We start from the raw sequence: 52545 nt of genomic DNA, 5'->3' as shown, positions 1-52545 counted from the left end.
GCCACCGCCAGCACCACGATAAAGCCGATGAGCGTGATGCCCGTCTGTTTCGATTTCATAGTCCCCTCGCTATGCCGCAGGCGCGGCCCCTGTTCCGAACAAATAACCCATAACGTTACTTTGCCGCGTCTGCGCAGGTATCGCCAGCGACATGTTCACGGTTCCGCGAGCGGACCGGCATGGTCAGTGAATGATCGTGCCCATGCGGTGGAAATCCACCGCGCCGGTGCCCCAACCCTTCCAGCTGAACCAGATCATGAAGGCTTTGCCGACCAGGTTTTCTTCCGGCAGGCAACCCCACCAGCGGCTGTCTTCACTGTTCTCGCGGTCGTCGCCCATCACGATGTAGCAGTTCGGCGGTACCACGGCCGGTACACGCGCATTGGGGATCGGCGGCGTGGGGCCGCGTGCGGGCATGCGGGCGATGAGGTGATTGACCGGACCTAGCTGCTCGCTCCAGACCGAGGCGTTGTAGTACAGCAGCTCGTTATCTTCGGGGCGGGCAGGATTGCCCTTGAACGGGCCGATTTCGGTATCCACCACCGGCTTGCCGTTGATCACGATCTGGCTATCGTGCACTTCGAGCGTGTCGCCGGGCAGGCCGATCACGCGCTTGATCCAGTTCTGGCTGGGCACTGGCGCATGCGGATCGGCGCAGGTGATGTCACCGCTGCGCACGGTCTTGCCGCTGTCGTCCTGGCAGATGTAACCAGGAAAGCGGAACACCACCACATCGCCGCGCTTGGGCTCACCGATGCTGACCACCTTGTTGTTGAAGGCCGGCAGGCGCAAACCAAAGGCGAACTTGTTTACCAGGATGAAATCGCCCACATCGAGCGTAGGCATCATGGAGCCTGACGGAATGCGAAAGGGTTCGGCCACGAAGGAGCGCAGCAACAGCACGACGAAGATCACCGGGAACAGCGAACGCGCCCAGTCCACCGCTGCCGGATCGCGATATTCCTCGCCGGCCGCGACGAAGCGCGCTTGACGCTTGCGGTAGAACAGCAAGCGATCAAGGCCCCAAACCACACCGAACAACACGGTGAGGGCGAGCAAAATGGCCGAAAAGTCAAAATCCATGCGTTGGCTCCGCTATTTGTCCACTTTGAGCACGGCGAGGAAAGCTTCCTGCGGAATCTCAACCCGGCCGACCTGCTTCATGCGCTTCTTGCCTTCTTTCTGCTTCTCCAGCAGCTTCTTTTTACGGCTCACGTCACCGCCGTAGCACTTGGCGAGCACGTTTTTGCGCAGCGCCTTCACCGTGGAGCGCGCAATGATCTGTGCACCGACCGCGGCCTGGATCGCCACGTCGAATTGCTGGCGCGGAATCAGGTCCTTCATGCGCTCGACCAGGTCGCGTCCGCGCCGATCGGCATGGCTGCGGTGCACGATCAGGCTGAGCGCGTCCACGCGGTCACCGTTGATAAGCACATCAACGCGCACGAACGGGCCGGCGTCGAAGCGTTCCATGTGGTAATCCATGGACGCATAGCCGCGCGACACTGACTTGAGCTTATCGAAGAAATCCAGCACCACTTCGGCCAGCGGCAGCTCGTAGTTGATCTGCACTTGCGTGGCGAGATACTGGATGGAACGCTGCACACCGCGCTTTTCTTCGCACAGCGTGATGATATTGCCGATGTAGTCCGGTGGGGTGAGGATGTTCGCCACGATCACCGGTTCGCGAATTTCTTCGATTTGCGTGACCGGCGGCAGGCGTGCCGGATTGTCCAGCTGCATCACCGAGCCGTCGCTCTTGAGGATTTCATACACCACGGTGGGTGCGGTGGTGATGAGGTCGAGATCGTATTCGCGCTCCAGGCGTTCCTGCACGATTTCCATGTGCAGCATGCCAAGGAAGCCGCAGCGGAAGCCAAAGCCCATCGCCTCGGAGCTTTCCGGCTCGAAGAAAAGCGCGGCATCGTTGAGGCGAAGCTTGTCCAGCGCTTCGCGTAGCGCAGGAAAGTCGTCGGCCGACACCGGAAACAGGCCGGCGAAGACGCGAGGCTGCATGGTCTGGAAACCGGGCAACGGATGCGGCGCGGGCTTGGCTGCAAGGGTCAAGGTATCGCCCACCGGTGCGCCGTGCACGTCCTTGATGGATGCGGTGATCCAGCCCACTTCGCCGGCGGAAAGTTTCGCGAGCTTCTTGCGCTTGGGCGTGAAGACGCCGACTTCGCTTACTTCGTGCGCACGGCCGGTGGACATCACCAGCAGCTTGTCGCCGGGCTTGATTTCACCCTGCATGATGCGCACCAGCGACACCACGCCGAGATAGTTGTCGAACCAGGAATCGATGATCAGTGCCTGCAGGCGATCGGTATCGCGAGGCTTCGGCGGCGGAATGCGCGCAACGATGGCTTCGAGTACTTCCACCACGTTCTGGCCAGTCTTGGCGCTGACCGCCACGGCGTCGGTGGCGTCAATGCCGATCACGGCCTCGATTTCACCCTTCACCTTGTCCGGATCGGCCGTAGGCAAGTCGATTTTGTTGAGCACGGGCACCACTTCCAGCCCTTGCTCCACCGCTGTATAGCAATTGGCGACTGACTGCGCCTCCACACCCTGGGCTGCATCGACCACCAGCAACGCGCCTTCACAGGCGGCAAGCGAGCGGCTTACTTCGTAAGAGAAGTCGACGTGACCAGGGGTGTCGATGAAGTTGAGCTGGTAGGTCTTGCCGTCCCGTGCCTTGTACGGCAGCGACACGGACTGTGCCTTGATGGTAATGCCGCGCTCGCGCTCGATAGGATTGCTGTCCAGCACCTGGGCTTCCATCTCGCGATCGGCCAAGCCTCCGCAAATCTGAATGATGCGGTCGGCAAGCGTCGACTTGCCGTGATCGATGTGGGCGATGATGGAGAAATTGCGGATCAGTTCCATGGGCACGCTGTCAGCTTCACCGCCTCGCGCGATGCGTAGGCAGGCTATCACCGGAATGGCGATATTAGCCGCTCATTATCGCATGGATTGAGAACCGGGGCCCACGCCGGGCTGGGACGGCTCCCACCGCAAGCCTCGCATAAGAAAGGCCCGCCTTGCGGCGGGCCTTCGTACGGCGGTTACTCGTCTTTGTCGCTGGGAATCGTGAGCGCGATGAAGTTGTTCGAGTCGCCACGCCGCACCAGCAACAACACCGTGTCACCCGGCTTCACGCCTGCCGTGGCGGCACGGAAGTCCTCCACGCTGGCCACCTTCTTCTGGTTCACCATCAGGATCACGTCGCCCTGCTGCAGGCCAGCTTGCGCAGCCACCGGGCCGGTGACATTCGCGATAGCCACACCCTCGCCCGCTTTCAGGCCGAGTTGGCTGCGCGTGGAAGCGTCCACGTTCTCCACGCTGAGGCCCAGGGCATTCGCACCGCCGCTCGGGGCTGCCTTGCCCATGGCGGAAAGCGCGTTCTGGTCGCGCGGCATGGTGCCGATCGTGGCGTCGATGGTCTTTTCCTTGCCATCACGCAGGATGGTGATCGGCACCGCGGCGCCCGGCTTGGTCATGGCGACCATCGGCGGCAGGTCCGCGCCCTGCACAACGTCGTGGCCGTTGTACGCAAGAATGATGTCGCCCGATTGCAGGCCAGCTTTCTGCGCCGCGCTGTTCGGCTCCACGCTGACCACGATCGCGCCCTTGGCGGTATCGAGTTTCAGCGCCTTCACCATGTCCTCGTCCACTGGCTTGATCGTCACGCCCAGCATGCCGCGCGTGACGTAACCCTTGGTCTTCAGCTGATCGACCGCGTTCATCGCCATGTCGATCGGAATCGAGAACGCAATGCCCTGATAGCCGCCGGTGTCTGAATAGATCTGCGAATTGATACCCACGACCTGCCCCTGCAAGTTGAACAGCGGGCCACCGGAATTGCCGCGGTTGATCGGCACGTCTGTCTGGATGAAAGAGGTAGCGGGCTGATCGCCAGCGCCAAGGTTGCGCCCCACGGCGCTCACGATGCCTTGCGTAACAGTGTAATCGAAGCCAAACGGCGAACCGATCGCCAGCACCCATTGACCCGGCTTGAGCAGGCGCGAATCGCCGATGGTCACCGCGGGCAAGGGACTGCTGGTGTTGACCTTCAACAAGGCGATGTCATAGGTGGGATCGGTACCCACCACCTTCGCGGTCAACGTGCGGCGGTCCTGCAGACGGACGGTTACCACATCAGCATGATCGACCACATGGTTGTTGGTAAGGATGTAGCCGTCGCTGGAAATAATGAAACCCGAACCCAGCGAGGTATGCGCCTGCTCTTCCGGTGACGGCATCATGGGCATGCCAAAGAAACGACGGAAGATTTCTGCCTGCCCAGGATCCATGCCCTGCAGTGGCATACCACCGGCACCCTTCGGGCGACGGCTGGAATATTTGGCCTCCACATGCACTACGGCGGGCGCGTTCTTCTGCACGATACCGGTGAAATCCGGCAAGCCGGCGGATGCCGGGGCGTCCTGCGCCCATGCCACAGGACCTGGCATGACAATGCCCACACCCAGGGCGCAACCAAGCAGGCCACACAGAAGACGGCGACTGACGAGACGGGGTTGACTCATGACTCCTCCTCAGATTTCAGACACCCCCACCTCACGCTCCAGGGCTCGCCAGGTGGAACGAGAAAAAGGGGAACCACACAGAAAGGTAAAGCCTCGCGGCTGACCGTTGGGAAGCAGGCGGGAAAAACGCGCATGCTTCCCAGGTATTGCTTAGCGGGCGCCTTGTACCGCGGCAGGACGCGACTGCGGCGTATCGATCAACAGCAGATAACTGCCATCTTGATTGCTCAACGCCTTGTAGCCTTGCATCGAATCCTGCATGGGATAAGTCGCGCTGCGATAGCGCTGGAACAGCGGATTGTCAGACGGATCACCCAGCGTGACGGAAGCACGTTGACTCAACGTCGAAGCGGAATAAGGGCTCAAGGACGGCGGCACCGCGGCCAGTACATCGTTGCTGGCGTGGGTTACCGGCGCGGCATCGACCGAAGCGAGCGATGCATCAGCCCGCACACCCTGCGACGTCACGCCATTGGTAGCAAGGCGGCTGGGACGTTCGGAATCAGGTGCGGTGGGTTGCGACACCATCAGGGCTGCCACGGCGACGCTAGCCGCGATGGCACCACCCAAGGACAACCGCAACCAGTCTCGCTTGGATGACTTGCTAGCTGCCTGTTCGCTCTCGATGGCCATCATCACGCGTGAAGCGAAACCCGAACTGGCCAAGGGTGGCAACTGGCGGCGCAGACTTTCGCCGGCAACGTGATAACGCGTCCATGCCTGTACCAGCGAAGCGTCGTGGTCGAGCCTGCGCAACAAGAAGCGCAGCTCTTCCGTGGACAGTTCGCCGTCCATCGCCGCAGAAAGATTTTCCATGTTGGCTTCACTCATGACATCGGGTCCTCGCGGTCTGAAAGCAATGGCCGCAACTTTTCGTCGATCGCCTCGCGTGCCCGGAAGATGCGCGAACGCACCGTTCCAATCGGGCAGCCCATGGCTTCGGCAATCTCTTCATAGCTGAGGCCTTCCACTTCACGCAGGGTGATAGCTGTCCGCAGCTCCTCGGGCAAGGCTTGGACAGTGGCAAACACGGTTTGTTCAATTTCCTGCCGCATTAATTCGCGTTCGGGGGTGGCTCCCTCCTGCATGCGGTCAGCACCGGGCACGTATACCGCATCCTCGATCGCGATGTCGTCCGTTGGCGGCCGGCGCCCCATCGCCACCAGATGGTTCTTGGCCGTGTTGACGGCAATTTTGTACATCCAAGTATAGAAAGCACTGTCGCCGCGGAAGGAACCGATGGCTCGCCATGCGCGGACAAAGGCTTCCTGGGCAACGTCTTCGCACTCCGCGGCATTGTGCACGTAGCGTGAGATGAGGCCGATGACCTTGTTCTGATATTTGCGCACCAGCAGGTCGAAAGCGCGCCTGTCGCCGTTTTGTACACGCTCTACCAGCGCACTATCGAGTTCGTTGTCGCCCATCCGGGCCGTCTCCTTCGTCACTGGACCATGCGGGCGGTATTCCCATGGGATGGGTGAGCTGCTCAGACCTGTTTTGCGCTCGCAAGTTCAGCGCTGCAAAGACCAATCCCCTCCTCCATTCTAAGATGGGGACGCGCCGGTGTGGCTCAAGCAGAAAGCAGGTTTCAGGCCGAGACAGCCGAAAGCGTCTGTCCGGACAACAGGCGCTCGCGCTCGCCCAGCAGGCGCTCGAAACTGGTGTGCGGAAGAGGCCGGCAGAACAGGTAGCCCTGCAGCTCGTCGCACTGGTTGGCACGCAGGAACTGCAGGTGCTGCTCGATTTCCACGCCCTCGGCCACCACCCCACGCTTCAGGCGATGAGCCATTTCGATGGTGGCGCGCACGATCGCTTCGTCGTCCGGGTCCACGCCGATGTTGCGCACGAAGCTTTGATCGATCTTGATGCGGTCGGCGGGAAGCTTGCGCAGATAGTCCAGCGAAGCCGCACCGGTACCGAAGTCGTCGATCGCGATATGGCAGCCGAGCTTGTGCAGCTTCTGCATGTTTTCCATCAAGTTGGGCGCGGCCTTGATGCTGATGCTCTCGGTGACTTCCAGTTCGAGCAGGCCGGGATCAAGGCCGCTCTCTTCCAGTACGGAGGCCACCACCTCGGAGAGGTCCGGCTGCATGAGCTGCACGGCGGAAAGATTCACGCCCAGCCTCAGGCGCAAGCCGAAACGGTCATCCCAGGCCTTGGCCTGCTTGCAGGCAGTGCGCAATACCCACTCGCCGATCGAGACGATCAGCCCGGTTTCTTCGGCCAACGGAATGAAGAAGCCCGGACCGATGTTGCCCAGTTCCGGATGCTCCCAGCGCAGCAGCGCTTCCATGCCGACGATGTCTTCCGTTTCCGCACTGATCTGCGGCTGATAGAACACGCGCAATTCGCCATTGCCCTCGGCATGGCGCAACCGTGCTTTGAGTGCAGCGTTCTGTTGCTCTTGCGCGGGGCTTACGTCGTAGACGCGGTAGTTGTTGCGGCCCAGACTCTTGGCGGCATACATCGCCTCGTCCGCATGCTTGAGCAACGTCTCGGCATCGAGTGCATCTTCGGGGAAATAGCTGATGCCGATCGACGCGGTGACCTGCAACTCCGGGCCATCTTCCAGATGCAGCGGCGCTTCCATCAGCTGCACGATTTTGTCCGCGACACGCAACACGTCATCGGTTTTCACGATATGGCGCAGCACGATGATGAATTCATCGCCCGCGTAGCGCGCCACCGTGTCGGAGGCACGCACGCTGCTGCGCAGCCGCTGCGTTACCGCAACCAGCACCTGGTCGCCTACCGCATGGCCAAGCGTGTCATTGATGAACTTGAAGCGGTCGAGATCCACGAACAGCACCGCAAACGTTTCACCGGTGCGGTTGGCTTCGCGAATGATGGTGTCGAGGCGATCGTTGAACAACAAGCGATTGGGCAAGCCCGTGAGCGCATCCAGCAAGCCTTCGGCGCGCCCCTGCTCGCGCGTGCGCCGCAGTTCGAGCATGTGCGCAAAATGCGCGGCCGCGCAGTGGAGCACCGGTTCTACGATACCTGGCTCACTGAAGGGATAGCGGCTACCGGCCAGCAAGGCGCCTAGCACGCTGCTGCGTTCGTCAAGCAATGGCAAGCCGACAAATCCGCGCAAGCCCAGCAGACTGATCAAGGGGTCTACCTCGGCCAACCGTCTGGCGTCCTGCGGGTGCATCAGCGTGCGACCACCAAGCACAAGACGCAGCGAACTTTGCAATTGCGGGCCGGGCCAGATCTGTTCTTCGCCGCGCCAGCGCTGCACGATCTGCACCGGTACGCTGCTTTCTTCCGGACGGGCGGACCACACGGCCAGGTAATCCAGATCCATTTCATCCAGCAGCAGCCGTGCGGTTTCCGGCAAGCTCGCGTCGTCATGCCCACAGGCGAACAGCCGGCCAAGCACGGCCAAGGCCGCCACCGGCCGCACACTGGCACTCGCGCTGCGGAAAACCAGCGCGACCATGTCTCGACCCTGATGCCTGATCCGGCGCACGCTGGCTTCGCCCACGTCATGGCCGCGGATCGATTTGCGCCGGCAGCCGAGCCAGGACCGATCCGCATCGAACAGCGCCTTTTCCAGGCTGACCGTTTCGAAGATCAACACCTCCGACAGTGGCATGCCAGTCAGCAGACTGTTAGCCAGACCGCTATGCCTGATGTAGGCAGGATTGGCTTCCATCACGCGCTCAGCGTCGGGATCGACGATCAACCAATCGCCCTCACCGTCTTCAAAAACAAAGCGATAGTCGCTGGTGGCGGACGGCAATGCAAAAGAAGGTGCCGGAGAGGTACTGATAACTGGCTCCGGCGCAGGCACGGGCTTGCCGCTGAGCAGTTGCTGCCAGCGGGCGATCAGCTCCGTACCGATCTGCGACGCGTACAGCCATCCACCGACTACGGGCGGCAATTGCGTGGGTTTGATCGTGGCGTCGTCGACCAGGACCGCAATGATCGGCGCATTCGCGCACGGAGGCAGCAAGCGCAATTGCTCGCAAAGCGTGCCGCTGGCGCGTCCGTCGCCATCGAACACCACCACGATCAAAGCCAGCGGTTCGCGGCCCTCCAACAGGATGGCGGCATGCGTGGTGTCGCGTGCGGAATGAATGGTGGGATGCCCTTCGCGATCGAGCACGTCGAACAGCTCGCGGCGAAGATCGCGCTGAGAGGCAACCAGCAGGATGCCCGCTTTAAACGTCGGCCCGTTCATAGCAGCCAGCGTCCATCACGCAGCCGCGGGCGCTGAATCACGTCCGCTGCGCTGCCCAAGCGCACCGCAACGTCATCGATGCTGGACACCAGCGTTGGCGGTGCATCCAGCAGAACGACCCGGCGCACGTGCCCTGCCGGTGCGCGGGCCAGTTGCCGCAGCAAGCTGCTGTCTGCCGGCAGCAAGGGCAAGGGAAAGGGGGAAAGCAGGTAGACGCCAAAGTGGATGCTTTGCTGGATATAACGCAAGGCATTGCCCAGGCGCTGGGAACCCGGAATAACCGCATGCGCCTCGCGCAGGTTTTCCATGCCCGTTTCAGGCCGCCACAGGTAAACCGATTGCCCATTGAGGCGGGCCAAGGCGCGGAACTGTTCGATCAGCGCTTTGCTCTCGATGTGCTCGAGCACGACCAACCCACCGGGTGCCGTCAGGATGCGCTCGTAGATGTCGCTGCCGGCAAGCGGCGCGGGAGCCATCAGAGAAGTCATACCGCCCAGAGAGAAGTTGTCGCATGTTGTACGTTACGCAGTCGTACGCGAAGCGCAATAGCCGGAGCGCAGAGGCGTGATCCATACGGCATACCCTGGCGGGAATCTCCCCAATACCCGCCCGCATGGTACGTCTCGCAATCATCGCTGCGGGACGGTATGGTGAAGGTCTCCCGGCCATTCCCAACCGTGACCCATGTTCGAAGGACTGCGCTTCAATCACTGGAAAACGAGCCTGGATGACAGCGGCATCGTTACCCTTACGCTGGACCGCGCCCATAGCAGCGTCAACGCGATTTCTCGCGACGTCCTGGACGAACTGGGGCAGATCGTGGAGCGGCTGGCGATCGAAAAACCCACCGGGGTCATCATCCATTCGGCCAAGGCGAATGGGTTCGCCGTAGGCGCGGACATCAAGGAATTTGTCGAATATGCCAAGCACGGGACGGTGCTGGAGAACATCGAGAACGGCCAGCGGGTGTTCGAAGCGCTGGCGCGCCTGCCCTGTCCCACGGTCGCCGCCGTGCATGGCGCCTGCATGGGTGGTGGGACGGAGCTGATCCTGGCCTGCCGCCAGCGCATCGCTGCCGATGATGAAAAGACCCGGATCGGCCTGCCGGAAGTGATGCTCGGCATCCATCCTGGCTGGGGTGGCTCGGCCCGCCTGCCACGCCTGATCGGTGCACCGGAAGCGCTGCCCGTCATGCTGACCGGCAAGACCCTCTCCGCCCGCAAAGCCAAAGGCCTGGGTGTCGTCGATCGGCTGGCCCGCCCTGATGAGCTGATGGCCGAGGCCCGTGCCTTGCTACGCCATCCGCATGCTCGCCCGTTCGCGCAGCGCACCACGGCGTGGATCACCAACACCTGGCTGGCGCGGCAGATGCTTGCCCCCATGGTGATCAAGCAGACGGCCGCCAAGGTGCGCAAAGAACATTACCCCGCACCCTTCGCCTTGATCGATGTCTGGAAGCGGGGCGGCAACAATATTCAGCAACGCCTGAAACTCGAAGCACGCTCTGTTGCCAAGTTGGCGGAAACTTCTACGGCACGCAACCTGATTCGCATCTTCTTCCTGCAGGAGCGTTTGAAAGGCCAAGGCAGCGGCATTGATGCCGGCATTCATCATGTACACGTCGTGGGCGCAGGCGTGATGGGCGGCGATATCGCAGCGTGGGCGGCGTACAAAGGATTCGACGTGACCTTGCAGGACCGCGAGATGAAGTTCATCCAACCTGCACTGGATCGCGCTCGGGCACTGTACGAGAAAAAACTGAAAACGCCGGAAAAAGCGGAAGAAGCGTGCAAACGCCTGCGTGCTGATGTGGAAGGTGCCGGTGTTGCGCAGGCAGATCTCGCCATCGAAGCCATCTTTGAAAATCCCGAGGCAAAGGAGGCGCTTTACGCCACCATCGAGCCGCAACTGAGCAACAGTAACGGCATCCTCGCCACCAATACGTCATCGATTCCGCTGGACGAACTACGCAAGAGCCTGCAGGCGCCGAGGCGTTTCCTTGGCCTGCATTTTTTCAATCCGGTAGCGCAAATGCCGCTGGTGGAAGTCGTGCGCCACGATCGTCTCGATCCCGCCATCGAAAAACGCGCGATGGCATTCTGCAAAGCGTTGGGAAAATTGCCGGTGGCGGTCAAAGGCACACCAGGCTTTCTGGTGAACCGCATCCTGATGCCCTATCTGCTCGAAGCCTTGCGCCTGTACAACGAAGGCGTTCCAGGCCCGATCCTCGACAAGGAAGCAAAAGCCTTCGGCATGCCGATGGGCCCGATCGAATTGGCCGATACGGTAGGCCTGGATGTTTGCGCATCCGTCGGCAAAGAGCTGGCGCCATTCCTGGGCCTGGAACTTCCACCAGGCCTGGAAGAAAAGCTCCAAGCCGGCAAGCGTGGCAAGAAGGATGGCCAGGGTTTGTACACCTGGCACGAAGGCAAGCCACAGAAGCCGCAGGTGGACCCCGATTACACGCCGCCGCCGGATCTACGCGAGCGCATGATCCTCGCCATGGTGAACGAGGCGGTCGCATGCCTGGGCGATGGCGTGGTGGACGACGCCGACCTGCTTGATGCCGGGGTTATCTTTGGCACCGGCTTTGCGCCATTTCGCGGTGGTCCGATCCAGTTCGTACGCGATGAAGGTGCCGAGAAGATTCGTCAGCAACTCGAAACGTTGACGAAGCGATATGGCGAGCGTTTCACGCCGAAGAACGGGTGGGATCATCCGGCGTTGAAATCGCAGGCAGCGTTTGAAGTGGCGGTCACCACCTGAGTGCAGCGGTGGGGCATAAGTCCAACGTCCCCATGGGCAAATGAAGTTGGGAATGTTACCCCCAACTTCATGCTCACCACATCAAATCATCCGGGATGCCGTCTTCGTCCACACCGGCGGCAGCGGGATCGACGAGCAAGGCCACAAGATGGGGATCGATCTCGCGCACTTGCTCCGCTATCGCCTGCGTCACCAGCATATAACGACCCGCGTTCTGCACGAGGCCCAATTTGCCGGCATTGAGGTCGGCAAGTTGAAGCGCATCGACATAGACGCGGCGAATTTTTCCGCCATATTCGAAGTGACGTACCTGATCGCCATCGGCCTTGTTCAACACTTGGCCTTCCAGCAGCTTCTGCACTTTCGCCTTGCGTTCGCGCTTCAGGCGCGCCTGTTCGGCGGCCTCTTGCTCGGCACGCTTGCGCTCCTCCGCTTCCGTGTGGGCGCGAATGGCGTATGCCTTGGCCAAGTCTATTTCTCCATCCTTCCGCACCGGCTTGGGCTGATGCGGTGACTTGGGATGATGCTTCGGCTTGCCCTTCGCAAACGAAGTGTGTGGCTTGGGCGCTGGCTGCTGCTGGCGTTTTTCGTCCTTGAGCTGCTTGACGATGCCGCTCTTCAGGAGCTGATCTCGCAATGAATCGACCATGATCGAAATCCGGTGTTACGTGTCGCGTTGTTCAATAGTGTGGTGGCGGGGGTTCACTGTGCGGATCGGGTGATTGCCCAAGGCGCACGGTTTCCAGCTCGCTGCGCAGGTCGCGGACCAGTCGCTCCAGTGTCGCGATGCGCAGGGACTGGTCAGCGTCCGCCGCCACCAATGCCTGGACCGCATCATCGATAAAAGCGAGCCGAACTTCCAGCTCCGTAAGACGTTGCTCGGTTTGGCTCATGACACGTTCGGTCGGGCCACGCTACGACCACGGCCGATGCCGTAGTACGCCAGGCCCGCCTCCTCCACCACCGCAGGCTCATACATGTTGCGCCCGTCGAACACGACTGGCTCCTTCAGCATCGCACGGACGCGGGCGAAATCGGGGCTGCGGAAAGCCTTCCATTCGGTGATGATGGCTAGCGCGTCGGCGCCATCCAGGGTCTGGTATGCGTTATCGCACAGCGCCAGGTCGCTACGTTCGCCATACAAGCGGCGTGCTTCGCTGCGTGCCTCCGGATCGAACGCGCGCACCTTGGCGCCCGCATCCCACAGCGCTTCCATCAGCCGGCGGCTGGAGGCCTCACGCATGTCGTCGGTATTGGGTTTGAAAGCCAAGCCCCACAGCGCGATCGTTCGTCCGCGCACATTGCCTTCGAAATGGCGCTGGAGAAAATCGAACAGCTTGACCTTCTGGTCATGATTGACGGCTTCAACCGCTTCGAGCAGGCGCGCGCTATAACCCACTGTGCGCGCCGTACGTTCCAACGCCTGCACATCTTTCGGGAAGCACGAACCGCCGTAGCCCGCGCCCGGATAGATGAAGTGATAGCCGATACGCGGATCCGAACCGATCCCCTGGCGCACCAATTCAATATCCGCACCCACGCGCTCGGCGATATTCGCGATCTCATTCATGAAGCTGATCTTGGTGGCCAGCATGGCGTTGGCCGCATACTTGGTGAGCTCGGCCGAACGCACGTCCATCACCACGGTGCGATCATGGCTGCGGTTGAAGGGCGCGTACAGCTTGCGCAACAGGTTGATGGCGCGCTCGCTCGATGTGCCGATCACAATGCGGTCAGGCCGCAGGCAATCTTCGACCGCATCGCCTTCTTTCAGAAATTCGGGATTGGACGCGACATCGAATTCGACTGCCGCACCACGTGCTGCAAGTTCGGCTGCTACCGCTTCATGCACCCGATCCGCCGTGCCGACCGGCACCGTGGATTTGTTGACGATGACGGCATAGCGATCCAGGTTGCGCCCGATCGAGCGGGCCACACTCAACACGTATTGCAGATCGGCACTGCCGTCTTCGTCCGGGGGCGTTCCGACGGCGATGAAGATGATCTGCGCATGGGCGACGGCCATCGCCGCGTCGGTCGTGAAAACGAGCTGCCCATTGGCATGATTGCGCCGCACGATTGGCTCGAGGCCCGGTTCGAAAATAGGTATCTCGCCGCGGTCAAGGCGAGCAACCTTGTTCTCATCGATATCTACACAAACGATATGGTTACCCATCTCGGCCAGGCAGGCCCCAGTAACCAGACCTACATAGCCGGTACCAAAAATGGTGACTTTCATCGCGTGGGATTAATGCCTTGTTGGGGGCAAAGATTCTAACAGTGTCAAAAGAAACGCCTATGTCAACGACACAGGCGCCAGCTTGAACCGATGCAAAACGAACGGGGCGCGAATCATCGCGCCCCGTCCTTATGCATTGCGTTGTAGCGGAGGCAATTACTTGCCAGCGCCACCTTCGCCGCCGTCCTGTGCAGCGCCGGCCGGCGTCGGGCCAGTGCTCACCAGGGTCACGTCGAAGATCAGCGTAGCGTTCGGCGGGAACGGACGATTCGGTTCCGCACCATAAGCCAGATTCGGCGGGATGAAGAACTTATAGTGGCCGCCCACCTGCATCAACTGCAGGCCTTCGCGGAAGCCCGGAATCACGCGAGCCAGCGGAATCGCGGTCGGTCCCGGCGGATTGTTCTTTTCGGAGCTGTCGAACACTTCGCCATTCACGAAGGTGCCCTTGTAATTCACCTTCACCGTGTCGTTCGGACCCGGACGGGCACCGGTGCCCTGGGTGATCACTTGGTACTGCAGACCAGATGCCGTGGTCTTCACGCCTGCGGCGCTCTTGTTCTTGGCGAGGAAAGCTTCGCCTTCGGCCTTGTTCTTGGCCGACTGCGCATCAAATTCCTGCTTGCCCTTGGCTTCTGCCTGCGCGATGAAGCCCTTCCACACGGTGGACGCTTCGGTTTCGGACATGCTCGGCTTCTGGCCGCTGAGCGCAGCGGTCACTGCACGACCCACCGCTGCCGGGTCCACCAGTTCGCGCATCGGGCCCGGAATCTGGCCGGCCAACTGATAGCCCATGATTTCACTGGCTTTGGCCTTGTCGACGGTACCGGTTGCTGCGGTGCTGGACGTCTGGGCCTGCGCGCCAGCGGCGGTCATGCCCAGCGCAACGGCCAGCGCGGCCGCCGTCAGCGTGGGTCGCAGAAAATGCTTCATTAGGAACTCCCTAGTCATGGATATGCCGGCGTGCCGCGCCGGACCTCCCCCCAAATGGAGGCTGGCCACGCATTGTGCTGTGTCCAGTCCGGTCTTGGCAACGACGATTCGCAGTTGACCGTCCTACCCTTGAAAAGTTCAGGCCTGCAATGGTGCGCAGCGCCTCATTCAGCTGGTTTCGTTAGGAGGAGATGAAGGCTTTTCCAGCGTTTCCCGCAATGCGGCCTGCAATCTCGCATGCACTTTGACCAGGCCGCGCCAAAGAATAATGGCGAAAATCACGCACACCGCAATCAGAGAAAGTGCTACACCACGCGGCGGCAAAATCGTTGATCCCAATACGCCAACCAGCAAGGCCAGCACCAGCAGCGTTGCCAGCGGAATGATTTTCGCAAGAACCTGCCGGATCGCTTGTGTATAGGCGCCGGCGAAACGCTCGCGTATGCCCAATTCCGCAAGCAGCATTCCCAAGGCTTCGGCCTTGCGATACACCGCGATCAACAATGGCAGCGATACAAACAGCGCGCATGCCCAGATCACCGAGTGGCGCATGTCACGACTCAACCCCCAGCGCTCGAACCAGACGGCGTTGTGCGCATTGACGTAGGCGCCGATCACGAACAATGTCACGACGAGCGCGATGTTCACCGCAATGTGCCAAAGCAATCGTCGAAACATGTGCGCAATGACCGCGTTTTCGTCGACGGGCCGCAAATTTTCCAACCATCCGCTGTAGCTGGTAATCACCAGCCGCACAGGGCGAGGCAGCACGCGCCTGGCCGCCTTCGTCAGCAATTCGGCAGAACGCAGCAAGTACGGTGACACCACCATGCAAATCAAGGCCGCTGCTACAGCGGTGGGATAAATGAAATTGTCTACCGCGTGCAGCGTCAGCCCAAGCGTGGCGATCACGAACGAGAACTCGCCAATCTGTGCCATGCAGAGGCCGGCACGCAGCGATGTACGCAGATCGTGCCCGATAAAAAACATGCCGGCGCTGCACACAATGCTTTTGCCAAGCATCACCGTGAAAGCGATTGCCACGGCAGGTAGGGCGTATTGCATGAGCAAGGACGGATCCAACTTCAAGCCGATCGCAACGAAAAACAACGCCGCGAACATGTCGCGCAACGGCTCAACCAGATGCACGACACGCGCAGCGCTGCGTGCTTCTGCCACCACCGCCCCGGCCAGAAATGCGCCAAGCGCCACGCTGAAACCCAGCCACGCGGCAAGCAGGCTGGTACCGAAACAAATGCCGAGCACACTCACCAGCAAGGTTTCGTCGCGATCGAAATGCGCCACGTAGTCGACTAGCCGCGGCACCAACAACAACCCGACGATCATGCCAGCAACCACGAACAAACCGAGATGTCCGACGACGGTAAAAGCCGTGCCCGTCTCAACCGTGCCGCTGATGGCGATCGCAGTGAGCAAAGTAAGCAGCACGATGGTAAGCATGTCCTCCGCCACCAGCATGCCGATCACCAAACGCGCGAACGGCCATTGGCGCAACCCGGTTTCCTCCAGCGCGCGCATAGCCACCATGGTGGAGGACAGCGCCACGATAGCTCCCAGGAACAAAGCGTTGCGGCCACCCCAGCCAAACAGCAGGCCCAGCTGATAGCCAAGCCACAGCATGAAGCCCACTTCGATCACGGTAACCAGCAACACGCCCCCGCCCACCTGGCGCAGCTTGCGTACGCTGAATTCAAGTCCCAGCGTGAACATCAACAACACAACGCCAAGGTTGGAGATATCGGCAATGGCGCGCGCATCGGCAACCAGGACGCCGGGTGTATGCGGGCCGATCACAATGCCTGCGAGGATGTAACCCGGAAGCACAGGCAATCGCAGACGCTGGAACAGGATTGTCGTGGCGCCAGCCACGAGCATCACCAGTGCGAGGTCGCGAATGAAACCGATATCGTGCATGCGGCGCTCATGAAGATGTCTCAAGCACAGCTTAACCTGATGCACTGCTTTCGCTTGCGCTCGCATGCGCCGGCGAGCGCTTCACTTGCCGTGAATTTTTTTTCTAAAAATCGCTTGACGGAATTCAGAACCCAGCCTATTCTTTCGGGCTTCCAGCGGCGGGGCCATAGCTCAGCTGGGAGAGCGCCTGCATGGCATGCAGGAGGTCGGCGGTTCGATCCCGCCTGGCTCCACCAACACATACGTCCCCATCGTCTAGAGGCCTAGGACATCACCCTTTCACGGTGGCGACCGGGGTTCGAATCCCCGTGGGGACGCCATTTCACCCAAAACACTGGGCGGAATGGAAAAGGACTTAGTGGGTTGGTTGCTGGTTGTTGTACAACGTGGAGCGGTAGTTCAGTCGGTTAGAATGCTGGCCTGTCACGCCGGAGGTCGCGGGTTCGAGTCCCGTCCGCTCCGCCATTTTCAAGAAGCCCGCGCGATGCGGGTTTTTTGTTGCCTGCAACGTAGAGATGTTGGGGCTCGCATTCGCTCACCCCAACCTACGCGCGCTCCAGCGTTCCCGCCGAGTGACCCTGCTCCGCCAGATACTCCAGCCAGCGCGTGAGAAAGGTGTTCATCTGCAAGCGGTGCTGGAACACCGAATGCGCCGGCGGAAATGGTCCCAGCACCTGCCACAGGTGACGACCGGGATGGCAGTGCAAAGCTTCGGCAACGTGCGCATCGCTATACATGCGCAACTGTGCCGACGGCGAACGGCGCCCGGTCTGCGTGTCGACAAACCCGTAGGTGAGTTCGAGTTCCAGCGTGTACGGATGGCGCTCCTGCAGCACCAAATGCACCGGCAAGCCGTCGTCGACATCCGAAACGTAATCACCGAGCTCCAGCTGCTGCGGCGCGAACAGGCGCGTCAGCCGATGGTAGTTCTCGGCATAGAGCCCCATCAGGAACTCGAAGCGTCCTGGCAGCAAGCTGGCGCGGCGGTCAAGTACGGCACTCATGAAGTTGGGATCACCTCAGTTAGTACATGGTTTTTTCGATACCGAATTGATCGAGGATTTTGCTCGCAATCTCTTCGATTGAAACGTGCGTGGTGTTGAGATACGGGATACCAGCCTGGCGCATCAGCCGCTGGGCCTGCTCCAGCTCCCAGCGGCATTGCTTCAGCGTGGCATACCGGCTGCCCGGGCGCCGCTCTTCGCGAATCTGCGCCAGACGCTGCGCTTCGATGGTGAGGCCGAACAGGCGGTGCTTGTTGGTACGCAGACGGGCCGGGAGCTCGAGCTTATCCAGATCTTCCTCGGTCAGGGGGTAATTGGCGGCGCAGACACCGTAATGCAAGGCCATGTAAAGACACGTCGGCGTTTTGCCTGAGCGCGATACGCCAACCAGGATCAGGTCCGCCTGGGCATAGTCAACCGCCATGCCATCGTCATGGCTCAGGGCGTAGTTGGTGGCGTTGATGCGCGCCTCATATTTGGCGGAATCCACCAGGCCGTGCGAACGGTTCACGGCGCCCGAATGCCGGGTGCCCAGCTCGTCCTCCAGTGGACCGATGAACGGCGCAAACACATCCAGCATCAGCGCCCCGCTGGTCGCCACGACCTCGCATAGCGCGGGGTCGGCCATGGTGTTGACCACGATCGGCCGATGCCCGCTCTGCGCATACCGCGTCTTGATGCGCAGCGCGGCATTCTCCGCCTTCTGCGGGGTGTCGATGAACGGCAGGCGGTGCTTTTCGAATTGCACCCCCTCAAATTGGGCAAGAATGCTGTTCCCGATCGTCTCGGCCGTAATACCAGTGGAATCTGAGATGAAAAAAACCGAGCGTTGCATGCGTTTTCCCTGGGCAGGATGAATCGCTGATTTGCACCTTAACCCAAGCACGAAGCCTTGTCGTTGCTTGACTTTTATCTGACTGGTATGCAGGTGGCGCGCCCTATGATCGCAATGGTCTTCTTGTGCCTCGCACCATCGGCAGCGGACAATACCAGTCTTATGCGACCGGTTTTCTCCGGTATGGCTGCCTGCTTTTTCCATTGAAGCTCTTGAGGAGATCCCCCTTGAACGATCTGGTGCTTTGGCTCGACCAACTGCGCATGACCGACCTTGGCAAAGTTGGCGGCAAGAATGCGTCGCTTGGCGAGATGATCGGCAACCTGGCTCAGCTGGGGGTATCCGTACCCGGCGGTTTCGCCACCACGGCTCAAGCCTTTCAGCAGTACCTCGAAAAGAGCGGCCTGTCCAAGCGCATTGCCGACCGGCTGACCACGCTGGATGTCGACGACGTGGACGCCCTGGTCGCCGGCGGCAAGGAAATCCGCGGGTGGATCGTCGACACCGCCCTGCCTGCGGATCTCGAGCAAGCGATCCGCGATGCCTACGCCAAACTCTGCAAGGACGCGGGCGCCGACAACATCGCCGTGGCCGTGCGTTCTTCCGCTACCGCCGAAGACTTGCCGGACGCCTCGTTCGCCGGCCAGCAGGAAACCTTCCTCAACGTGGTCGGTATCGACGACGTGCTGCACAAGGTCAAGGAGGTCTTCGCTTCGCTGTACAACGATCGCGCCATCGCCTACCGCGTGCACCAGGGCTTCAAGCACGAAGATGTATTCCTCTCCGCTGGCGTGCAATTGATGGTGCGCTCGGATGTAGGCGCCTCCGGCGTGCTGTTCACGCTCGACACCGAATCGGGCTTCCGCGACGTAGTGTTCGTCACCAGCAGCTACGGCTTGGGCGAGATGGTGGTGCAAGGCGCCGTCAATCCGGATGAGTTCTACGTATTCAAGCCCACTCTCAAGGCCGGCAAGCCAGCCGTGCTGCGCCGCAGTCTCGGCGCCAAACAGCAGCGCATGGTGTATTCGAACAAACCGGGCGAACGCGTGCGCATCGAAGAGACGCCTGCCGCCGATCGCAATCGTTTCTGCATCAGCGACGAAGACGTGCAGGAACTGGCCAAGCAGTCGCTGGTGATCGAACAACACTACAAGCGCCCGATGGACATCGAATGGGCGAAAGACGGCAACACCGGCAAGCTGTACATCGTGCAGGCGCGCCCGGAAACGGTGAAGTCGCGTGCGCACGCGATGCAGCTTGAGCGCTTCCATCTCAACGAAAAGGGCAAGGTGCTGGCCGAAGGCCGCGCCATCGGGCAGAAGATCGGTAGCGGCAAAGCACGCGTGATCCGCTCACTCGCCGACATGAACAAAGTGCAGGCAGGCGACGTCCTGGTCGCCGACATGACCGACCCGGATTGGGAACCGGTGATGAAGCGCGCTTCGGCCATCGTGACCAATCGCGGCGGCCGCACCTGCCACGCCGCGATCATTGCGCGTGAACTTGGCGTACCTGCCGTCGTCGGCACCGGCCACGCGCTGGATACGATTCCCGATGGACACGACGTCACCGTCTCCTGTGCCGAAGGTGATACCGGCCTGATCTACGAAGGGCAGCTTAAATTCGATCGCGTCACCGCCGATCTTGGCGCGATGCCGGAGGCACCGCTCAAGATCATGATGAACGTCGCCAACCCGGAACGTGCGTTCGACTTCGGCATGTTGCCCAATGCAGGCATCGGCCTGGCACGTCTGGAAATGATCATCGCCAGCCATATCGGCGTGCATCCGAAGTCGCTGCTTGAATACAACAAGCAGGATCCGGAAACCAAGGCCAAGATCGATGCACGCATTGCCGGCTACAAAGACCCGGTGAGTTTCTATGTCGATCGCCTTGCCGAAGGCATCGCCACCATTGCCGCCTCGGTGTATCCCAAGCCAGTGATCGTGCGTTTGTCGGATTTCAAATCCAACGAATACGCCAACCTGCTCGGCGGCCAGCGCTACGAGCCGCATGAAGAAAACCCGATGATCGGCTATCGCGGCGCCAGTCGTTACGTCGATGCGGGCTTTACCGAATCGTTCGGCCTGGAATGCAAAGCCGTCAAGCACGTGCGTGAAGTGATGGGACTCACCAATGTTTGGGTGATGATTCCCTTCGTGCGCACGCTCGACGAAGGCCGCAAAGTGGTCGAGGTGCTGGCCAAGAACGGCCTCAAGCAAGGCGAGCACGAGCTCAAGGTCATCATGATGTGCGAGCTGCCTTCCAACGCCCTGCTCGCGGATGAATTCCTCGACATCTTCGACGGCTTCTCGATCGGCTCGAACGATCTCACCCAGCTCACGCTCGGCCTGGATCGCGATTCCAGCGTGGTCGCTCACCTCTTCGACGAACGCGATCCGGCGGTGAAAAAGCTGCTGGCGATGGCGATCAAGACGGCGCGTGCGCGCGGCAAATACGTCGGCATCTGCGGCCAAGGCCCATCGGATCATCCGGATCTGGCCGAATGGCTGATGGATCAGGGCATTGAGTCCGTATCGCTCAATCCCGACACCGTGGTGGATACCTGGCTGCGGCTGGCGAAAAAGAAGGCCGCGGCGTAAATCAGGCAACGGAGCGATGGCAACATCACTCCGTTGCTTTTTGAGGCGACGGAAACTCCAACGACAAACCTGATGTCCATCCTGCTGAAGTGCCATTCGGCTCAGCCAAGGGGTATGCCATGCGCCAGGTGTTGTCCTTCCTTTCAAAGAACAAAAGCTTCTTCGTCTTCATGCTCGGCATGCTGATGTTCCGCAGCGCCCTTGCCGATTGGAACGATGTGCCGACCGGCTCGATGCAGCCCACTATCCAGATCGGCGATCGTATCCTGGTCAATAAAGCGGCTTACGACATCCGCGTGCCGTTTACCCATCTTTCGCTGATCCATTTGGCTGATCCCCAGCGCGGGGATATCGTCGTGCTCGACTCGCACGCCGCCGATGAGAAACTAGTGAAACGTGTGATTGGCATTCCCGGCGATGTCATCGCCATGCGCGATAACATGCTCTACGTGAACGGCAACGCCGCCCGCTATTCGCCGACGACCGTCACCGGCATTCATGATGACCTGCGGGACCCGGCTCGCTACGAGGTGGAGCAAGTGGGCGGCACGCAACACCTCGTCCGGCTTTCGCTCTATCGACCCAGCGATGCGCGCGACTTCGGCCCCATCACCGTCCCTGCCGGCCAGTACCTGCTGCTAGGGGACAATCGCGACAACAGCATGGACTCGCGCTACTTCGGCTTCTTCCCGCGCAACGAGATCGTTGGGCGGTCCCGTTACGTGGCGCTGTCCTTGGACCCGGATCATCACTATCTGCCCCGTGCGCAGCGGCTGGGGATTCCGTTGGACGGCATGGCCGCCTCCGCCCGGTAACTCAACATCGGCAGTTGTCACCACGACGGCCAACACGTATCATGTTCGGCTCGCGCGACCAGCGACGCACCCTTTCGGAGAGGTGGCAGAGTGGTCGAATGTACCTGACTCGAAATCAGGCGTACGTGTAAGCGTACCGTGGGTTCGAATCCCACCCTCTCCGCCACCCATAAAAAAACGCCCGCATGGGCGTTTTTTTATGGGTGGCGGAGAGGGTGGTCCGATGAGAACCCATCGGTTCGACAAATTTGTCGGGAACAAATGGACAGCCGAAGGCTGGCCCTCCGGGCTTTGCGCGGAGGGTTCGGCCCAGGGACGGGCCGAACAATCCCACCCTCTTCGCCAGCAACGGCATGTCAGAAGATTGCTGCGCTAGGCTTCTATATGCGGCATGCTTCGCGCATCCACTCGGCGGACGCCCATGATCGAATTCGGACACGGAACCCATGTCGGTTTGCGCCGCGCGCGCAACGAAGACACCTACTATGCGGATGCATCGCTAGGGCTATTTCTGGTCGCAGACGGCATGGGCGGGCATCAGCATGGCGAAGTGGCCTCGGCCATGGCGCGCGATGCGATCGTGGGCTCGGTGCGCAAGGGGAAATCATTGGCCGAAGCCGTGCATGGCGCGGCGGCGCGATTGCTGGAACACGCACAGCGCTACGACGATGCGCTGCCGATGGGCACCACGGTGGCCGCCATCCGCTTTACCGAACAGGACTACGAAGTGGTCTGGGTGGGCGACAGCCGCATCTATCAGTGGAAAAGCGGCTTACGCCAGATCAGCCACGATCACTCGCTCGTGCAACGACTGGTGGAAGCCGGCACCATTGATGAAGCACAAGCCAAACGCCACCCCCAGCGCAACATCCTTACGCAAGCCCTGGGCATCACGGCGTTGGAACAATTGCACATCAGCATGGCAACGGGAAAGCTCGAACCCGGCATGAGCTTTCTGGCGTGCAGCGACGGACTGACTGAAGAAGTGAGCGACAGCCGCATTGCCGAGATCATCGGCCGGCGTGAGCTGGCCGCGCAGGAATGCCTGGATCATTTGCTGCTCGCCGCACTCGACGGCGGCGGCAGCGACAACATTACGGCGATCCTGGCGCGGATTCACTAGGGATGCTCTGATCTATTCCATGCACCCGGCATGGCGTCCAGAAGGCCCGCAGGGTGTGTTGCGTGGCGCAGAGCAGACTGGCCGTCTGTTCAAGCCGCGCGGCGCAGCCTGCGGGCCTTCTGGACGTCACCCCATCGTTTTAATTCAACAGGTTGGGGCCGCACGGTATGCGCGCCTCGCTTCGCCCCGCCGTCTCGACATACAACCAGTATGCCTTCATCGTCGGGGCGAAGCGAGGCGCGCATACAGTACGGTGACGGGTACATGGAATAGATCAGAGCATCCCTAGGCTCGAAAGAGCCTCCGCAGATCATCAAGCTTCCACGTCCTGCTTGCGCCATATCGACTGGCCACCTGCAGCACTCTTGTCCAGCGTATCCAGCCGTTTCAAATGCGCGCTGATTTCTTCTTCGCTGGCACGCAACACGCGCGGCCGGCGCGCTAAAACCAAAGGCGTAACGATGGTGCGCACGCCAGTGGTTTCCGTGCCGCCTTCAAAGCCAAGATCCAGCACCACCTGGCCCGATGTCATCGCCAGATAGACGTCCGCCAGCAACTGCGCGTCGATCAAGCCGCCGTGCAGATCGCGCGCGGAGTTGTCGACGCCAAGGCGTTTGCACAACGCATCCAGGCTATTGCGCTGACCGGGATAACGCTCGCGCGCCATCAGCAGCGTATCGAGTACGTTGCAGCGATCGGCAATGGCGCCGTAGTGCGCACCTGCACGCGCCAGTTCGGCATTAAGGAAGCCGACGTCGAATGCAGCGTTGTGAATGATCAGCTCGGCGCCGTCGATGAAAGCCAAAAATTCATCCACGATTTCGTGGAAGCGCGGCTTGTCGAGCAGGAATTCATCTTCAATGCCGGTGACCGCACGCGCGCCTTCATCAATGGCGCGCTCGGGATTGAGGTAGGTCTGGTAGTACCGGCCGGTAAGCCTGCGCTCCACCATTTCCACGCAGGCGATTTCGATCAGACGATGGCCCTGGCGGACTTCCAGACCCGTGGTTTCCGTATCGAGAACGATCTGTCTCATGCCGTTTTCCGAAAGAGCTCTGCTTGCTGTCGCGCGGCCTGGTCCACGCGCTCGTTTTCATCATGTCCGCTATGGCCGCGCACCCATTCCCAGCGAACCTTGTGAGGCGCGGCAGCGGTCGAAAGCCGCTGCCAGAGATCCTGGTTCTTCACCGGCTTTTTGTCGGCCGTGCGCCAACCGTTGCTGATCCAGCGCGGCACCCATTCCTCGATCCCTTGCATTACGTAGCGGGAGTCCGTCGTCAGCACCACTTGGCATGGGCGCTTGAGCGCTTCGAGCGCCTGGATGGCTGCCAGCAGCTCCATGCGGTTGTTGGTAGTTTGCGCCTCGCCGCCGCTGAGCAAACGCTCGGTGCCTTTGGCTCTCAACAGAGCCGCCCACCCTCCCGGGCCGGGATTGCCGAGGCACGCGCCATCGGTAAACGCTTCCACTTCCGCCACTCGTTCCGCTCCGTTGTTTTTCGTATCGATCGTCGTGTGTTGTCAGCTTACCGAGCTGCGCCGCGCACCTGGCGCCAAGCCGGCTCGCACGGGCGCGGTAACAGGCTTCGGTCGCAATCGCGTTGGCGCGCTGGCAGGCCCGCGTTTGCGCGCTACCAGCACATAGCCCCCACCCAGCCAGCCATGTGCTCCGCTGGAAACGGCTGAGGCAAGCGGCAGCCATTGGCCCACGCGCTGCACCCGCTCCACCTGGACTTCCGCGCGTCGCAGGCGCGCAGCCAATTGCATCGGCGACCGGGCATGCGCGGCGCTGCCGCGCGTCCGCCACAGCCACCAAGGGGTCCACCCACTTAATGGGCTGACACCCGTAAGCACAAGCAGCCCGCCTGGCGCCAACACGCGCACGATCTCATCCAGCGACAGCGGTGCCAGTTCCAATGCATGGCGCAGCAGGATCAGATCAAAGGCCCCATCTGCGAATGGCAGCGGCTCGTCGGCACGAGCACGCACATCCCCCCGAAAACGGCCCTCAGCCAAGCGGAGGGTGACCCATTGTCCCAGATAGGGGGGATTCGGCGGCGTATCGTCCTCAGCGGCCGAGAGCAGCAGCGCCCGGGTGCCCGCGCAGCGGCGAACGTCGGGCATGTAGGCCACCATCTCGTCAGCCAGCAGACCACGCATGGGCGCACTTGCGTAAATATCGTGGGCGCGCTGTGGCATCTACGGGAGGCCTGTCAAAAGCATAGGCAGAGTTTAGCGGCTGGCTTTACAAAGACGAACCATGGCCGAACCGCTTTCGCATGATATTTCGATTAACACCTATCTAACGATCCGGGGGGCTGCGGGCTATATAGTCGGCGGTCTCGCGCATGCCAGGATGCCTGCGCCAGTCGATACGAAGGATGCACTGGTTTGACGCCCGTGGACGGACCTGATGTCCACCCGGCTAGGGCCAGCGCAACAGAGCGGAGAACGCCCTTGCACGTCGTACCGTTACCGGCGCTTGCCGACAACTATATCTGGCTGCTGCACGATGACAGCGGCCACGCCATCGTCGTCGACCCCGGTGAAGCACAACCGGTGGAAGAAGCCCTGCACGCCCGCAAGCTCAAGCTGTGCGCGATTCTGCTCACCCACCACCATAACGACCACATCGGTGGCGCTGCCGCGCTGCGCGCAGCGCATGGGGCTCTCATTTACGCGCCCGAGGATGAGCGCATCTCGGCGGCCACCCATCGCGTGCGTGATGGCGAGACGCTGATACTTGCCCAGCCTGAGGCGCGTTTTCAGATCATCGCGGTGCCCGGGCACACGCTCAGCCATATCGTGTATGCGGGCGAGGGCGTGTTGTTGTGCGGCGATACCTTGTTCAGTCTCGGCTGTGGCCGTCTGTTTGAAGGCACGCCGGCGCAAATGCTTTCCTCATTGCAACGCATAGCGTCGTTGCCTGGCGATCTGCTGGTTTGCTGCGGCCACGAATACACGGTTGCGAACGGCCGCTTCGCGCAAACGGTCGAACCCGGCAACACCGCGCTCAAACAGCGGCTGGATGATGTGGCAAAACTGCGCGCGAAACAGCAGCCCAGCGTACCGGCGCCGCTATCGAGCGAACTTGCTTGCAATCCCTTCCTGCGCGTGAACAGCAATGATGTGATCGCCTGGTGCCGCCAACACGGCGCGGCCAATGACGATCCCGTCGCCCGCTTCGCAGCTCTGCGCTCGGCCAAAGACGGATTTCAGGCATGAGATACGCACGACGACTTCTGCCGGTTGCGTTGACCTCCTTGTTGGCGGCATGTGCGACGCCACCCGCAAACAAACCGGCAACGCCTGCTCCAGTTACGGTCTCACCTACGCCAAGCCCGCTACCCGCTACGCCATCACCTACACCGCAAGCATCCCCTTCACCGGCTACGCCGGAGGAAACAAACGCCAATGTGTGGGACAAACTGCGCGACAGCTTTGCCATGGCCGATTGCGATGCCGATCCGCAGATCACGGTGTGGGCGCATCGCTATACGCAAAACCCGCAGCGTTTCGAGCAGCAAATGAGCGATGTGCTACCGCGCATCATCTATGTGCAACAAGCCGCGGAGAAACATGATGTGGCCGGCGAGTTCGTGCTATTGCCGTGGGTGGAAAGCCAATATCGACCCGTACCAGGCCATCGCAATCTTCCCGCAGGCATGTGGCAGATCGTCCAAAGCACAGCGCACGTCATGGGGCTGCATGTGGAACGCGGTTACGATGGCCGCCTGGATACGTCCGCCGCGACGGACGGCGTGATGCGCATGCTGCACGACTATCACGATCAACTGCACGACTGGCGCCTCGTCGACTATGCGTTTAATCGCGGCGAAAACAGTGTCCAGCGAATGGTGCAACAACATGGGTTGCCCCCGGACGAACCGGCCATTCCGAAATGGCCGGTACCGAAGGTGACCCGGGAACACCTCACCAAGCTGTTGGCAATCTCCTGTGTGGTGCGCGATCCAGCGCGTTTCAACGTGGAACTGCCCACGCTGCCCGCCGATCAGCACCTTGAAACGGTGCAGATAAAACATGACATGACGTTGTCCTCCGCAGCCGATCACGCCGGCATGGAAACCGACGACTTGAAGCGTCTCAATCCAGCCTTGCAAGGCGATTTCCTGAGTGCGGATGCACCTGGGCATCTATTGATGCCACGCCGCAATGCAGAGCTGCTGCGCAGCGCGATGCAGATCGCCAACGAACAAGACATGGTGGCCAGCACGTCTCCCAACCCCCCATTGCCGGCGATGTATGCCGACAAGCCAGAGCAGAGCGCGCAAGACGCAGCGCCACGTCACGCCAGGACGCACGTGGTGAAGCCCGGTGAAAGCCTCTGGCAAATCGCGCGCAATTATTCGGTCAGCGTTAACTCGCTTGAACGGCTGAACCATCTGCACGGCAAACCGCTGAAGCCTGGTCAGGTGCTCAAGCTCGACTCGGCTAGTCACTAAACGCACAGCGGCGTGCGGCTTGCCGATGCCAACCCGCACCTAGGCGATGACCAAGCGGGCCTCGCGTTTATATCTCCAAACGGGAATGCATAAAAAAAGCGGCTCTTGCGAGCCGCTTTTTCGCAGGACACGTACGCTGCTGCGTTACATGCGGTCCTTGGCCATCTCGATCTTGGTTTTCGCCTTGAGCATATCGACGAAACCCTGCGTTTCCACGCCACCATAAGCCTGCACCATCTGGCGATAAAGCTGCTGGCGGTCATCAGGCGTCAGCTTGGAAAGATCGCCAGCCTCGACCTTGTCGACAGCCAGCACGGCGAATGAACCATGGTCCAACGCAACGCTGGCGTACTGCGGCTTGCCGTCGGCAGCCGGATGCGGTGTCTTGAATGCCTGGGTCAGCACCGGCTGCGGCACATTCGGGCCCTGCTGGGCTTGCTGGACGCGCTGCACCTCGTTCGCTGTTTGCAGATCAGCATGCTCGGCACCGGCGACGGCGACAATGTCCTCACCCTTGCTCAAGCGCTGCACCAGCACGTCTGCCTTTTGGCGTGCCGCCTCGGCAATGCGCTGATCGAGAATCTTCTGCATGATCGCATCATGCACTTCAGCGACAGGCTTGGGCGAGGCCGGCACATGCTTGTCCACTCGCACGACCACCGAATCACTCTTGTCGAGGTTGACCAAAGGCGAATTGTTGCCTGATGCGAGCACGTCATTGGAGAACGCGGCAGCAATGACTTTGGGGTTTGCGGCGATGCCCTGCCCGCCTTCGCGGCCGAACAGCGGCGTTTGCTTGATCTCCAGATGCAGAGCCTGCGCGGCCGGTTCCAATGAGCCGGGATTCTGCGAAGTGAGATCGGTCATCTTGCCGGCGGTCTCGTTATAGGCGCGGTCGCGTTCGCCGGTGGTGGCTTCTTTCAGAAGCTGATCGCGAACCTGCTCGAACGGCTTGGTCTGGCCGCTGCGAACGTCGCGCAGGTAGATGATGTGGTAGCCCTCGTCGGACAGTACCGGCTTGGAGATCTGCCCCTTCTGCATGGCAAACATCGCGGCATCGAAAGCGGGATTAGTGACGCCTTTCTGCAGCCAGCCCAGGTCACCGCCTTGCAGCTTCGAGCCAAGGTCATCCGAATCTTGCTGTGCCAGCTTGGCGAAATCCGCGGGCGTGGCTTCGGAAGCGATCTTTTCTGCCTTGTCCAACGCGGCTTTCTGCTGCGCAGGCGTGGCGTTCTTCGGCACGTTGATCAGGATGTGCGAGACCTCGCGCTCTTCCGGCATGCCGAAACGCGAAAGTTCCGCTTGGTAGCGCTTCTTTAGATCTTCATCGGTGGGCTGGGTATCAGCTTTCAGGTCCGCGCCGTTCACTTCGATGTATTTGAGCGACACCTGTTCCGGATTCATGAAATCCGCTTGGTGCGCCTTGTAGTAATCCTGCACCTGCGCGTCCGTCACCTGGCTATCCGCAGGTGCCGGACGCGGCAGCACGAAATAGCGAATGTCGCGACGCTGCAGCTTGACGTCCAGGTAACGATCGATGTCAGCAGGCGTGATGATGGCGCTGCTGCTGATGGCATCCGGCAGCAAGCTGCTTTCCAGCGAGCTGCGCACGTTGGCCTGGTACATCTCCGGCGTCATGCCCGCACCAGCCAATTGTGCGCGGTACATATCGGCATTGAATTTACCATCGACCTGGAAGGCAGGCATGGAGGCGATGGTATCGCGCAGCGCCTGATCGGAGACGCGCATGCCGAGGTCTTCGTTGGCCTGCAGCAGCAATTGCTGGCCGACCAGTTCGTCCAGGATCTGCTGCTTGAATTCGGGTTTGTCGAACACGGTCGGATCGAAGTGATCGCCCAGTTGCGCGCGCTGCTGCTGACGCAGGCGATTGACCGTGTCCTGGAACTGCTGTTGGCTGACTTCACGCTTGCCGACCTTAGCGACAAAGGTTTCAACATGTGAGTTGAAGTAGCCTTCGATACCGAAGAACGACATGGCGAATACGGCAACACCCAGCACGATGATGGCCGGCCATCCTTGCATCTTGTCGCGTAGTGACTGCAGCATGGATTCTTCCCGCGATGATGATGTTCTGCGCGTCGCCGCGCGTGACCTAAACAACAAGGGCGCCACGGGGGCGCCCTTGCAAACCGTGGCGGAGCGGACGGGACTCGAACCCGCGACCTCCGGCGTGACAGGCCAGCATTCTAACCGACTGAACTACCGCTCCACGTTACTGGTGGGTGCTGTAGGGATCGAACCTACGACCCTCGCCTTGTAAGGGCGACGCTCTACCGCTGAGCTAAGCACCCGGACCCTAGCGGGCCGCTTAGTTTAGGGCGTCCTTGAGCGTCTTGCCAGCCTTGAATGCCGGAACCTTGGACGCGGCAATCTTGATTTCCTCGTTCGTGCGCGGATTGCGGCCGGTACGGGCAGCACGGCTGCGTACGGTGAAGGTACCAAAGCCGACGACCGCGACGTCGTCACCGTTTTGCAGCGCCTTCTGCACGGTCTCGAAGAACGCTTCGAGCGCACGGCCTGCGTCGGCCTTGGTCAGTTCGGCCTTTTCGGCGACGGCATTGATCAGATCGGTTTTGTTCATTGAGTTACTCCCTTAAACAGGTATTCGGCCCGCGGAAAGGTTGGGACTTGAGGACTTGGCGGGAAAGAGTCGGATTCGTGCTGGGCGCTGCCACGCAGACCCGCATCACTGTGCGTCGGGTGAGACGTCAGGATGAGGTGAGACTTTATACCAGCGCCCCCAAGGGTCCGCAATACAAGCAATACCAACGCATTGCGGAGATTCAGCAGCGGCATTTGCGTGCAAGGAAATGCTATGCAAATGCCATCCGGCTGTGTTAAGCCGCGATACGAAATGGGCGACACGCAGAACGTGTCGCCCATCGCAATGCAGCCTAAAAACAAAGGCAATCAGTGCGGACGCGCGGGTGTTTCAGCGCCATCCTCGTGCGGCACTGCTTCCGCGCTGGTACCAGCCTCGGCAGGTTCTTTGGCCGGCAACGGTTGTAGCGGATGCTCCAACGCAATGTCGAGCACTTCATCGATCCAGCGTACCGGATGAATATCCAGCGATCCGGTGATGTTTTCCGGAATGTCCGCAAGATCCTTGCGGTTCTCGTCCGGAATGATCACGGTAGTGATGCCGCCACGATGCGCCGCCAGCAATTTTTCCTTCAGCCCACCGATCGGCAGCACGCGGCCGCGCAGCGTAATTTCACCCGTCATCGCCACTTCGGAGCGCACCGGCACCTTGGTTAACGCCGACACGAGCGCCGTGCACATCGCGATGCCTGCACTCGGACCATCCTTCGGTGTAGCACCTTCCGGTACGTGGATGTGCAGGTCGAATTTCTCATGGAAATCCGGATCGATGCCGAGCTGGTTGGCACGCGCACGCACCACCGACAAAGCCGCCTGGATCGACTCCTTCATGACGTCACCCAGCTGGCCGGTATGCACCTGGCGCCCTTTGCCGGGCACGATCGATGCTTCGATGCTTAGGAGATCACCGCCGACCTGCGTCCATGCAAGACCGGTGACGAGGCCGATCTCGTTTTGCTGTTCCTTGCGGCCAAAGTCAAAGCGACGCACGCCGAGATACTTCTCGAGATTGTCGGAATTCACCTTGACCTTACCCGATGCCGCCTTGGCCGACTTCTTCGCCTTGGCGGGTTCCGCACCTTCCTTGAGTTCACCCAGGGTGATTTGCTTGACGACCTTGCGGCAGATCTTGGAGATCTCACGCTCTAGATTGCGCACGCCCGATTCACGCGTGTAATAGCGCACGATGTCGCGCACGGCTTCCTCATCGACGGCAACTTCGTCGGGCTTCAAACCATTGGCCTTTATCTGTTTGGGCAGCAGATACTTCTGCGCGATGGCGAGTTTCTCGTCCTCGGTGTAACCGGGGATGCGGATAACTTCCATACGATCCAGCAGCGGCCCAGGAATGTTCAGCGAGTTCGCCGTCGCAATCCACATCACTTCCGAAAGATCGAGATCGACTTCCAGATAGTGATCGTTGAACGTGTGGTTCTGTTCCGGATCGAGTACTTCCAGCAACGCCGATGACGGATCGCCACGGAAGTCCATCGACATCTTGTCGATTTCGTCCAGCACGAACAGCGGATTCTTGCTGCCGACCTTGTTCATGTTCTGCACGATGCGACCCGGCATCGAACCGATGTAGGTGCGGCGATGGCCGCGAATTTCCGCTTCATCGCGCACGCCGCCCAAGCTCATGCGAACGAACTTGCGGTTGGTCGCCTTGGCGATCGATTGGCCAAGCGATGTCTTGCCGACGCCAGGCGGACCGACGAGGCACAAGATCGGGCCCTTCATGGCACTGACGCGCTGCTGCACGGCGAGGTATTCGAGGATGCGTTCCTTCACCTTCTCCAGACCGAAATGGTCGGCGTCCAATACCTGCTGCGCCAAAGCGAGATCCTTGCGCACCTTGCTGCGCTTTTTCCACGGCACGCCAATCAGCCAATCGAGATAGTTGCGCACCACAGTCGCTTCGGCCGACATCGGCGACATCTGACGCAGCTTGCCAAATTCCTGGCGCGCCTTCGCGAGCACCGGCTTGGGCATGCCGGCGTCTTCGATTTTCTTCTGCAGTTCTTCGATTTCGTTCGGGCCTTCCTCGCCCTCCCCCAGCTCCTTCTGGATCGCCTTCATCTGCTCGTTGAGGTAGTACTCGCGCTGGCTCTTTTCCATTTGCGACTTCACTCGGCCGCGGATGCGCTTTTCCACTTGCTGCAGATCGATTTCACCATCGACAAGGCCGATCAGCAATTCAAGGCGCTGAGCGACGTCGGCTGTCTCCAGCACTTTCTGTTTGTCGGCCATGCGCACGGACAAGTGCGCGGCGATGGAATCGGCCAAGCGCGAAGGATCGTCAATGCCGGACAACGTCGCCAGCACTTCCGGCGGAAGCTTGCGGCTCTGCTTGACCAACTGCTCGAACAGCGACACCAGCGTGCGCGATACCACATCCAGCTCGCGCTCCTTGATGCTGTAGACGGGCTCAATGACGTGCGAGCGCGCTACAAGCATGCCGCTTTCGTCCTGATACTCATCAATGGACACTCGTGCTTGGCCCTCGACCAGCACCTTCACGGTGCCATCGGGAAGCTTCAGTAATTGCAACACGCCGGCGAGCGTACCGACCTGATGCAGATCTTTGATCGCCGGATCGTCAATGTCAGGACTTTTCTGCGCGACCAGCAGGATCTGCCGCTCGCCTTCCATGGCGCGCTCAAGTGCACGCATGGATTTGTCGCGTCCCACAAACAGCGGTATCACCATGTGCGGGTACACGACCACGTCACGCAGCGGAAGCACCGGCAGTACATCCAAGGCGGCGCCAGTAGTGGTGGGAATTGCGGCACTTTTTGCCATCGCAGGGGATCTCTCGCGAAAAAGGTGGAAAACCTTGAATAGCCATCCGGGCCATTCTTACGTCGTCAACCGGTTCGGTTCACCCGAACTCATGCAGCACATCCGGCGCCGCGTTTGGCTGACGACCCCGACACTGCGCCGAGGCCATTGAGTCGTCAAGTGGAGGCGATGCGCGGTTCACACAAGTGCTGGCCGTATAACAGAAAACACACGGCCCCGGCGGAGACCGCCGGGGCCGTTTCGTGACATCCAAAGATGGTGATCAGGCAGCGGCGTCGCCGCTCTTTTCGCTACCGATGCGTGCCTGTTGCTGCAAGTTGCCGCGATAAATCAGATAAGGCTCTGCCTGGCCTTCAATGACAGCATCGTCCACCACCACTTTGCTGACATGCTCAAGCGAAGGCAGCTCGTACATGGTGTCCAGCAGTACCTGCTCCAGAATCGTGCGCAGGCCACGCGCGCCTGTCTTGCGCTTGAGTGCCTTGCGCGCAATCGCCTGCAGTGCTTCCGGACGGAACTCAAGCTCCACGCCTTCCATCTCGAACAGTTTGCGGAACTGCTTGGTGACGGCGTTGCGCGGTTCGGTGAGAATTTTTACGAGTGCCGCTTCGTCAAGCTCATCCAGAGTGGCGACAACCGGGAGGCGGCCGACGAATTCCGGAATCAGACCGAAGCGCACCAGATCCGACGGCTCCACTTCGGCCAACACCTTGCCGAGATTTTCGGTGCGTTCTTTCGACCGCACTTCCGCAGAGAAGCCGATACCGGTGGTTTCGGAACGCTGCTGGATGACCTTCTCCAAACCCGCGAACGCGCCACCGCAAATAAACAGAATGTTCTTGGTGTCGACCTGCAGGAATTCCTGCTGCGGATGCTTGCGGCCACCCTGCGGCGGCACAGAAGCAAGCGTGCCTTCGATCAGCTTGAGCAGCGCCTGCTGCACGCCTTCGCCGGAGACATCGCGCGTAATGGACGGGTTCTCGCTCTTGCGCGAGATCTTGTCGATCTCATCGATGTAGACGATACCCGACTGCGCTTTCTCCACGTCGTAGTCGCACTTCTGCAACAGCTTTTGGATAATGTTTTCCACGTCCTCGCCGACATAGCCGGCTTCGGTCAGCGTGGTGGCGTCGGCGATGGTGAACGGCACGTTGAGCAAGCGCGCCAGCGTTTCCGCGAGCAGCGTCTTGCCCGAACCGGTCGGGCCGATGAGAAGAATGTTGGATTTGCCCAGCTCGACGTCATCGCTGCGCTGGCGCGATTCCATCCGCTTGTAGTGATTGTAGACCGCGACGGCCAGCGCCTTTTTGGCGCGCGTCTGCCCGACCACGTATTGGTCGAGGGTCTCCATGATCTCCTTGGGCTTGGGAAGCTGGCTGCGTCCGGAGGCAGCCTTCTCTTCCAGCTCCTCACGGATGATGTCGTTGCACAGCTCCACGCACTCGTCGCAGATGAACACGGATGGACCCGCGATCAGCTTGCGCACCTCATGCTGGCTTTTGCCGCAGAAGGAGCAGTAAAGAATCTTGCCGCTGTCGTTGGAACGGCCTTGCCGCTCGTCAGTCATTCGTTTGATCCTGCTAGAAAATCCCGGTACGGGTCGAGAATAGCACAGGGTTCCGAGTCCGCACCCGGACCCGGAACCTCGGTTATGTGATGGAGATCGGCCGAAATCAGGCCGACTTGACCGTTTCGACGGCGCGACGGTCCAGAACGGCATCGATCAGTCCATATTCCTTGGCCTGCTCAGCGCTCATGAAACGATCACGTTCCATATCACGTTCAATCCTATCGAGCGGCTGGCCCGTGTGATGGACGTAGATATCGTTCAGTCGACGACGCAGGTACAGAATTTCCTGGGCCTGGATCTCGATATCGGTGGCCTGGCCGCGTGCGCCGCCCGAAGGCTGATGGATCATCACACGCGAATTGGGCAAGGAATAGCGCTTGCCCTTGGCACCGGCCATCAGGAGCAACGATGCGGCGCTGCAAGCCTGTCCGACGCACATCGTGCTCACGTCGGGCTTGATGAATTGCATGGTGTCGTAGATCGCCAAGCCCGCGGTAACGGCGCCGCCGGGGCTGTTGATGTACAGATGGATGTCCTTGTCGGGATTCTCCGATTCGAGGAACAGCATCTGCGCCACCAGCAAGTTGGCAACCTGGTCGTTTACTTCGCCGACCAGGAAGATCACGCGTTCCTTCAGCAGGCGCGAATAGATGTCATACGAACGTTCGCCGCGAGCGGTCTGCTCGACGACAATCGGCACCAGGTTGAGGTTCTGGATCGGGTCCATGGCCATGCGTGCGGCTCTCCGGAAGTGGGGACTGAATAACGATTCGTATGATCAAGCCAGACTAGCAGGTAGGTAATTCCATCCGCTAGCTAAGCCGGCGAGAACAAGTCGCGAATCTGGCACATCACGTATGTGCTCGATTCGCGCTGCCGCGTTCGAATGTCTAGTGAACTTGGCGCGCGGAAAAGTGCAGAAAGGCACTCTCCCGCGTCTTGTCTTACTCGCCAGGCCTGAACGAATCGTCTCAGGCGCCGACCGGACGCATCACTTCGTCGAAGCTCAGGTTCTGCACGGTGGTGTTGGCGTGTTCGGCCACCCACTCGGCCACCTGATCTTCCATGACGCGGTTCTGCAGCCCGGACATCAGTTGGGGATCGCCGTTGTAGAGTTCAATGACCTTCTCCGGCTCCTCATAGGTCGAGGCAATGGCAGCGAGCTGCTCAGCCAGGCGCATACGGTCAAGCTTGAGTTCGCTCTTGCGCGCGATCTCGCCCATCAGCAGACCGGCGATGACGCGCAGCCGTGCGGCCGGCGCAGCGGAGTCGATCAGTTGCTGCGGAGGCTGCTGGCCGCGCGGCACACTGGCGGCCGCCAGGTTGCGTGCTTCGCCTTGCACCATCAAATTGGGGACTTCCAGGCTGCTGTAGGTCTGGGCCAGCTTCTCGGCCACCTGCGACTTCAGGCGGCCCATCAGGGCGGCCTTGAGCTCACGCTCCAGATTGGCACGCACTTCCTTGCGGAAATGATCCATGTCGCCGTCGTCGATGCCGAACAGCTTGATGAACTCAGCATCCACTTCCGGCAGTTGGGCTTCCTGCACCTTCACGATGCTGAAGTTCACCTTGGCAGTCTTGCCGGCCAGCTGCTCGTTGCGGAAGTCGGCCGGAAATTCGATGTCGCTTTCGAACGTCTCGCCCGCCTTGTGGCCGGTGAGCGCGCCGTCCAGCGCCTTGAACAGGGTGCCGGAACCCAGCACGCTGCCGGCCCGTTCCTGGCCTTCGGCCGGGAAGCGGTAGTTGCCGGCGACGGCGTCATATTCGAACATTACGAAATCGCCTTCCGCCGACGCGCGCTCGACTTCGTTGAAGCTGCGACGCTGCTGGCGGAGGGTCTCGATCATTTTCTCGACGTCAGCATCGGTCACTTCTGCCGTAGGGCGGCTGATCTCCAGCGCGGCGACGTCGATTTCAGGGAATTCCGGCATCACCTCGAAGGTGGCCGTGTAGGCGATCTCGCCATTTTCCGGCTGACCGGTGGTATCGATGGCGGGGTTGGCAACCGGGCGCAGGTTTTCCTTTTCGAACGCCTCGCGCAAGGTGCTGCTGATGAGATCGGAGAGCACTTCGCCGCGCACCTGAGCACCGAAGCGCTGCTGGATCACGTTGGCGGGCACCTTGCCCGGGCGGAAGCCTTTCAGCCGTACCGTGCGGCTCATCTCGGCGATGCGCGCGCTGACTTGCGACTCAAAGCGCTCTGCCGGAAATTTGACCGTGAGCTTGCGCTCGAGCTTGCCGACGTTTTCAACTGAAAACTGCATGACGTCTCCTGGAATGTCCTGTAATGGCCCGTACCGGCGCCGAGGCGGCTCGCCGCCCGCAAAAATCAGCTCAAGGTTCGGATGGTGCGAAAGAAGGGACTCGAACCCTTACGGGGTTACCCGCTGGAACCTAAATCCAGTGCGTCTACCAATTCCGCCACTTTCGCATCGTTCGCCGGATTACAAGCTGCGGATTCTCAAAGACTTTCTCCGGCTGACCCACAACCTTCGAACGTCTGCCCTGCCGCGACCTGGGCGATGGCGACCTTGCGCCAAAGAGATTCATTTTAAGGTTCGGCGACGGCCCAGCACAAGCGCACGGCGCTTGCATGACAACCCTTTTCGCACTGCAGCAACCCGCTCGCTTTTTTTTGACAGTCGTTCCAATACCCACGACCGGCAATTGACAGCCGCCTTGGGCCGGGAGCAAGGTGGCCGCGGTTTGCTCAGGACCACCTGCTTGCAGGAAGGGGATCACTGTCCACGAGCAAACCTGCGTCCATGTGTGTGTCAACGTTCTGAACCGGCTCGGATTCGGGAGCCGTGGCGACATGTGGCATCTCGAATCCACGCCTTCGCTGTTCTAACTCTTTGCTTCGCAAAAGGAGATAGTTATGCAACAGATTGATGAAGTCGTTTCGGGTTGGCTGAGTGGTGATGAAGGCCTGGATAATCCCGCAGGCCCGCTTTACATCGAAGGTGCTGCGGCAACTGAAGCAGCATTGACCGATCCGGGCATCGGCAAGGTGCTCATCTCGGGCGCTACGACGTGCTCGTTCAGCGGCAAGATTTGCGCAAGCACCTGCGCTTGCTGTTGATGTAAACCGGCCAACGCGCAGCGTCACTTTCATTTTTTTGCCACACGCTGCGCGTTGGCGCTGCATCCGTTTTCCCGCGGTTTTCCACGATCACAGCAAGGAACCTGCCTGTGTCGATAACGACCGAAACGCGTGCGTCCGATTCCTTTGCACCCGTCATCCTGGGTTTTACCGCCCCTATCCGAGCCGTGTTCGCGGCACGACTCGTTGAGTTTGCTGCGGCGTTATCAGCCGACGAATTGACGCTTGTTCGCCGCACCGCGGAAGATGCGCTCAACGCCAACGCCAGCTTCAAACTCAGCCGTGTGTTGCTGCTGGAATTACATGCCGCGAAGCGCGCAGGCGAATTGACCGCCCCCGACGATGCGGGTGGTTTCGCCCAGTTCGTGCAACACGCCCAGCAGCCGGCCTTCCTTGAGCATCTCAATCAGCGCTACCCAAGCCTGCACGAACGACTTTCGCGTGCCTTGAATGCGCAACGCCATGCGATCGAAGCGCTGATTGCACGATTCGCAGCTGATCGCGACAAGCTCGCACAACTTCCAGGTCATCCGCACGGCTGCCTTATCGGCCTGAGTCTCGGCCAAGGCGATTTGCACGGCGGCGGACAATCCGTAGCGAAGCTGTCATTGGACGGCGGCGAGGTCATTTACAAACCCCGCTCGTTGCGCATCGATCGCGTGCTCGAAACATTCCTGGCGTGCGTCTTTGGCACTGATCTCCATCGGATACGCGTGCCCGAGGTGATCGATTGCGGGGATTACGGCTGGGCCGAATTCGTCACTCATCGCTATTGCCACGATGACGCAGAGTTGCGTGTGTTCTATCGTAACCTGGGAGCATGGCTGGCGACATTGCGCGTACTCGGCGGCACCGACATTCACCATGAAAACCTGATCGCCTGCGGCCCCGTCCCGGTGGTGATCGACGTCGAAAGTCTGTTCTCGATGATGCCCAAAGCTCCGCCGTCAAAATATGGCGATGCATTCGACGCGGCTGCAGAACTGATCCGCAATTCCGTATTGCGCACTGGCATCGTTCCCTATCGCGGACCGGCACTGGGTTTCTTCGGCGTCGACATGTCGGCGGCCGGCGCGCTACCTGGTGAACAACCGCAAGTGCACGTACCGGTGATCGCACAGGAAGGCAGCACCGCCGCACGATTGGACATTATCAAAGCCGATTTGCTGCCTGCACAGAATCACCCAAGTGCCGAACCCGACGTTTCAAAATATTGGAACCAGCTTAGCGAAAGCTTCCTCGAAGTGACGGCACGACTCCGGCAGTTGGATGCACGAGGTGAACTCGCGCCTCTGCTGGCTGATTTTGAAAACTGCCAGGCGCGCGACATTCGCCGCCCCACTCAAGCTTATGTGGAAATCGGGCGCATGCTTTGGCATCCCGCGTCATTGCACGATGAACCCAAAGCCATCGCGCGTGCGCGCGACCTTCTGGCGCGCAACGCTGCTGTACTGCCGCAGGCACCGTCCGCGGCGTCGGAGATTGATACTGAAATTGCCGACTTGTGCTACGGCGACATTCCCATTTTTGCCGCGCCATTGGCACGTACGCGCATTGACGAAGCACTGGCCGATTGGCGCGCCATGCGTCTGGAGCTGGAAGAACTCACCATTCGCAGCGCACTTGTCGCCACGCACCTCAATCTCTCCGAAGATCAACCCGAAGATGTGCGAAGTGAACGCCGCTATGCGGCGCGTCATCCGCATGCGGAGCACCTCGACCAACGCCGACGCAAGCTGGCTGCCGAAGCGGTCGAGCGATTGCTGCGGCTCTCCGTACGCGGCAAGGATCGCTCGGTGACCTGGATCACGCCGGAGATCAACCGCGCCGGTTGGCAAGTGCAACCGCTGGCAACGGATCTGTATTTCGGCTTGGCTGGCGTAGCAGCGGCGCTAGCCGGCTATGTGCACGAAACCGCTGCGAATCGTGCCGATGCCGTGGCAGGTGTCGAAGAAACATTGTCAGGCGCGCTGCAGGTGCTGCGTGCCATGGAAGCCGACGAACAACAGGAGCTGTCCGGCGGCTTCACTGGCTATGGCGCTCAAATCTGGACATGGTTGACGCTGCATCATCTGCAAAGAGATTCCGCCTGCCTCGATCGCGCCATGCATTTCGGCGAAGCGCTGGAACGCCTGGGGTTCGAGAATGACAAAGCATTCGACATCCTCGGTGGGGCGTCAGGCGCTATCGTTCCCCTGATCGGGCTGGCTGAAGCAACCCGCCAACAACGCTGGCTTGATCTGGCCGCACGCGCGGCTGACTACCTTGCCGACACCGCCGTCATCACCGGCGATGCCGCTTATTGGCCAACCATGCGCACGCCCGATCCGATCGGCGGATTTGCGCATGGTTCGATGGGAATCGCCTGGTCACTAGCGCGGCTCGTGTTGGCCGGAGCCGGCAACGATGCCGATCGCGCACGCTGGAGTGCGATAGCGGAACGCGGTTTTCGTCTTCAGCACGACCAATACGACGAAACCGTCGGCAACTGGTTCGTCACGCAACAAGGCGTGCGCCGCGAAAGCTTCCATAACTGGTGCTACGGCAGCGTCGGCATCGGTTTGGCTGCAGGTGATCTCTACGCGCGCAGCGGCAATCAACAACATCTGCATACGCTGCGCCGCGCGGTGGCTGCCGCACGCGATAAATGGGGTTCCAGCCACACGCTCTGCCATGGCGATTTCTCGCTGTGCGAGTGGCTCGTGCGCGCAGCGCAATGGGATGTCGAAGGCTGTCGACTGGACGCCATCCATCCTGCTGCCCGCGTTGTTTCGGCCATCGAGGAACACGGCGGTATCGTCGGCGGCATGGCCCGCGATGCTTTCACACCGGGTCTGATGACGGGATTGGCCGGTGCTGTCTACAGCCTCAACCGGATGCACCCGGATTGCACTCTGCCCTCACCGATGTTGCTTGAAACCAGGACAGCGTGAAGGCCAGGCACATGTTGCCTGGCCTTCACTTGCTTACTTGATCACTTTGACGAGGCTCGAAACCGTCTTGTCGAACGCTTCATCACCACCGGTGGCGCGCAAAGCACCGGATGCATCGTTCCAATGCAGCCGGGTCGTGGTGCTTCTCCCTGATTGATAGCCGTAAGAAGTGCCGTCGTCGTTATACAGCGCGAAGTCATCGTCCTTGCCAGGGTAGACACGAATCTCGGCGATGGACTGCTTCGATGCCGTCGACTGGATCGCCGAACCCAACGGCACGACCGAACCCGCGCGAACAAATACAGGAATCTGGTCGATCGGCGCAGCCACTTTGACCCAGCGACCACCGGCCAGCTTTTCATTCGTCCAGAAGTTATACCAATCGCTGCCAGCAGGCAGATAAACCTCTTTCTCCGTCTGGCCCTGTTCGGTAACTGGCGCCACCAGGAAGGCAGGACCGAACATATATTCCGTGCCGATGCTGGCGACGTTGGGGTCGTTCGGGAAATCCATCCACAACGCGCGCATGAACGGCGCGCCTGTGTCGTAGGTTTTCTTGGCCTGGCTGTAGATGTACGGAATCAGCTGATAACGAAGCGCATCGTACTTCGCCATGATCGCCTCGGCCTGATGACCGAACGCCCAGATTTCCGTGTGTTTACGATCGCCATGCAAACGCAGCGTGGGCAAGAAGGTGCCGTATTCGAACCAGCGCGTGAGCAGTTCCGGGTAGTCGTTGTTCTGCCCCACCACGTCGCGCGCATCCGATGGATCGAGCAACGGCGGCTTGGTTGCAGTGGTCGTCTGTGGCAAGTACTGCCAACCGCCAATGTCATTGCCCCAATACGCAATACCCGACGCTGTCATGTTGAGGCCGGTGGGAATTTGACGCTGCAAGGCCTCCCAGGTCGGATCGATATCCGACGACCAGAACAACGCACCGGTACGCTGCGAACCCAGATACGCCGCACGCGAAAGAATCAGCACGCGCTTATCAGGTTTCCAGGCGCGCATACCCTGCGCAAAACCTTCCACGTGCAGCAGCGGGAAAACGTTGTGATACCGATCGCCCGAACCGATCGAATAGAAAAATCCATCCGGCACCAGATCCGGCTCGGTCTCGTCGAGCCATGGATAGTCGAAGCCGTGCGACAGAATGTTGTCGCGAGCATGCTCCCAATACCACTTGCGTGCTGCAGGATTGGTCGAATCGATCAATGCACCCGCGCGATCGGAACGGAACGGCAGGCCATCGACCGTTTTCCCATCTTTATCCTTCAGGAAATAACCTTTGGCATCCAGCTCGCTGAAGTAACGACTGGCGCGTTCAAAGCGTGGCCAGATCGATATGATCGACTGCATGCCCATGTCATGCAGCTGCTTGTTCATGCCGTCCGGATCGGGAAACTCGGCAGGATTGATATCCAGCTGACCCATATGGGTCCAATAGAACCAGTCGACTACCATGATGTCGAGCGGATAGTGTTTTTCGCGATACGTGTGTGCGACGCGCAGGACTTCCGCCTGGCTAGCGTAGCGCGCCTTGGATTGAATCAAACCAAAGGCAGCCTTGGGCGGAATCGGCGTCTTGCCCGTCACCCGCGCATACGCCGAATAGATCGCTTCCGGCGTCTCGCCCGTGATCACGAAGAAACTGACGCGCTCGCCAACTTTCGACTCGAAGCTGGTGCGGCCACGAATACCGGCGACAAAACGCGTATCGGATGGGTTATCCCAAATAATGCCGTAGCCCTTGGACGACACCATGAACGGGACACAGACCGTTTCGCCACTCGGTGCGTCGTACCAATGCTGGCAGTCGATCACACGACCGCGCAAATCGAGCGGACCGAGACTGTCCTGGTTCTGGCCCATGCCGTAATAGTGTTCGTCCGCCGGTGCTGAAAACGTAGCGCCTACTTGATAGGTGGCCTCACCCGCCACTTCGTGGGGCGACATGTTCCAGTCGATCATGTTGACGACCGTTTCGCCCTTGGCGTTCTTTACCTGCAAGTGGACCGGCGCCAGAGTCGGCGCAAAGTACCGTTCCATGACGCCCGGTGTATGCGGCGGCGGTGCGGCATCGACGTGCAAGGTGAGATCCGAAGAAGCAAACGTGTCACCACCCTGATCACTGGTTTCGTGGAAGGCCGAGTTGTCAGCGTGATCGGCCAGAATGCCGTAACCGGGCGCCTTCAGCACCTCGGCCTTGTCGGCAGCGATGGTGATGTGGACAACGTTCGGGCCATAAGCCTCGACCGTGACCCACGCGCCATGGCGGTCGAGCGTGGCCAGCGACGTGGCATGGGCGACAGTAGCAGCGCCGGCAAACAACACCAGGCCAAGCAATGAAATGTTGGATCTACGCACCATATCCCCCTCACCGCTAGCATCCAAAAATTCCCGCGACGCAGACACGCGCGCGATCGATTGGCTGGGTATTTATCATATAAATCGAGCCTGCCCGCCGCCCTTCTCGTCTAGGCGGTCAAATTCGCTATCCAGATTGGGCGATTAAATAAAAGGCAGGTGATTGATGGCCGCAGACAAGGCGCCACAGGCTGATCTCGGTGCTTTGCGCTTCCTAAGTTGCCGCCCGCATGATTGGCCGAGCCGGCGCTCAGGCAAAGAAAAAGGCACTCAGGGAACCTGAGCGCCTCGTTTAGCTGGTGGGCCGTGTAGGATTCGAACCTACGACCAATTGATTAAGAGTCAACTGCTCTACCAGCTGAGCTAACGGCCCTGAACTGCTTGAAATTGGGGTGGACGATGGGACTCGAACCCACGACAACCGGAATCACAATCCGGTACTCTAACCAACTGAGCTACGCCCACCGTAACCACCGAAGCTGGCGCGCCCGACAGGAATCGAACCTGCAACCGTCGGCTTAGAAGGCCGATGCTCTATCCGGTTGAGCTACAGGCGCTTTGACGAGAAGCAGAACACCTGCTGGTCGGGGCAGAGGGATTCGAACCCACGACATCCAGCTCCCAAAGCTGGCGCTCTACCAGGCTGAGCTATACCCCGTTTTTCGAAACCCAGTCAGCTTTCGCAAACTTGAGCCCGGAAATGCTACGGGTGACACTCTGGCCCGTCAATCCGTATCGAACACGCCGGACCTCTTTCGTCCGGTTTCATTGCAAACGGTGTACTGCCTGCAATGCAGGCATGACTTGAACCAACATCATGCCTGTCTAAAAATGGCGCGCCCGGAGAGATTCGAACTCCCGACCACCAAGTTCGTAGCCTGGTACTCTATCCAACTGAGCTACGGGCGCGTGGTTTAAACCTACTTTACCCTGGCTACCGCCCGAAAATCGAAAGGTGCCGAAGCAAGAAGCGGAATTATTCAGGTACTGGGCGCGGCCGTCAATACTCTTTGTGAAGTTTTTTTGAAACGCGGTGTCAGCGCACGCGCGTTCCGCTCACACATCGCTGAGCATGAAGTCGTCGGCATCCATCCAGGCAGGAAAGCGTTCGCGATGCTGCAACAAAGGCGCAGGATCGATCGCCACGGTAACCAGCTGCTCCTGCGTGCCGAGCTCAACCAGCGGCTCGCCAACCGGATCAATCACTGCGCTGTCACCGGCATACGGCAAACCATTGCCATCCACACCCACGCGATTCACGCCGATGACGTAGGCAAGATTTTCGATCGCACGCGCCCGTAGCAGCGTGCGCCATGGCTGCCGGCGCGGTGCCGGCCAATTGGCGACGAACAACGCCAGATCGTATTCCATGCCGCCAGCCGCCGATTCAAGCCGGCGGTTGCGCAGCCACACCGGGAAGCGCAGGTCGTAACAGACTTGCGGCAGGATACGCCAACCTTTCACCTCCACGATCAAACGCTCCGAGCCGCCGCCGTAGCGCGTGTGTTCGCCAGCCATGCGGAACAGGTGCCGTTTGTCGTATTGCGCGTAAGTGCCATCGGGGCGAGCCCAGATCAGGCGGTTGTAAACCTTGTCATCCTCGCGAATGGCAAGACTGCCGGTGACCACTGCGCTCACCTCGCCCGCCAGCTTGCGCATCCACGCGAGGCCTTCGCCATCCATACCTTCCGCGCTGGCGCGCGTATCGTTACTGAAGCCTGAGAGAAAGGTTTCCGGCAATACGACAAGATCGCTCTGCCCTGCCACCCGTCGCACCAGTGCGCCGTAATACTCGCGGTTAGCCGGCGCGTCGTGCCAACGCGTGGCGCCTTGCACAAGCGTGACATTCAAAGTTTGCATAAACGCTCCGCGGCAGCTTCCATGGTGGCGTCGCTCTTGGCAAAGCACAGGCGTACCAGTCGCGTGCCCGGCGCTTTTTCGTAGAACGGTGTCAACGGAATGGCCGCCACACCGCCTTCTTTCACCAACCATTCGCAGAACGCTACGTCGTCCTCGTTACGGATGGCGGAGTAGTCGACCAACTGGAAGTAACCACCTGGCACATCCAGCAGCTTCAAGCGGGACGACGCCAGCAGATGGCGGAAACGATCACGCTTGGCCTGATAGAAAGCAGGCAACTCCAGATAATGCTCCGGCGTGCTGGCCAGGAATTCTGCAAACGCGACTTGCGCCGGATGGAAGGTGCAGAACGTCAGGTATTGATGCACCTTGCGGAATTCCGCAGAGAGTTTCGCCGGCGCCACGGCATAACCGACTTTCCAACCCGTGCAGTGATACGTCTTGCCAAAGCTCGAGACCACGATGCTGCGCGCCGCCAACTCCTGATGGCGCAATACGCTTTGATGTTCAGCGCCGTCATAAACGATGTGTTCGTACACTTCATCCGACAGCACCACGATCGGTGTATCGCGCACGATCGCCGCCAATTCATCCAGATCCTGCGCTGACAACACAGCGCCAGAAGGGTTGTGGGGACTGTTGATCAGAATCATACGCGTGCGTGGCGTGATCGCATCACGCACGCGCTGCCAGTCGATCGAAAAGCTCGGCACCGTAAGCGGAATATGCACGGCACGAGCGCCTTGCAATTCGATTGCCGGTTCGTAGGAGTCATATGCCGGATCGAACACGATCACTTCTTCACCCGCACGCACGACGGCAGCGATGGCGGCAAACAGTGCTTCGGTTGCACCGGACGTCACGGTGATATCGCTATCCGCACTGACCTTATGCCCATAAAGCCGCTCGGTCTTGATCGCAATCTGCTCGCGCAGCGCGGCCGTGCCGATGCCCGGCGCATATTGGTTGAGGCCATTGGCCATGGCCCGGCTCACTGCGTCGCGCAGCGCCTGCGGCGGTTCGAAATCGGGAAAGCCCTGGCCTAGATTCGCAGCCTTGTGCTGCAAGGCCAAGTGACTCATCACGCTGAAAATGGTTGTCCCTACTTTCGGAAGCTTGGTTTCGATGGTCATGGGCGGCGATTTGGAAGGCTAAACGCGAAGACTAGCACGGTCATGTGGATGGCTGATCTAGGGATGCTCTGACCTATTCCGCTTTGGCAGCGGTCGCTTCGAACACTCCTCATGACTGATGCGCGCCGCTTCCGGCAAGCGCTCCGCAAGAAAATCCACCAGCGCACGCACACCCGGCATCATGCCGCGCCGGCTTGGATAGACGAAATGCATAATGCCCTGCGGTGCGCTCCATTCGGGCAGCAGAATTTCCAGTTCGCCGCTGCTGATGGCCGGTGCGCAAAGCGACTCCGGCAACAGCGCGACACCGATGCCGGCACGTGCCGCTTCCAGCAGTACAGCGAAGTCGCCGGTAATGAGGCGCGCTTGAACTTCCACGCTGACCCGTTCGCCATTCGCATCGAACAGCTCCCAGATCTGTGCACCTTCATGCTCTTGCATCGACACCGCCGGCAGCCGCGCAAGATCCTCCGGATGCGCGGGATAACCGTATTGCTTGAGTAAACCCGGACTGGCGACTGGGAACACGCGCGCCTGGCCGAAGCTGCGGATGATCATGTTGGCATCGCTGTCGAGCTTGGTGCGCACACGGATGGCGAGATCGAAGCCTTCGCCAATAAGGTCCACGCGGCGGTTATTGGACAACACCCGCACCTGCAGCTTGGGGTACTTCGCCATGAATTCCGGCAGGATGTAGGCCAGCACCGTTTGCGCGATCGACACGGGACAACTCAGCCGCACCACGCCACGCGGTTCGGCACGCAGTTCATCCACCGCTTCCTGCGCGGCACGTGCCTCTTCCAATACGGCGCGGCAATGACCGTAGAAACGCTCGCCCACCTCGGTGACCACGAAGCGACGCGTGGTCCGCTGCAGCAGCCTTACACCCAGGCGATCTTCCAGCTGCGCAATGCGCTTGCTGAGCCGGGATTTGGGCACTCCCAGAGCACGCCCGGCGGCCGAAAAGCCGCCCTGCTCGACCACGGCGGCAAAGAAGTACAGGTCGTTCAGGTCCTGCATGGCACCTGGCAATGCATTCATCGTCGTTTCCTTTGGGGAACGATAAGTTCCGAAAGCCCTATCTTATCGGGCGTTTGTTCCAATTCTATCTTTAATCCCAACGTCGGCTCGCCCGACTTGGACCGAGATACCGCTATGAAACTCCTGCATCTTGACGCAAGCCCCCTGGGCCAGCATTCCGTCTCGCGCGAACTGACCGCCGCCATCGTCAACCAGCTCGCCGAGGAAAGCCCTTCCCTGCAGATCACCTACCGCGACCTGAGCACCCACACCCTGCCCCATTGGACGCCGGTGATGGACGCCGAAAGCGATGCGGCCAAGCTCGGCCAAGTGGTGCTGGATGAATTTCTGGAAGCCGACGTCGTGGTGATCGGCGCTCCGATGTACAACTTCGGCATTCCGAGCCAGCTCAAAGCCTGGATCGATCGCGTGGTGGTAGCCGGCAAGACCTTCCGCTACACCCCGGCAGGCCCGGAAGGTTTGGCAGGCGGCAAGCGCGTGATCATCGCCTCCAGCCGCGGCGGCGTATACAGCACTGGTCCGGCTGCCGGCATGGATTTCCAGGAAAACTACCTGCGCGCCGTGCTCGGCTTCATCGGCATCGACGATGTGCAGTTCATTCGCGCCGAAGGCGTGAACATGAGCGCGGAACACAAGGTAAAGGCCATCGCTTCGGCCCGTCACTCCATCGGCTCCTTGGCTACGAAAGCGGCCTGATAGAGCAATTTCCCCTTCCCCGATAAACATTGAGCGCCCCTTTGGGCGCTCTTTTTTTGGCGGATCAACTGACGATCAACGGCCGAAGCGAATCTCGCCACCGTCGTGATCGCGATCCCAGCCGCGCAGTTCGTCGCGGATATGCGCGATGCGCTGACGGCCCAATGCGTTGCGTTCTTCATCCAGCACTTGGCCATCGAGCAGCTCGGCCAATCGCTGTGCGGTGGGGAGCATGGCATCCCATGCATCCAGCGCGGTGACCGGTCCTGGCAAGGTCATGAAGAAGCTGAGGCCCGGCGTACGCAAGGCATCGAGACGCGTCAGGTCGAAACTGCCGGGCTTGAGCATGTTGGCGACGCTGAAGATCGGGCCTGCTTCGCGCCGGCCGTCCACCAGGCGGTGATAGATGCCCATGTCGCCGTATTCCAATCCGGCTTTTTCGGCGGCAACGATCAAATCCGTGCCGTTGAAAGCCTGACCTTCGCGCGCCATCACGAACAGGCTGACGATGCGCTCCACCGGCAGTTGCGTGGGACGCTTGCCCAGGTCGGAACGCGGAGGAACGCGCGGCGCAGCAGCGGGTGCGGGTGCTGGCGCAGTGGCTTGCACGGGCGCTACCGGTGCTGGCGCAGGAGGAGCAAGGGGCGCTTGCGCAACCGCTGCAGCGCGCACCGGTTCTGGCTGGGAGGGCGAACGCAGCATTTCCACGATGGAGGCGGATTGCCCGGTTGGCTTGGGATGATGGACCGTCTCGTGCCGTTGATCGGCCAAGGTGGCGCCCAGCTTTTCGAGCTCGGCCCGCAGGTCGACGTCCAGTTCGCCCTGATGCGGCTCGGGCTCTCGAAACAAGGGATCACGATGATTCAGTGGATCGCCATCGAACCGTTCGTCCTCGTCAATCGATTCACCCAAGGTAGGTTCGCGGCGCTCCGCTGTGGATTCGGGAGCGAGGCGTCGCTTGCCTTGTTCTTTCCTCGGCTCGCCGAACAGCCACACCAGCACCAGCACGATCACACCGACAAGGGCCAACGGAATGCCGACCCAGGGGTTCCACGCAACAGCCAATTCGTTTCCAAGCATGATGTACGTCCTCTACTTCAGGCAGCCTCTACCTCAGGCAGCTCCGGCCAGTTTCGCGGCCTCGGCGAGATCGACCTGCACGAGGCGGGAAACGCCCGGTTCGCGCATGGTAACGCCGCAGAGCTGGCTGGCCGCCTCCATGGTGGCCTTGTTGTGCGAGACGAAGATGAACTGCACCTTCTCGCTCATTTCCTTCACCATGTTCGAGAAGCGGCCGACGTTCGCTTCGTCGAGCGGCGCGTCCACCTCGTCGAGCAGACAGAACGGTGCGGGATTGAGCGCAAAGATGGCGAACACCAGCGATACCGCCGTCAGCGCCTTTTCACCACCCGACAACAGCATGATGTTGGACACGCGCTTGCCGGGCGGTCGCGCCATGATCGACACGCCGGTACTTAGCAGATCGTCGCCCGTAAGTTCCAGATAGGCATGACCACCACCGAACAGGCGCGGGAACAGCTCCTGCACGCCGGCATTGACGCGATCGAAGGTTTCCTTGAAACGCTGGCGCGTTTCGCGGTCGATCTTCTTGATCGCGTTTTCCAGCGTTTCCATCGCGCTGGTGAGGTCGGTGAGCTGGTTGTCGAGATACGTCTTGCGCTCGCTCTGCTCGGCATGCTCCTGGATCGCCGCCAGGTTCACCGGTTCCAGGCGCGCGATCTTCTGTGCGAGATCGGTCAGTTGCTGGCGCCATTGCGCGGCGTCGACGTTTTCGGCCAGTTCGGCCAGCAAGGTTTCGAGATCCAAACCTGACGCGGCAATCGCTTCGGCAAGCTGTTCGGCGCGCATCTGCAACGCCTGCGCAGCCAGTTTCTTTTCGGACAGGCTTTCGCGCAGGCCGGAAAGATCCTGTTCCAGGTTGTGGCGCTGCTGTTCCAGTTTGCGCAGCTCGATATCGCAATCTTCCAGCGCGCGGCGTGCTTCCACCAATTGCTTGTCCACCAGCAGACGCTGGTCGAGATAGGTCTGGCGCTCGGCTTCCAGCTCGGCGATCGGATCGGAACCGGCGGCAAGTTGCTCGGCGATTTCGGTGCGGCGCGCTTCGATCTGGCGAATCTGGTTATCCATGCGCGCCAGCGCCTGCTCCAGCGAAGCAAGCGAGGAACGCTTCGATTCCATGCTCAGCGCCAGCGCGTGCGCCTGGTCGGCGGCTTCGCGTGCATTCATGCGCGCTTCTTCGCGGGCTTCCAGCAAGGCACGGCGTTCGTTTTCCAGTTCGCGGCGCTGATCTTCCAGATCACCCATGTTGTTGACGGATTCGTCCAGGCGCGCACGTGCTTCGCGTGTCTGCGTCTGCAGTTCATCCAGTTGTTCGAGCAGCGCCGACAATTCGCCGGCAACTTTCTCGGCGCGCGCACGCGCGGTTTCCACCTTGCCGCGATGGCTTTGCAGCTGACCGGCCAGTTCCGATTGGCGGCGATGCGCGTTGTACAACTCGCGCTGCGCATCGTCGCGTGCGCGCTCGGTTTCGAACTTGCTGGTGCGCAGATCGTCCAGGCGCGCAGTGGCTTCCTCGATGCGGGCTTCCAGCGATTCGATCTGTTCGGTAAGCGTGCGGATGTCGCGCTCGCGCGCCAGCACGCCGAGCTGATTGCCTTGGGCGCGACGCACGCTGGCCCAGCCCGGACCCAGCCATTCGCCCGTGCGCGTGATCACCGATTGATACGGCGCCAAGGCAGCCAGACCGGAAACGCGCTGATGCGCTTCGTCGATGTTCTCGGCGGTCAGCACGTGGCCAAGGATGGTGATGGCCGCAGCCGGACCGCGCACGTGTGCAGCCAGCGTGCCCGCAGTCGCGGCACCGCCTTCGGCTGCATCGAGCAAAGCGACGTCCGCGTTGCTCAGCGCATGAAATTCTTTGGCCAGATCGTGCGCGCCATCGACCAGCACGCTGTCGATAAAGCCGGAAAGCACGGTTTCGACCGCCGTTTCCCAACCGGCTTCCACCTGCAGCACTTCGCCGAGGCGGCGCTTCTTGTCCAGGCCGAATTGCGACAGCCAGGTGCTGGCCGCGCTTTCTTCCTGCCCCAATGCAGCGTGTTGCAAGGCTTCGAGCGAGGCGAGACGGCCACGTGCCGTTTGCAGTTGCTGGCGCGCATCATTGAGCGTGCTCTGCACCTGGCGCTCTTCATCGAGCACCTTCTCGTACGCCAGCTTGTGCTGATCAAGCATGCCGCCGAGCGATTCGACGCGCTCGCGCTGCGTGTCGTGTTCGGTGTGCAATTGCTCGGCCGCGGCGTCCAGCGCGGCGACGTCGGTGGCCCTTTGCTCGGTTTCCAGAGCCTCTTTGCGCTTGGACAGATCCACCGCCTGGCGATCGAGATACGCCAGCTTGGTGCGCTCCACTTCGGCGGCACGGCTGGCTTCACCGGCAGTGCGCGTGTAGGCATCCCAGCGCTGCTGCCAATCGGCCAGCTTGGTTTCGGTCTGGCGCAAGCTTTCGGAAGTGTCGTCCTGCATCTGCTGCAGGGATTCCAGCTTCGGCTCGCCTTCGGCCAAAGCCATGCGCAAGGTTTCGACCTGCTCACGATCGGTGGCGATATGCGCGGCCAACTCCGTGTGCTCGCGGTCGGCATCCTGTTGCGCGCGCTGCAGGCGATCGGCCGTTTCCTTGTTGAAGCGCACTTGCTGTTCGACGCGCGCGATTTCCGAGCCGACCTTGTAGACCTCGGCCTGCACTGTATTCAAATGTTCGCTGGCTTCGGTATGACGCTCGCGCACGCCTTCGATCTGCGATTCGATCTGGCGCTGCTCGGCCAACCGCTTCTCGATTTCGATTTCGGCGGCGGAAAGCCCCTGCCCTTCGCCATCGCGCTGGCTTTTCAGGCCGCGATATTCGAGCGCGCGCAGCTCGGCTTCCTTGCGCGTTTGTTCTTCCTTGTAGGCTTTCCAGCGCTCGGCGGCGCGTGCCTGGCGGTTCAGATGTTCGAGCTGTTTGTCCACCTCATCGCGCACGTCGCGCACGCGATCGAGGTTTTCGCGTGTGGCCTTGATGCGGCTCTCGGTTTCCTTGCGGCGCTCTTTGTATTTGGAGATGCCGGCGGCTTCTTCCAGATGCGTGCGCAGTTCTTCCGGGTGCGCCTCGATGATCTGGCTGATCATGCCCTGCTCGATGATCGAGTAGCTGCGCGGCCCCAGGCCCGTGCCGAGGAACAGATCGGTAATATCGCGGCGGCGGCAACGCGCGCCATTGAGGAAATACGCCGACTGTCCGTCGCGCGTCACTTGGCGCTTCACCGAAATCTCGGCGTACTGGCCGTATTCGCCCTGAATGGTGCCGTCGCCGTTGTCGAAGATCAGCTCGACCGTCGCCTGGCCCACTGGCTTGCGCGAGTTGGAGCCGGAGAAGATCACGTCGGTGAGCGAGTCGCCGCGCAGGCGGCTGGCCGCGCTCTCGCCCATCACCCAGCGGATGGCGTCGATGATGTTGGACTTGCCGCAGCCGTTGGGCCCCACCACGCCGGTCATATTGGTCGGCAGATGGAGCGTGGTCGGATCGACGAACGACTTGAAGCCGGCGAGTTTGATCGTGGTCAGGCGCATGCGGATTCCGCGGCAGCTCTACGGAGATGCCCGGCTAACACAGGCACGGGCGATGGGGCACTGTGCCAAACGCGGGGCGGGGTCGCAATGCGCGTCGGCAGCTGGACATGGCCTTAAGAATAAGGCCCATGTCCGTGTTCCGGAAAGGCTTTTATGTATCCGGAGGACGCGCATCGATGGACAAGGCGTGGATGCCATTGTCCATCAGGCCCTCCAGGGCCGCATAAATCATGCGATGCCGCTTCAGCGGCGGCTTGCCGGCGAACACCGGGCTGACGATGCGCACGTGGAAATGGCCCTTGCCCTCGTTGGCATGGCCGGCGTGCTTGTGGCCTTCGTCCAGCAC

39 protein-coding genes and 12 tRNA genes are annotated in these 52545 nt (G+C 60.6%); 13 read left to right on the top strand and 38 right to left on the bottom strand.

Translation table 11 applies throughout. From position 1 onward, the window contains the following. Nucleotides 1-183 precede the first annotated feature (183 nt). From lepB (VJR68_RS11265) to VJR68_RS11235, 7 genes are all read right to left on the bottom strand, one after another. Nucleotides 184-1083: a signal peptidase I gene (lepB, locus tag VJR68_RS11265; protein ID WP_324147767.1), complete on the bottom strand. Its 900-nt coding sequence runs from the start codon at nucleotides 1081-1083 to the stop codon at nucleotides 184-186. Nucleotides 1084-1095: 12 nt separating this feature from the next. Beyond that, nucleotides 1096-2886 carry a translation elongation factor 4 gene (gene lepA, locus VJR68_RS11260; protein WP_324147766.1) on the bottom strand — a complete coding sequence of 597 codons (1791 nt, stop codon included), beginning with the start codon at nucleotides 2884-2886 and terminating at the stop codon, nucleotides 1096-1098. Between the two features lie 179 nt (nucleotides 2887-3065). Further along, nucleotides 3066-4547: a DegQ family serine endoprotease gene (locus VJR68_RS11255; RefSeq protein WP_324147765.1), complete on the bottom strand. Its 1482-nt coding sequence runs from the start codon at nucleotides 4545-4547 to the stop codon at nucleotides 3066-3068. 150 nt (nucleotides 4548-4697) lie between these two features. Next, complete coding sequence (locus VJR68_RS11250; protein WP_324147764.1) at nucleotides 4698-5378, bottom strand: sigma-E factor negative regulatory protein; 681 nt, start codon at nucleotides 5376-5378, stop codon at nucleotides 4698-4700. After that, a complete protein-coding gene (gene rpoE, locus VJR68_RS11245; protein WP_324147763.1) occupies nucleotides 5375-5971 on the bottom strand; it encodes an RNA polymerase sigma factor RpoE in 597 nt (198 codons plus the stop codon). Before rpoE ends, VJR68_RS11250 begins: the two co-directional genes overlap by 4 nt. Before the next feature lie 164 nt (nucleotides 5972-6135). Continuing rightward, nucleotides 6136-8733 (bottom strand): putative bifunctional diguanylate cyclase/phosphodiesterase, encoded by a 2598-nt coding sequence (locus VJR68_RS11240; protein ID WP_324147762.1) that lies wholly within the window; start codon nucleotides 8731-8733, stop codon nucleotides 6136-6138. Then, on the bottom strand, nucleotides 8730-9209 hold the full coding sequence (locus VJR68_RS11235; RefSeq protein WP_324147761.1) for a hypothetical protein: 480 nt from the start codon (nucleotides 9207-9209) through the stop codon (nucleotides 8730-8732). The genes VJR68_RS11240 and VJR68_RS11235 overlap by 4 nt, the downstream gene beginning before the upstream one ends. A gap of 208 nt (nucleotides 9210-9417) precedes the next feature. On the opposite strand from VJR68_RS11235, the gene VJR68_RS11230 reads away from it, so the two are divergent. Continuing rightward, nucleotides 9418-11499: a 3-hydroxyacyl-CoA dehydrogenase NAD-binding domain-containing protein gene (locus tag VJR68_RS11230; RefSeq protein ID WP_324147760.1), complete on the top strand. Its 2082-nt coding sequence runs from the start codon at nucleotides 9418-9420 to the stop codon at nucleotides 11497-11499. Between the two features lie 73 nt (nucleotides 11500-11572). Here VJR68_RS11230 and VJR68_RS11225 read toward each other — a convergent pair whose 3' ends face one another. From VJR68_RS11225 to VJR68_RS11205, 5 genes are all read right to left on the bottom strand, one after another. Continuing rightward, nucleotides 11573-12148: a DUF2058 domain-containing protein gene (locus VJR68_RS11225; protein WP_324147759.1), complete on the bottom strand. Its 576-nt coding sequence runs from the start codon at nucleotides 12146-12148 to the stop codon at nucleotides 11573-11575. A gap of 31 nt (nucleotides 12149-12179) precedes the next feature. Beyond that, nucleotides 12180-12392, bottom strand: coding sequence for a SlyX family protein (locus VJR68_RS11220; RefSeq protein WP_324147758.1), 213 nt, complete (start codon nucleotides 12390-12392; stop codon nucleotides 12180-12182). Then, the gene (locus VJR68_RS11215) at nucleotides 12389-13738 is read right to left on the bottom strand and encodes a UDP-glucose/GDP-mannose dehydrogenase family protein (RefSeq protein WP_324147757.1); all 1350 of its coding nucleotides are present in this window, start codon (nucleotides 13736-13738) and stop codon (nucleotides 12389-12391) included. The genes VJR68_RS11220 and VJR68_RS11215 overlap by 4 nt, the downstream gene beginning before the upstream one ends. Before the next feature lie 156 nt (nucleotides 13739-13894). Then, nucleotides 13895-14671, bottom strand: a complete 777-nt coding sequence (locus tag VJR68_RS11210; RefSeq protein ID WP_324147756.1) for an FKBP-type peptidyl-prolyl cis-trans isomerase — start codon at nucleotides 14669-14671, stop codon at nucleotides 13895-13897. Between the two features lie 168 nt (nucleotides 14672-14839). Then, nucleotides 14840-16606 carry a cation:proton antiporter gene (locus tag VJR68_RS11205; RefSeq protein ID WP_324147755.1) on the bottom strand — a complete coding sequence of 589 codons (1767 nt, stop codon included), beginning with the start codon at nucleotides 16604-16606 and terminating at the stop codon, nucleotides 14840-14842. Between the two features lie 160 nt (nucleotides 16607-16766). Here VJR68_RS11205 and VJR68_RS11200 point away from each other — a divergent pair. From VJR68_RS11200 to VJR68_RS11190, 3 genes are all read left to right on the top strand, one after another. Beyond that, nucleotides 16767-16842: transfer RNA gene (locus tag VJR68_RS11200), tRNA-Ala, on the top strand. An 8-nt stretch (nucleotides 16843-16850) separates the two neighbouring features. Further along, a tRNA-Glu gene (locus tag VJR68_RS11195) sits at nucleotides 16851-16926 on the top strand. A 68-nt stretch (nucleotides 16927-16994) separates the two neighbouring features. Next, nucleotides 16995-17071: transfer RNA gene (locus tag VJR68_RS11190), tRNA-Asp, on the top strand. Nucleotides 17072-17151: 80 nt separating this feature from the next. Here VJR68_RS11190 and VJR68_RS11185 read toward each other — a convergent pair. Next, entirely contained in the window at nucleotides 17152-17610 is a 459-nt protein-coding gene (locus tag VJR68_RS11185) for a DUF1249 domain-containing protein (RefSeq protein ID WP_324147754.1), read from the bottom strand. A 19-nt stretch (nucleotides 17611-17629) separates the two neighbouring features. Then, entirely contained in the window at nucleotides 17630-18445 is an 816-nt protein-coding gene (ppsR, locus tag VJR68_RS11180) for a posphoenolpyruvate synthetase regulatory kinase/phosphorylase PpsR (protein ID WP_324147768.1), read from the bottom strand. 227 nt (nucleotides 18446-18672) lie between these two features. On the opposite strand from ppsR, the gene ppsA reads away from it, so the two are divergent. The 4 genes from ppsA to VJR68_RS11160 all read left to right on the top strand — a co-directional run bounded on the left by ppsA (nucleotide 18673) and on the right by VJR68_RS11160 (nucleotide 22986). After that, nucleotides 18673-21048 carry a phosphoenolpyruvate synthase gene (gene ppsA, locus VJR68_RS11175; protein ID WP_324147753.1) on the top strand — a complete coding sequence of 792 codons (2376 nt, stop codon included), beginning with the start codon at nucleotides 18673-18675 and terminating at the stop codon, nucleotides 21046-21048. A 119-nt stretch (nucleotides 21049-21167) separates the two neighbouring features. Beyond that, the gene (gene lepB, locus VJR68_RS11170; protein ID WP_324147752.1) at nucleotides 21168-21863 is read left to right on the top strand and encodes a signal peptidase I; all 696 of its coding nucleotides are present in this window, start codon (nucleotides 21168-21170) and stop codon (nucleotides 21861-21863) included. 76 nt (nucleotides 21864-21939) lie between these two features. Continuing rightward, nucleotides 21940-22029: transfer RNA gene (locus VJR68_RS11165), tRNA-Ser, on the top strand. A 255-nt stretch (nucleotides 22030-22284) separates the two neighbouring features. Further along, nucleotides 22285-22986, top strand: coding sequence for a PP2C family protein-serine/threonine phosphatase (locus tag VJR68_RS11160; protein ID WP_324147751.1), 702 nt, complete (start codon nucleotides 22285-22287; stop codon nucleotides 22984-22986). Between the two features lie 313 nt (nucleotides 22987-23299). On the opposite strand, the gene dnaQ is transcribed toward VJR68_RS11160, so the two are convergent. From dnaQ to VJR68_RS11145, 3 genes are read right to left on the bottom strand one after another with little or no spacing between them, the layout of a single operon-like run. Next, nucleotides 23300-24022, bottom strand: a complete 723-nt coding sequence (gene dnaQ / locus VJR68_RS11155; protein WP_324147750.1) for a DNA polymerase III subunit epsilon — start codon at nucleotides 24020-24022, stop codon at nucleotides 23300-23302. Next, nucleotides 24019-24462, bottom strand: a complete 444-nt coding sequence (gene rnhA / locus VJR68_RS11150) for a ribonuclease HI (protein WP_324147749.1) — start codon at nucleotides 24460-24462, stop codon at nucleotides 24019-24021. The genes dnaQ and rnhA overlap by 4 nt, the downstream gene beginning before the upstream one ends. 42 nt (nucleotides 24463-24504) lie before the next feature. Then, nucleotides 24505-25182 carry a methyltransferase domain-containing protein gene (locus VJR68_RS11145; RefSeq protein WP_324147748.1) on the bottom strand — a complete coding sequence of 226 codons (678 nt, stop codon included), beginning with the start codon at nucleotides 25180-25182 and terminating at the stop codon, nucleotides 24505-24507. 258 nt (nucleotides 25183-25440) lie between these two features. Here VJR68_RS11145 and gloB point away from each other — a divergent pair, with 258 nt between their 5' ends. Together gloB and VJR68_RS11135 are read left to right on the top strand one after the other, a co-directional pair. Further along, a complete protein-coding gene (gloB, locus tag VJR68_RS11140) occupies nucleotides 25441-26208 on the top strand; it encodes a hydroxyacylglutathione hydrolase (RefSeq protein WP_324147746.1) in 768 nt (255 codons plus the stop codon). A 191-nt stretch (nucleotides 26209-26399) separates the two neighbouring features. Next, nucleotides 26400-27446 carry a LysM peptidoglycan-binding domain-containing protein gene (locus VJR68_RS11135; RefSeq protein WP_324147745.1) on the top strand — a complete coding sequence of 349 codons (1047 nt, stop codon included), beginning with the start codon at nucleotides 26400-26402 and terminating at the stop codon, nucleotides 27444-27446. Between the two features lie 144 nt (nucleotides 27447-27590). Here the strand turns inward: VJR68_RS11135 and VJR68_RS11130 are convergent, their stop codons facing one another. The 9 genes from VJR68_RS11130 to VJR68_RS11090 form a co-directional block, all read right to left on the bottom strand. Continuing rightward, the gene (locus VJR68_RS11130; RefSeq protein ID WP_324147744.1) at nucleotides 27591-29513 is read right to left on the bottom strand and encodes a SurA N-terminal domain-containing protein; all 1923 of its coding nucleotides are present in this window, start codon (nucleotides 29511-29513) and stop codon (nucleotides 27591-27593) included. Between the two features lie 86 nt (nucleotides 29514-29599). Then, nucleotides 29600-29676 (bottom strand) — tRNA-Asp (locus VJR68_RS11125). 7 nt (nucleotides 29677-29683) lie between these two features. Further along, a tRNA-Val gene (locus VJR68_RS11120) sits at nucleotides 29684-29758 on the bottom strand. Nucleotides 29759-29775: 17 nt separating this feature from the next. Then, on the bottom strand, nucleotides 29776-30048 hold the full coding sequence (locus VJR68_RS11115) for an HU family DNA-binding protein (protein WP_284323064.1): 273 nt from the start codon (nucleotides 30046-30048) through the stop codon (nucleotides 29776-29778). Nucleotides 30049-30377: 329 nt separating this feature from the next. After that, nucleotides 30378-32870: an endopeptidase La gene (gene lon, locus VJR68_RS11110; RefSeq protein WP_324147743.1), complete on the bottom strand. Its 2493-nt coding sequence runs from the start codon at nucleotides 32868-32870 to the stop codon at nucleotides 30378-30380. A 262-nt stretch (nucleotides 32871-33132) separates the two neighbouring features. Further along, nucleotides 33133-34437 (bottom strand): ATP-dependent Clp protease ATP-binding subunit ClpX, encoded by a 1305-nt coding sequence (clpX, locus tag VJR68_RS11105; protein ID WP_126682755.1) that lies wholly within the window; start codon nucleotides 34435-34437, stop codon nucleotides 33133-33135. A 106-nt stretch (nucleotides 34438-34543) separates the two neighbouring features. Continuing rightward, complete coding sequence (gene clpP, locus VJR68_RS11100) at nucleotides 34544-35173, bottom strand: ATP-dependent Clp endopeptidase proteolytic subunit ClpP (RefSeq protein WP_324147742.1); 630 nt, start codon at nucleotides 35171-35173, stop codon at nucleotides 34544-34546. A 238-nt stretch (nucleotides 35174-35411) separates the two neighbouring features. Further along, on the bottom strand, nucleotides 35412-36704 hold the full coding sequence (gene tig / locus VJR68_RS11095) for a trigger factor (RefSeq protein ID WP_324147741.1): 1293 nt from the start codon (nucleotides 36702-36704) through the stop codon (nucleotides 35412-35414). 82 nt (nucleotides 36705-36786) lie between these two features. Further along, nucleotides 36787-36871, bottom strand: a tRNA-Leu gene (locus VJR68_RS11090). Nucleotides 36872-37318: 447 nt separating this feature from the next. On the opposite strand from VJR68_RS11090, the gene VJR68_RS11085 reads away from it, so the two are divergent. Beyond that, nucleotides 37319-37522 (top strand): DUF6229 family protein, encoded by a 204-nt coding sequence (locus tag VJR68_RS11085; protein WP_324147740.1) that lies wholly within the window; start codon nucleotides 37319-37321, stop codon nucleotides 37520-37522. Nucleotides 37523-37632: 110 nt separating this feature from the next. Further along, the gene (locus VJR68_RS11080; protein WP_324147739.1) at nucleotides 37633-40476 is read left to right on the top strand and encodes a type 2 lanthipeptide synthetase LanM family protein; all 2844 of its coding nucleotides are present in this window, start codon (nucleotides 37633-37635) and stop codon (nucleotides 40474-40476) included. Between the two features lie 33 nt (nucleotides 40477-40509). Here the strand turns inward: VJR68_RS11080 and VJR68_RS11075 are convergent, their stop codons facing one another. From VJR68_RS11075 to VJR68_RS11035, 9 genes are all read right to left on the bottom strand, one after another. After that, entirely contained in the window at nucleotides 40510-42849 is a 2340-nt protein-coding gene (locus VJR68_RS11075) for a glycoside hydrolase family 31 protein (protein WP_324147738.1), read from the bottom strand. Nucleotides 42850-43143: 294 nt separating this feature from the next. After that, nucleotides 43144-43219, bottom strand: a tRNA-Lys gene (locus tag VJR68_RS11070). 15 nt (nucleotides 43220-43234) lie between these two features. Further along, nucleotides 43235-43311, bottom strand: a tRNA-His gene (locus tag VJR68_RS11065). Between the two features lie 15 nt (nucleotides 43312-43326). After that, a tRNA-Arg gene (locus VJR68_RS11060) sits at nucleotides 43327-43403 on the bottom strand. 24 nt (nucleotides 43404-43427) lie between these two features. Further along, nucleotides 43428-43504, bottom strand: a tRNA-Pro gene (locus VJR68_RS11055). Nucleotides 43505-43678: 174 nt separating this feature from the next. After that, nucleotides 43679-43755: transfer RNA gene (locus VJR68_RS11050), tRNA-Arg, on the bottom strand. Nucleotides 43756-43902: 147 nt separating this feature from the next. Continuing rightward, a complete protein-coding gene (locus VJR68_RS11045) occupies nucleotides 43903-44706 on the bottom strand; it encodes an amidohydrolase (protein ID WP_324147737.1) in 804 nt (267 codons plus the stop codon). Continuing rightward, the gene (locus VJR68_RS11040; protein WP_324147736.1) at nucleotides 44694-45839 is read right to left on the bottom strand and encodes a pyridoxal phosphate-dependent aminotransferase; all 1146 of its coding nucleotides are present in this window, start codon (nucleotides 45837-45839) and stop codon (nucleotides 44694-44696) included. The genes VJR68_RS11045 and VJR68_RS11040 overlap by 13 nt, the downstream gene beginning before the upstream one ends. 57 nt (nucleotides 45840-45896) lie before the next feature. After that, on the bottom strand, nucleotides 45897-46880 hold the full coding sequence (locus VJR68_RS11035; RefSeq protein ID WP_324147735.1) for a LysR substrate-binding domain-containing protein: 984 nt from the start codon (nucleotides 46878-46880) through the stop codon (nucleotides 45897-45899). A 114-nt stretch (nucleotides 46881-46994) separates the two neighbouring features. Here VJR68_RS11035 and VJR68_RS11030 point away from each other — a divergent pair, with 114 nt between their 5' ends. After that, nucleotides 46995-47576 (top strand): FMN-dependent NADH-azoreductase, encoded by a 582-nt coding sequence (locus VJR68_RS11030; protein ID WP_324147734.1) that lies wholly within the window; start codon nucleotides 46995-46997, stop codon nucleotides 47574-47576. Between the two features lie 75 nt (nucleotides 47577-47651). Here VJR68_RS11030 and zipA read toward each other — a convergent pair whose 3' ends face one another. The 3 genes from zipA to VJR68_RS11015 all read right to left on the bottom strand — a co-directional run. Next, a complete protein-coding gene (zipA, locus tag VJR68_RS11025; protein WP_324147733.1) occupies nucleotides 47652-48656 on the bottom strand; it encodes a cell division protein ZipA in 1005 nt (334 codons plus the stop codon). A 33-nt stretch (nucleotides 48657-48689) separates the two neighbouring features. Continuing rightward, a complete protein-coding gene (gene smc / locus VJR68_RS11020) occupies nucleotides 48690-52199 on the bottom strand; it encodes a chromosome segregation protein SMC (RefSeq protein ID WP_324147731.1) in 3510 nt (1169 codons plus the stop codon). Nucleotides 52200-52350: 151 nt separating this feature from the next. Then, the coding region (locus VJR68_RS11015) for a BolA family protein (RefSeq protein WP_324147730.1) at nucleotides 52351-52545 on the bottom strand (195 nt) is incomplete at its 5' end.

Origin of the sequence: Dyella sp. (assembly GCF_035277725.1) — a bacterium.
Classification (GTDB): domain Bacteria; phylum Pseudomonadota; class Gammaproteobacteria; order Xanthomonadales; family Rhodanobacteraceae; genus Dyella_B.
Note: the sequence above shows the minus strand (reverse complement) of the source record. Positions and strands in the feature narration are given on the sequence as shown.

Excerpts from the sequence above, each read along its gene's own strand:
- lepB (WP_324147767.1), bottom strand. The coding sequence starts at position 1,083 with ATGGATTTTGACTTTTCGGCCATTTTGCTCGCCCTCACCGTGTTGTTC.
- lepA (WP_324147766.1), bottom strand. The coding sequence starts at position 2,886 with ATGGAACTGATCCGCAATTTCTCCATCATCGCCCACATCGATCACGGC.
- VJR68_RS11255 (WP_324147765.1), bottom strand. The coding sequence starts at position 4,547 with ATGAGTCAACCCCGTCTCGTCAGTCGCCGTCTTCTGTGTGGCCTGCTT.
- VJR68_RS11250 (WP_324147764.1), bottom strand. The coding sequence starts at position 5,378 with ATGAGTGAAGCCAACATGGAAAATCTTTCTGCGGCGATGGACGGCGAA.
- rpoE (WP_324147763.1), bottom strand. The coding sequence starts at position 5,971 with ATGGGCGACAACGAACTCGATAGTGCGCTGGTAGAGCGTGTACAAAAC.
- VJR68_RS11240 (WP_324147762.1), bottom strand. The coding sequence starts at position 8,733 with ATGAACGGGCCGACGTTTAAAGCGGGCATCCTGCTGGTTGCCTCTCAG.
- VJR68_RS11235 (WP_324147761.1), bottom strand. The coding sequence starts at position 9,209 with ATGGCTCCCGCGCCGCTTGCCGGCAGCGACATCTACGAGCGCATCCTG.
- VJR68_RS11230 (WP_324147760.1), top strand. The coding sequence starts at position 9,418 with ATGTTCGAAGGACTGCGCTTCAATCACTGGAAAACGAGCCTGGATGAC.
- VJR68_RS11225 (WP_324147759.1), bottom strand. The coding sequence starts at position 12,148 with ATGGTCGATTCATTGCGAGATCAGCTCCTGAAGAGCGGCATCGTCAAG.
- VJR68_RS11220 (WP_324147758.1), bottom strand. The coding sequence starts at position 12,392 with ATGAGCCAAACCGAGCAACGTCTTACGGAGCTGGAAGTTCGGCTCGCT.
- VJR68_RS11215 (WP_324147757.1), bottom strand. The coding sequence starts at position 13,738 with ATGAAAGTCACCATTTTTGGTACCGGCTATGTAGGTCTGGTTACTGGG.
- VJR68_RS11210 (WP_324147756.1), bottom strand. The coding sequence starts at position 14,671 with ATGAAGCATTTTCTGCGACCCACGCTGACGGCGGCCGCGCTGGCCGTT.
- VJR68_RS11205 (WP_324147755.1), bottom strand. The coding sequence starts at position 16,606 with ATGCACGATATCGGTTTCATTCGCGACCTCGCACTGGTGATGCTCGTG.
- VJR68_RS11185 (WP_324147754.1), bottom strand. The coding sequence starts at position 17,610 with ATGAGTGCCGTACTTGACCGCCGCGCCAGCTTGCTGCCAGGACGCTTC.
- ppsR (WP_324147768.1), bottom strand. The coding sequence starts at position 18,445 with ATGCAACGCTCGGTTTTTTTCATCTCAGATTCCACTGGTATTACGGCC.
- lepB (WP_324147752.1), top strand. The coding sequence starts at position 21,168 with ATGCGCCAGGTGTTGTCCTTCCTTTCAAAGAACAAAAGCTTCTTCGTC.
- VJR68_RS11160 (WP_324147751.1), top strand. The coding sequence starts at position 22,285 with ATGATCGAATTCGGACACGGAACCCATGTCGGTTTGCGCCGCGCGCGC.
- dnaQ (WP_324147750.1), bottom strand. The coding sequence starts at position 24,022 with ATGAGACAGATCGTTCTCGATACGGAAACCACGGGTCTGGAAGTCCGC.
- VJR68_RS11145 (WP_324147748.1), bottom strand. The coding sequence starts at position 25,182 with ATGCCACAGCGCGCCCACGATATTTACGCAAGTGCGCCCATGCGTGGT.
- VJR68_RS11130 (WP_324147744.1), bottom strand. The coding sequence starts at position 29,513 with ATGCTGCAGTCACTACGCGACAAGATGCAAGGATGGCCGGCCATCATC.
- VJR68_RS11115 (WP_284323064.1), bottom strand. The coding sequence starts at position 30,048 with ATGAACAAAACCGATCTGATCAATGCCGTCGCCGAAAAGGCCGAACTG.
- lon (WP_324147743.1), bottom strand. The coding sequence starts at position 32,870 with ATGGCAAAAAGTGCCGCAATTCCCACCACTACTGGCGCCGCCTTGGAT.
- clpX (WP_126682755.1), bottom strand. The coding sequence starts at position 34,437 with ATGACTGACGAGCGGCAAGGCCGTTCCAACGACAGCGGCAAGATTCTT.
- clpP (WP_324147742.1), bottom strand. The coding sequence starts at position 35,173 with ATGGCCATGGACCCGATCCAGAACCTCAACCTGGTGCCGATTGTCGTC.
- tig (WP_324147741.1), bottom strand. The coding sequence starts at position 36,704 with ATGCAGTTTTCAGTTGAAAACGTCGGCAAGCTCGAGCGCAAGCTCACG.
- VJR68_RS11085 (WP_324147740.1), top strand. The coding sequence starts at position 37,319 with ATGCAACAGATTGATGAAGTCGTTTCGGGTTGGCTGAGTGGTGATGAA.
- VJR68_RS11075 (WP_324147738.1), bottom strand. The coding sequence starts at position 42,849 with ATGGTGCGTAGATCCAACATTTCATTGCTTGGCCTGGTGTTGTTTGCC.
- VJR68_RS11045 (WP_324147737.1), bottom strand. The coding sequence starts at position 44,706 with ATGCAAACTTTGAATGTCACGCTTGTGCAAGGCGCCACGCGTTGGCAC.
- VJR68_RS11040 (WP_324147736.1), bottom strand. The coding sequence starts at position 45,839 with ATGACCATCGAAACCAAGCTTCCGAAAGTAGGGACAACCATTTTCAGC.
- VJR68_RS11035 (WP_324147735.1), bottom strand. The coding sequence starts at position 46,880 with ATGAATGCATTGCCAGGTGCCATGCAGGACCTGAACGACCTGTACTTC.
- VJR68_RS11030 (WP_324147734.1), top strand. The coding sequence starts at position 46,995 with ATGAAACTCCTGCATCTTGACGCAAGCCCCCTGGGCCAGCATTCCGTC.
- zipA (WP_324147733.1), bottom strand. The coding sequence starts at position 48,656 with ATGCTTGGAAACGAATTGGCTGTTGCGTGGAACCCCTGGGTCGGCATT.
- smc (WP_324147731.1), bottom strand. The coding sequence starts at position 52,199 with ATGCGCCTGACCACGATCAAACTCGCCGGCTTCAAGTCGTTCGTCGAT.